Origin of the sequence: Bradyrhizobium sp. CW1 (assembly GCF_023100665.1) — a bacterium.
Taxonomy (GTDB): domain Bacteria; phylum Pseudomonadota; class Alphaproteobacteria; order Rhizobiales; family Xanthobacteraceae; genus Bradyrhizobium; species Bradyrhizobium canariense_D.
On record NZ_CP064684.1, the window covers coordinates 4,644,743 to 4,701,559 of the forward strand.

Below are 56,817 nucleotides of genomic sequence, written 5' to 3' on the forward strand. Positions count from 1 at the left end.
CCATGCGGCACGAGCAGGAGGCGTGCCACACGCCGATCGTGGCCTTGCGCACGAAGGCTTCCAGCGCCTCGTCATCGTTGATGACGTCGTCGAAGGTGAAGCCCTCGACCACGAAATTGTCGATCATGTAGTGGCGCAGCGCCGCCGGCCCGTCCATCAGGGCCGCGGCGATCTTGGTGAGAATCCTGTTTTTGGTGTTGACCACGCCGATCTTGCGCACGCGGTCGGTATAGGAGGCCGGGAACGGCTTGTCCGTCACGGCCCTGACGACGTCGCTCATCTGCACGGCCGCCATCTTGCGGAAACCGCTCATCAGGCGATCAAGGTCGCGCCGGTCGGACAACAGGTTGAATTCGACGATCGGCTCGACTGCCGTGTCGCGCGAGGCAAGTTTGACCTGTCCGGTCTCGGAATAGGTCTTGTTGACGAACGTCAGCAGCGATCCGATCTGCTCACCGACGGCGTGCCAGGCCGATTTGCTGAGCAGGACGACGAACATGTCGCCTTTCGGTACGCCTTCGAGCCCGGACGAGTAACGCAGGCCAAGCTGCATGTGGCGCCTGGTGTGCTCGTTCATCCGCGCGCCGCGGCGGACAAAGGACGATAGCGAGATCGAGGGATGATCCATCAGGCGCTGGCCGACGCCCTGCAGCCCCATCAACACGGGAATGCCCATATCCCTGAGGTGACCGACCGGGCCGATGCCGGCGCGCAACAGATGCGCCGGCGAATGGATGGCGCCGCTGGAGAGAATGATCTCGCCGGCGCGGAATTCCTGCTCCCGCCCGTCGACCACCGCCTTCACGCCGACGCAATGCGTGCCCTCGAACAGCAACTCCCTGACTTGCGTGTTGGTGGAGATCGTGAGGTTGGCGCGCTTGCGCGTGTCTCGATCGAGATAGCCCATGGCAGCCGAGACGCGTTGCTCGGCCTGGTTCGAGTGCGTCACCGGGAAAAACCCGTCGACGAACTCGCCATTCTGGTCGGGCAGGAACTGATGTCCGGCCTGCTGGAAGGCTTGCGCGAACGCCTGCGAATGCCGCGTCCAGTGCTCCCTGGGGATTCGGCGGACCGGGATGCGGCCGTCCTTGCCGTGGTAGGGACCGTCGAAATCGAGGTCGCGCTCGACCTTCTTGAAGAAGGGCAGCACATCATTCCAGCTCCACCCCGCGGCGCCGCGCGCTTCCCATTCGTCGTAATCGGTCGGCGCGCCGCGGTTGGCCATCTGGCCGTTGATCGAGGAGCCGCCGCCAAGCACGCGAGCCTGCTCGTATTTGCGCAGGGGCGGGCGCCCTTCGTCCGGGTTGTTGTGACTGACGATCTGGGTCGTGACCTTGAGCTCGGTCCAGTGGAAGCGCGGATCGAAATAGGCCGTCCCCGGATAGCTGTCCTTGATCTCGGCCGGCTCGTCTCCGGGCGGTGTGTCCTGTCCAGCCTCGCAGAGCAGGACCTTGTTGGCGCTCCTCGCGGAGAGCCGGTGGGCCAGCACGGACCCCGCCGAGCCGCCGCCCACGATAATGAAGTCGTACACGATTGGCGCTTCCTCTTGTTCTTGCCCGGGAAGCGTAGCGCGTTATTGTTTTGAGGTCACGTCATCGCTGCCGCGGCAAAGCGCGAGCACAACGCCGTCGACGCCGAGGGCACCGCCCGGCGGCAGGCATCTGCCGTCCGGTCAGCAGGTGACGAGGGAGCGAACCGAGGAGGCTTTACGGCTTCCTTACGAAGCCCGCGCGCAACCTCTCGGCAAACCAGACTACAAAAATCGAAGCGAACGACAGGCAGAAAAATATGGCTGTCCAAAGCAGCGCGTTACCCGCATTTGTCATGACGTCTCTCCCTCGTTTCAAACGAGACGCTTGCAGACAATCGAACGCTACGTGTTGCGATAGATCAATTTTGCCGAACTGCAATTAGGCTGAGATCGGCATCAGCAGCTCGCAGTGACGGCTGAGGCTACGGCCTGATCGAAAAACTCTCCGGCGGCCCTGGCTTCCGCAATGGCTCCGACAGCCGCGCGAACTCGCACAGCAGCGACCGCGTCTTCCTGGGATCGATGATCTCCTCCACCCAGAATTTTTCGGCGGAACGGAATGGCGAGCGCAGCTTGTTGAGGCGGTCCTCGATCTCTTTCAGTTTCTCCGCCTTGTCCTCGGCCGCGTCGATGTCCGCGCGGTAGGCGGCTTCGATGCCGCCTTCGAGCGGGAGCGAGCCCCAATAAGCCGACGGCCAGGCGTAGCGGATCGAGAAGCGGTCGGCGGGCTGATGCACCACGCCGGCGACGCCGAAGGCGTTGCGCAGGATCACCGTGCACCAGGGCACCGTGGCCTGGTTGACCGCGGCCATAGCGCGAACGCCATGGCGGATGGTGCCCGCCTTCTCCGCATCGAGGCCGATCATGAAGCCGGGGCAGTCCATGAGATAGACGATCGGCAAATGGAAGGTCTCGGCGAAGTCGACCCAGCGCACCACCTTCTGGCAGGCATCCGCCGTCCAGGAGCCGCCATAGTGAAAGCTGTCGCTGGCGAGCACCATCACCGCCCTGCCCTCGAGCCGCGCGAGGCCGACAATGATCGGCTTGCCGAAATTTTTGGCGACCTCGAAGAACGAGCCCTTGTCCACGACCTGCTCGACGATCGGCCGTATCTTGTAGACCTGCTTGCGGTTGCGTGGCACCGCGCTCATCAGCGCCTCTTCTGTGCGCTCCGGATTGTCGGTGCAGGGCAAGGTCGGTGGTAGCTCGTAGACCGACGACGGCAGATAGGACAGGAATCGCCGGGCGCAGGCAAACGCCTCCTCCTCGGTGTCGACGGCATGATCGACCGCGCCGGCGCGGGTCTGGATGTCGGCGCCGCCGAGCTCTTCCTTCGAGAGGTCCTGCCCCAGCGCCTTCACCACCGGCGGACCTGCGACGAACATCGCGGACTTCCGGGTCATGATGGAATAGTGGCTGGCGGCAAGACGCGCGGCACCGAGCCCTGCGACCGAGCCGAGGCCGAGCGCGACCACGGGCACGCGCGACAAATTCTCGGTGGTGAAGCGATACCAGCGTGTGCCGCCGATGCCGCCCGGCAAGTTCGCCGCGCCCTTGGTCTCGATAGTCTTGACCGAGCCGCCGCCGCCGGAGCCTTCGATGATGCGGACGATGGGCAGGCGGAGATCATGCGCCATCTCCTCCGCCATCAGCGGTTTTGCGGAGATGGACGCGTCCGCCGAGCCGCCGCGCACGGTGAAATCGTCGCCGACCACGACGACGGTGCGGCCTTCGATGCGCGCGCGGCCGAACACGCAGTTCGCCGGCGTCAATTTCTGCAACTCGCCGCTGGAATCGTATTCACCGACGCCGGAGACGGCGCCGATCTCGTGAAAGCTGCCCTTGTCGGTCAGTCTGTCGATACGCTCCCGAACAGTCAGTCGGCCCTGGTCATGCTGACGCTTGACCTTGTCAACGCCGCCCATCTCCCGCGCGAAGGCTTCGCGCCGGGCGAGCTCGTCGAGTTCCGGCTTCCAGTTCATTCACTCCCTCCGAATTGATCGGCTTGTTATTGTTGTGCACGGCGATGGCGACCGGTTTACGCGGGATGCGGGCGTTGAAGACGTCGCCTTCCGCGCCCTCCATCAGGCTGCCGAGCGAACGGCCGAGCGCGAGCATCAGCGGCGCGACCTCGGCATGCAGGCGCTCTTCGTCGTACATCGCCGACAGAAGACCGATCGTGATGACGACGAAGGTCTGGTATTGCGGCGACCAGATCGGCACCGCGAGCCCGTTGATATGCGGGCTCCACAGGCCGCAGGCCACGACATAGCCGCGCTCATGCAGCGACTGCCGGTTGGCCTCGATGCGGGGCCGCAGGATTTTCGCAGCCTCGGGAGCTTCCCGCTCCATGTCCGCGATGAAGGCATCGCCGACCTCGGGCGCCAATGCCGCAATGTAGGCTGCGCCTGCAGCGGTCGAGGCCATCGAGATGCGGCTGCCGGTGCCCTCGTGCAGCCCGAGTGCCGAGGCCGAACGCGCGAACTGAAGATAGACCAGATGGAAGCGATCGGGGACCACGAAGCCGACGGTGCCCGGCAGTTGCTCAGCGACTTCCTGGAGCCGCTGGCGAATCATGCTGCGCAGCTGCGCGCCCTTCATCATCGAGGCGCTCATCGCCACCGCGCTTGGCCCGATGCGATATTTCTGATCGCGCGGCAGATAGACCAGCTGCCCCATCCGCGTCAGCGTGTGCGTGAGCCGCGACACGGTCGAGCGCGGCAGGCCGCAGCGATTTGAAATTTCCAGATTGCCAAGCCTGGCCTCGTGGCCCTCGAAGCATCGCAACACGTCGAACGCGCGCGACACCACCTGGATGACATCACCCTCACCGGCTTCGCCAGCGAGCGCACCTTGTCTACTCAACCGCTCCGAACGTCGTCCCATGATCCCTACCGCTTGTTCCGCTGTGCGGAATTAAATTCCGCTTGCAGAAGAAACTACCTCAGGCATTTTGCGACCACAACAAAAAGGCGATGGCATGCCAGAAATTAAGATCGTCACGGAGATCGCCGGACGCGTCTGCGCAACTCCCGTGCAAGTTGGAGGAACCGTTGCAGATGGCGATGAGATTGTGGTGGTCGAAGCGATGAAGATGGAGATACCGGTGCTTTCGCCTGTGAGCGGCGAGATCACATCGCTTCTGGTGAAGCTCGACGACGTCGTTACCGAAGGACAGGCGATCGCAATCGTCGCAAGCTGACTGCATTCTCCGTCGTTTTCCGCGACATTCTGTCAGCCTCATTGCTGCGTTCGCGGTACGGCGTTGCCATTGCCTGACCGCGATGACATGATCTCTCAAACAAAACCTGTTTCAAACAAAGAAAGAAATCGTCGCGGCAAACGCGAGGATCATTGGAGGGAAACATGCGTCGTGGGCTGATCATGCTCGCGCCTGCCGTGGTGGCAGGCCTTTCTTTTGTGTCTACACGCTATGCATTCGCCGACGACATCAAGCTGCCGGCAACATTGACGTTCACCGCCTATGACACCGGTACCGCCGGCTTCAACATCGCGGTCGGCGTCGGCAAGATGATGAAGGACAAATACTCGACCGACGTGCGCGTGCTCCCCGCAGGCAACGATGTCGCGCGTCTGGCGCCGCTGCGCGCCAAGCGCGCGGTCTCCGCGGCGATGGGATCGGGGACATATTTCGCGCAGGAGGGCGTGTTCGAGTTCGGCTCCAGGGAATGGGGCCCGCAGCCGCTCCAGATCCTGCTCTCGAGCGTTGATTGCAATTGCGGTTCGCTCGGCGTGGCCGCGGATACAGGGGTGAAGGAGCTGAAGGACCTCAAGGGAAAGCGCGTCGGCTTCGTCGTCGGCTCGCCGGCACTGAACCAGAACTCGCTCGCGGTGCTCGCCTTCGCCGGCCTGACGCAGAAGGACGTCAAGATCGTCGAGTTCGCAAGCTACGGCGCGATGTGGAAGGGCTTGATCAACAACGACACCGATGCGGCCTTCGGCACCACCATCACCGGTCCCGCCAAGGAAGCCGAGACTTCGCCGCGCGGGCTGGTCTGGCCGCCGCTGCCCGCCAAGGACAAGGAAGGTTGGGCACGGATGCAGAAGGTCGGCTCGTTCTTCTTCCCGCAGACAGCGACCTGCGGCGCCGGTATCTCGCCGGACAAGCCGATCGAGCTCGGCAACTATCCCTATCCGATCTTCGTCGCCTACGCCTCGCAAGCCCCCGAGCAGGTCTATGCGATCACCAAGGCGATGATCGTGAACTACGATTCCTACAAGGACTCCGCGCCCGGCGCCGGCGGGCTTGCGGCCGATCGCCAGACCAAGAACTGGGTGGTGCCGGTGCATCCCGGCGCGGTGAAGGCTTTGAAGGAGGCCGGGCAATGGAACGACGCACAGGAGGCGCACAACAACGGACTGATCAAGCGGCAAGAGGTGCTTGGCGCCGCGTGGACCGACTACGGAAAATCCAATCCGCCTGCGGATGATAAGGCGTTCCTCGACGCCTGGATGAAGGCGCGTGCCGCGGCGCTTGCGAAGGCCGACATGCCGAACGGGTTCGAGGATTAGTTCACAGCGTTAATTGTCCACGCCCGGGGTCGATCATGTCGTCTGCTTCAGTCTCCACCCCCTCCCAGGACGAGGCCAAGCGGATCGTGTTCGACGATCCGCATGGCGCCGCCGCCAACATGCAGGAAGCGGAAGTTACGCGCGTGCGAAGCTTGCGTGGCGCGTGGCGCTGGCTGCTCGTCCTCGCGACCGCCGCGACCATCCTGCTCTGCATCAACCAGCAATTCTCGCTGCGCTTCTTCGTCGGCTACACCCAGCTCAACACGGAATACTTCTACCTCCTGATCGCCCTGATGCTGCCGTTCACGTTCCTGATCTTCCCGGGGACCCCGCGCGCGCCGCTCGACCGCATTCCCTGGTATGACCTTCTCTGCTTCGTCGTGACCTTTGCCGCCGCGCTGCTGTTGATGTCGAACGTCCGCAAGGCCGCCGAGGCCGGCTGGGAATTCGGCGGCGCGCCGAACAGCGTGATCGCAGCCGGTCTCGTGATGTGGGTGATGTTGATGGAGGCGCTGCGCCGCACCGGCGGCTGGAGCCTGCTACTGAGCGTGCTTCCCTTCACCGTCTATCCGCTGTTCGCGGAATCCAGCTGGCTCGGGCCGTTCCGCGGCACGCAGTCGACGCTGGAGCAGGCGACCGCCTATCACGTGCTGTCGGGCGAGAGCCTGCTCGGCATTCCCATCCAGGCGTTTGCCGACACCGTGATCGGCTTCCTGGTGTTCGGCACCGCGTTGATGATGACCGGCGCCGGAAAGTTCTTCATCAATCTCGCCTTCGCGCTGTGTGGCACGTTCCGCGGCGGCGCGGCCAAGGTGTGCATCTTCGCCAGCGGCCTGCTCGGCATGATGTCAGGCTCGATCATCTCCAACGTGCTGACCGCCGGCACCATGACCATTCCGGTGATGAAGAAGAGCGGCTTTCGCGCCTCCTATGCGGGCGCGATCGAGGCTTGTGCCTCGACCGGCGCGGTGCTGGCGCCGCCGGTGATGGGCGCGACCGCCTTCGTAATCGCGCAGTTCCTCAATGTCAGCTACGCCGATGTCGCGATCGCGGCCATCATTCCCGCCGCGCTCTATTATATCGGCCTGTTCATGCAGGTCGATTCCTACGCCGCACGACACGGGCTGAAGGGCATTCCGCGCGCGGAGCTGCCGCGGGTCATGGATACAATCAAGGATGGCTGGTACTACGTCTTCGTCATCGCCCTCCTGATCGTGATGCTGCTCTACTTCAAGCGCGAGAGCCATGCGCCATTCTACGCCACCGCATTGCTTCTTGTGCTCAACCAGCTGTTCTCGAAGGACACGCGCTGGACTGTCGCGACCATCGGCAAATTCCTCGAGGTCAACGGCCGCACCTTCGTCGAGCTTGTCGGCATCCTCGCCGGGTGCGGCCTGCTGATCGGCGCCTTCTCGATGACCGGCGTGGTGTCGAGCCTCGCCAACGACCTGCTGCATATCGCCGGCGACAATCCGTTCCTGCTGCTCGGCATGTGCGCCCTGACTAGCCTGATTCTCGGGCTCGGCCTGACCACGACGGCCTGCTACATCTTCCTCGCCATCCTGGTCGCACCCGCGCTGGAGAAGCTCGGGCTGAACAAAATGGCCGTGCACATGTTCATTTTCTACTGGGGCATGCTGTCGTCGATCACCCCGCCGGTCGCGATTGCATCATTCGCAGCGGCAGGTATTGCCGGCTCGCCGGCGATGAAGACGGGCTGGGAATCGATGTGGGTCGGCAGCATCATCTATTTCATCCCGTTCTTCTTCGTGCTCAATCCCGCGCTGGTGCTGCAGGGGCCGAGCCCCTATCTGGCCGGTCTCGGCTTGATGGCGCTCGCGGCGTTCGGCACGCTGTTCATCTGCGGCGGCATCCAGGGCTACCAGCCCTTCGTCGGCGATCTCCGCGGCGCCGGTGCGCTGGAGTGGCCCATCCGCGTGCTGCTGGTGATCGGCGGTTTCGTGGTGGCCACCCCCGGCGGCGGCATCATGCCGCTGTCGCAGATGCAGGTGACGCTGCTCGGCCTCGCCATCCTGATCCCCACGATTTTGCTCGCCCTGCTGCTGGTCCGGCGGCAGACCGTGGTGCCGGACGGGTTGCGCGTGCCCTGATTGCGTTGCACAAAGAGAGGCAATGAAACCGCTTTCGCCTCTCGCTACCGCCTGGACGCGCTCGAAGCCGCCTTTGCTGCGGTTTCTGGACAATTGCCTCAACGAATTCTCGGCAGAGACCTCGGGCGCGGTCGCCGACTACATTCCCGAGCTCGGCAAGGCCGATCCTGCCTGTTTCGGCATCAGCCTCGCGACCCTGGACGGTCATGTCTACGAGGTCGGCGACTCCAGGGCGCCCTTCACCATCCAGTCGATGTCAAAGCCGTTCGTGTTCGCGCTGGCGCTGGACCTGCTCGGCGCAAACAGGGTGGAGAGCGCAATCGGCGTCGAGCCCTCCGGCGATCCTTTCAACTCGATCCGGCTCAACTCGGAGAATCATCCATTCAACCCGATGGTCAATGCCGGCGCGATCGCCTGCACCGGGCTGATCCACGACAGCAAGGGTCCGGATGCCTTCGAGCAAATTCGCCTCGCGCTTAGTCGTTTTGCCGGCCGCGATCTCGCCGTCGACGAGGCCGTCTACGCTTCCGAAAGCCAGACCGGCGACCGCAACCGTGCCATCGGCTATCTCCTCAAGACCAATGCGGTGATCTCGGACAATGTCGCGGCCGTACTCGACGTCTATTTCCGGCAATGCGCGGTGCTGGTCACCGCGCGCGACATCGCTGTGATGGCGGCAACGCTCGCCAACCGTGGCGTCAACCCGGTTACCGGCGAGCAGGTGCTGACGCCTTACGCGATCTCGCGCACGCTGTCGGTGATGACGTCGTCGGGCATGTACGACTATGCCGGCGAATGGATCTACCGGATCGGCATCCCCGCCAAGAGTGGCGTCGGCGGCGGAATTCTCGCCGCACTCCCCGCCCGCCTCGGGCTCGGCAGCTATTCGCCAAGGCTCGACAAGCACGGCAACAGCGTGCGCGGCATCAAGGTCTGCGAGGCGCTGTCCTCGCATTACGATCTGCATATGCTCAACCGCAGCGACGACGCACGCAACGCCGTCATCGCCGATTACGACATCGGCAAGAGCCCGTCGCGGCGCGTGCGCCGCCCGCAGGAGCGCGATATTCTCGCAGCCCTCGAGCAGGAGGTGCGGATCATCGAGCTGGTCGGCACGCTGTCGCTGTCGGCGGTCGACTATGTCTCACGCCGGCTTGCGGGCCGGCCGCGGCCGCAATTCGTGATTTTCGATCTCCACCGCGTCACCTCCACCACACGCGCCGGGGCGCGGCTGGTGGCTGAAGCGTTCGAGGAGCTGGCGGCGCTGAATGTGACCGTCGTCCTGTCAGGCGTCAGGCGCGCCTCCAAAGAATGGGACAGCCTGCGGGAGTGGACCGCGGAGCTGAAGAACGTCCGCGACTTCTATGTGCTCGACACCGCGATCGAATGGGCCGAAGACCAGATCGTCTACCGCTATGGCGGCTCGATCGATTTTCACGAGACCACCGAGCTTTCCGAGCAGCCTCTGCTCGCAGGCCTCAGCGCGGAAGAGCTGACCGACCTCGCCTCAATCTGCACGATCCGGATCTATCAGTCTGGCGCGAAAATCCTCACCACTGGCGCCGCAGCCGATTCCCTGTTCTTCCTGCGCAGCGGCGCGGTGCATGTCACCCTGCCCGACGGAGTGCGGCTCGCAACACTCACCGCCGGCATGGCGTTCGGCGAGATGGCCCTGATCGAGACCACCCGCTCCGCGGACGTGTTCGCGGATATGGCTGCGACCGCGTTCGAGGCGCCTCTGAAAGCGTTCGAGCGCTTCCGCAAGCAGCACCCGCACGCCAGCGAACGCATCATGCGCAATCTTGCGCAGCTTCTGGCCGAGCGCCTGATCGTCGCCAACGCCAAAGTGGATATCTTGACCTCCACCTGAGCGGCCTAGCGGCTCGCCGCCTCGCTGATCCGCCGCTTGATCTTGGCGGCACTGGTCTTGAGCAGCTCCGATGGCTGCTGGCCGGTCGCCACGCAGAGGCAGGCCCAGTAATAGATGACATCGCCGAGCTCTTCGACGAGGCCCGCCTGGTCGAGCCAGTCATCGCGGAGCAGCTTCTTGATATGGTCGGCGACTTCGCCGGACTCGCCGGCGAGGCCGAGCCCGAGATAGGACAGCCGTTCGTTCGACGGACGCTCATCGACTTTCGCAATCGTTGCAGCCCAGGCGGCATATTCATCGATCGTCATGAGCATCCCTCACAGCAATTGCTCGATCAGCCGACCACTTCGGTGACCGGCTGAAGGTCGATCTCGAAGGTCTCCAGAAACTTTGACGTCATGATGTAGAATCCGACCGAGAGCTGCAGTTCAACCAGTGCGGCCGGCGTCAGCTTCGATGAGATCGCCTTGAAGGTCGCATCCGTCGGCTTGTTCAGCTTGACGATCTCGTCGGTGAAGGCGAGCGCGGCGCGCTGCACTTCATTGAAACAGTTCGCGGCCTGCCAGTTCTCGAGCGCCTCGTTCTGCTCGTCGGTGACGCCGACATTCTTGCCGATGCGCTTGTGCGCGACGATCTCATACGGCGCCTCGCACAAAATGCCGGTGCGGGTGATCGCGAGTTCGCGCACGATCGGATCGAGCTCGCCCTTGTGGCGGATGGCGCCGCCGAGCCGGCAGTACTGCTCGAAATAGCTCGGCGAATGCGACATCATCCGGAAGATGTTGGCATTGCGGTTCTTGTCGAGGATCTCGCGGGTGCGGTCGGATGCCTTGGACGGGTCGCTGTAGTTGATGCGGGCCATGATTTTCCTGAAGTTTTCCCTAAGCCTTTGATGCTTTTTGTCGTTAGCGGCGAAATTTCCACGAAACTGTATTCTTGCGCGTCCGCAGGAGCAACAACATCGAGTCAAAATGCCGCCGCATTGCTGAACGACCTTGGCACAGTCGATATTCGCCGCGTGGGGACTTGATCGCGGCGGATACTCGCAAGGGGTGTTCCGAGTAAAAACAATTGGCCGTTGGGCGCTAACCGCGCATCGATGAGTCACGCCCAAGTCTAGGGAGAAAATGGAATGAAGGAAGCCACCAAGGGGGCGGCCTCGGAAGCGTTCGCGCATATGCTAGCGGTGATGGCGATGCTCGTCATCGCCAGCATCCTGTTCTACGGGCGCTAGTTAAGAGTCGGGTGAGAGCTTTCGTCATTCCGGGGTGGCCCTCGCACAGGCCAGGCCCAGAATTCCCGTTCCAGGCTCGGTCTCTCAGGACCGCCCCCGAATGACGGATCCCACCGCTCGCGTTGCCGCAATAGCCCGGATGGGGCGCGCAATCCGGGAAAGTCTATCGGTGAGGCGAAAACCCGGATTTCGGTCCGCTCCATCCGGGCCACATTGGAGCATCTAAATTTCACTATCTGTCTTTGGCGAAGAACGGCACCAGCTTGCCGGCGAACAGTTTGAAGCTCGCACTGACCTCATCGCCGATGGCGAGATCATTCTCACCATGCGCCATCATGCGAAAACCCTCGGCGCAATCGACCAGCAGGATGTTGTAGGGCACGTACGCGCGCGTCTCGGGCGTGGCGGCGCGGCAGACCAGCGACGTCGCGTAGACCCTGCCCTTGCCGCTGGCGCACTGCTCGCGCGGATCGGACGCGCCGCAGGCCGCGCAGAAGGCGCGACGAATATACTGCACATGGCCGCATGCGGTGCAGGTCTGATAAATGACGGCCTGTTCGCCCTTGGTCCAGTCGGCTAGACGCTCGCTCATCGCACCCGCTCCAGGAACATGCTGACGTGAGACGACAGCACGCCGCCGTCGCCGTGCAGCAGCGCGATCGAGGCGTCGCGCACCTGACGATTCGCCGCCCGCCCCGTCATCTGCAGATGCGTTTCCACCAGATGCGCCATGGCGCCACCAACGCCGCAATGACCGTAGCTGAGCAGGCCGCCATGGGTGTTCAGCGGCATCGCTCCATTGCGGCTGAAATGGCCAGCGCGCACGCGCGCGGCTGCCTCGCCCCGGCCAGCGAGGCCAAGATCTTCCAGCAGCATCGCGAGCGTGATCGTAAAGCTGTCGTAGATCGCCGCGTAGCGCACGTCGGAAATGGCAAGGCCGGTAACCTCCCTGGCGCGAGCGATGGAGATCTCGGCGCCGAGCTCGCTCAGGGCGGGGGCTGCAGTGACGTGCTGATGGGTATGGGCCTGGGCACAGCCGCGAATGCGCACGCGGGCCTCTCCGGTCCGCTCGCGACTGATGACGAAGGCTGCGCCGCCGTCGGACACCGGGCAGCAATCGAGCAGCTTCAGCGGCATCGCCACCGGCTTCGAGGCCATGACGTCTGCGACCTTGATGGGATCCTGGAATTGCGCACCAGGATGAGTGCAGGCGTGGGTGCGCATCAGCACCGCGAATTCGGCGAGGTCTTCTTCCGTCACGCCGTACTCGTGCATGTATCTGTTAGCGACGAGGCCGTAATAGGCCGGGATGGTCGGGCCGAGCGGCAGTTCGTAGTCGGGATGGCCGACCTGCGCCAGCGCTTGGATCGAGGCGTCGCGGCTCTGCCCAGTGAGGCGGTTCTCGCCGGCCACGACGAGCACATTGCGGGCGACGCCCGCTTCGACGAGATGATGGGCGAGCATGGTCATCGCGAGCCCGGTCGCGCCACCGACCTGGACGGCATGGGCGTAACTGGGGCGGATGCCAAAATGCTCGGCAAAAACGGTCGCCAACATGATGTGCGGCGAGACGGTGGAGTAGCCGCAGAGGATGCCGTCGATCTCGGCACGCTTGAGCCCGGCATCGTCGAGCGCAGCCTGCGCGGCCTTGCTCATCAGCTCCAGCGAGGACGAGCCTTCGTGCTTGCCGAAAGGCGTGAGACCGACGCCGGTGATGAAGCTCATGGGCGCACCAGTGCATCGTCATTCCGGGGCGGCGAACGGGTGACGCCATCGCGGACCATGGCGTCGATCTCGTCGGCGGAATAGCCGATCTCGCGCAGGATTTCCGCGCCGTGCTCGTTGAGCTGCGGCGCGAGCCGCACCGGTTCGGCTTCGGTTTCGGACCAGGTGGCCGTCACCCTCATGCTCCGGATCGGCCCTTCAGTTGGATGGTTCACCACTGGGAAAAAGCCGGTCGCCTCCAGATGCTCATCGTGCAGCATCGACGCGAGGTCGTGCATGGGCATCACCGGCACGTCGGCCTTGGTGAGCAGGTCGATCCATTCCGCGGTGCTGCGCGTCTCGAAGATGCGCGCGAGCTCGGCATAGACGACGTCGATATTGGCGGCGCGCCCGGCGAATGTCGCGAACATCGCGTCGGCGCGCAGGTCGTCGCGTCGCGTCGCCTTAAAGAAGTTCTCCCACTGCTTGTCGTTGTAGACGATGACGCTGAGATAACCGTCCGATGTCTTGTAGGGCCGGCGGTCGCGCGAGAGGTGGCGGGCGTAACCGCCCTTGTCGAGCGGGGGCTCATAGGTCAATCCGCCCATGTGGTCGCCCATGACGAAGCCGGCCATGGTCTCGAACATCGGGATGTCGACGCGCTGGCCGCGGCCGGTGCGGTCGCGGTGCACGAGGCTGGCGCAGATCGCGCCCACGGCAGTCAAGCCTACGATGCGATCGACCAGTGCGTTCGGCACATAGCGCGGCACACCGTCACCGGTCTGCGCCATCAAGGCGGGCAGCGCGGTGGCGCCCTGGATCAGATCGTCATAGGCCGGTTTTGCAGCATAGGGCCCGTCCTGGCCGAAGCCGAACACGCCGGCATAGACCAGCCGCGGATTGATTTTGGAAACAACGTCATAGCCGAGTTGAAGCCGCGCCATCGCCTGCGGGCGGACGTTGTAGACGAGAACGTCGGCGTCTTTCAGCAAGCGGAGCACGGCCTCGCGGCCGGCGGGCTTCTTCAGGTCAAGGCAGATCGAGCGCTTGCTACGGTTGGTGTTGAGAAACACCGGGCCCATGCCTGCGTGCCGCATCGGGCCGATCAGGCGGGTGACGTCGCCGTCCAGAGACTCCACCTTGATGACGTCTGCGCCGTAATCGCCGAGCATCTGGGTCGCATAGGGGCCCATCAGCACGGTGGTCATGTCGACGACCTTGATGCCCTTCAGCGGCCCCATCGTTCGCTCCCGATTGCGCGGCCTCAAGTGAGGCCTGCGATCTCGGTCCAGCTAACGGCAGTGGCGGCGCATGCGCAAGAGCCGCCGGCGTATGGCCGCATGCGCCGGCGGCGAAAGGCGGCTATTTCTTCTGACGGGAATCGCGAATCTTGAGGAGGCGGTCGAGCTCATCATTCTGCTGGTTGATGCGGTCAGCGATCCGCGACTCGTTCTGCTCACCCGAGGCGGCCGCGGCCTGCTCGATGAGCTGGCGGATATTGTCCTCGAGAATCGCGATGCGATCGTTGAGTGCGTCCATCGACAGCGAATCTTCGTAGTCATTGCTCATGATGCATCCCCTGCAAATCGATCAAGAGCTTTAAGGGCCCCCAGCGGGCCCACCATGATCTAGCGCAAGATAAGAAGGTGGGCACGGCGCTTCACGCCTTGCCTACCGTGCAGCAGCCTTACTTCAGCGGCTCCAGCACGGAGACGTAGTTGGCAACCGCCGCACCGCCCATGTTGAAAATGCCGCCGAGCTTTGCATTCTTGAGCTGCATGCCCTCGGGCGCTTGGCCGGCGAGCTGCATCGCGGTCATCACGTGCATGGAGACGCCGGTGGCGCCGATCGGATGGCCCTTGGCTTTCAGGCCACCGGACGGATTGACCGGCAGCTTGCCGTCCTTGAGCGTCCAGCCTTCCTTGATGGCACGGGCACCCTGCCCCCGCGGCGTCAAGCCCATCGCTTCGTACTCGATCAGCTCGGCGACGGTGAAGCAGTCATGGGTCTCGACGAAGGAGAGATCGGAAAGTGTAACGCCCGCCTTCTCCAGTGCGCGCTGCCAAGCGACCGTGCAGCCCTCGAACTGGAGGATGTCGCGCTTGGACATCGGCAGGAAATCCTGGGCGTGCGCGGTGGCGCGGAAGCCGATCGACTTGCTCATGCCCTTGGCGGTTTCCGCGTCGGCCAGCACCAGGGCAGCGGCACCGTCCGAGACCAGCGAGCAGTCGGTGCGCTTCAGGGGGCCGGCGACGTAGGGGTTCTTCTCGCTCTCGGCGCGGCAGAAGTCGAAGCCAAAGTCCTTGCGCATCTGGGCGAAGGGATTGGCGACGCCGTTCTTATGGTTCTTGGCCGCGATCAGCGCCAGTGCATCGGACTGGTCGCCGTATTTCTGGAAATAGGAGCTGGCGATCTTGCCGAACACGCCGGCGAAGCCGCCGACAGTGTCGCCGTCCTCGGGAAGATAGGACGCCTTGAGCAGGTTCTTGCCGATCTCCGGGCCCGGCGTGCGCGTCATCTGTTCGACCCCGACAACGAGGACAATCCTGGCCGCGCCGGCCGCGATCGCGCGCACGCCCTGATGGACGGCGGCGGAGCCGGTGGCGCAGGCGTTCTCGACCCGGGTCGCCGGCTTGAAGCGCAGCTTCGGGTCGGCCTGGAGCACCAGCGAGGCGGTAAAATCCTGGGGCGAGAAGCCGGCGTTGAAATGGCCGAGCACGATCTCGTCGACATCGCCGGCCGAAATGCCGGCATCCGCCAGCGCCTCATTGGCGACCTTCACCACAAGGCTTTCCACAGTCTCGGTGTCGAACTTGCCGAACGGCGTATGCGCCCATCCGACGATGCTGGCGGTCATGGTCATTCTCCCTGGCGGTCTCTTGCTGACCTAAGTCTTAGCTCAGGGATGGCAAGACTTCACGCGGGTTTAAGGGCCTCGAGGGTGCGCTGGCAGATGGCAGTTATGCCGGCCCAGTTCCCGGCCCTGATCTCCGCCGTCGGGCACAGCCAGGAACCGCCGACCGCGACCACATTGGGCTCCGCGAGCCAGGTTGCTGCATTGGCCTCGCCGACCCCGCCGGTCGGGCAGAACCGCACGTTCGGGAACGGCCCACCCAGCGAGCGCAGCCCCTTGATGCCGCCGGCCTGCTCGGCCGGGAAAAATTTTGCAATGTCGAAGCCGTAGGACAGCGCCATCATCAGCTCGGAGGCCGTGGCGATACCCGGCGCAAACGGCAAGGAGCTATGGGTGGCGGCCTTCAAGAGGTCCGGGGTCAAGCCCGGGCTGATGCCGAACGCAACGCCGAGCTTCTCGACACGGGTAAAGTCGGCCGGATTGAGAATCGTGCCGATGCCGACCACCGCCTCGGGCACCTCGGCCATCATCGCCCTCGCCGCCTCGATCGCAACAGGGGTACGCATGGTCACCTCCAGCGTGCGGACGCCGCCGGCCACCAGCGCACGCGCCAGCGGCACCGCATCCTGGATACGCTCGATGGTGAGGACGGGAATGACAGTCGCGGCCTTGAACAGCGCGGCGAGGTGGTTCTGTTGGGCAGTCGTGGTCATCTTGGCTTTCGTTTCACTTGGTCGCTTGACGCGTGGTCGCCGGCCGGTGCCGTTTCTTCGGCGGCATGGCATAACCCGGAATGATGGCGCCGGAATAGCAGATGACGAGGCTGGCGAGGCGGTGCCCGGCCTGGGCGGCCTCGACCGGGTCGGAACCGGCGAGCCGTGCCGCGATATAGGCCGCCGCAAAGCTATCGCCGGCCGCGGTGGTGTCGACCACGGGTTTAGTCATGGGCTCCGCGCGGACCTCATAGGGCCCCCCGGGAAAGCGCAGCAGGCTGACCGGCTCGGCGAGCCGGAACACCAGCTCGGAGCTTGGGATGCGCGCCATCAACTGCTCGTGGCTCTCACCGGGATAGAGGGCGAGCAGATCCTCGGTCGAGGTCAGCACGATGTCGGCTGCCGCGAAGGCCGCTGAAAACACCTCGCGCGCGACCTCACGATCCGGCCATCCCCGCGCGCGAAAATTGGTGTCGAACACGAAGCGGGTGCCAAGCAGACGCGCGCGCTTGATCGCCGCGAACAGGCGCTCGCGCCCGGCCGCGTCGTAGATCGAGAGCGTGATCGCAGAGAGATAGACGATGTCGTAGCTCATCAGCGAGTTGAGGAGATCGTCCGTTTCCGGCAGGTTCATCAGCTGGCGCGCCGCCGCACTGTCGCGCCAGTGGAAGAACTGGCGCTCTCCCTTCGCATCCAGCTGGATCATGTAGATGCCGGGCAGCTTGCCCGGCAGCCGCGCGACGCGCCTCGTGCCGACGCCCTCCGCAGTCCAGGCCGCGATCATCTCATCGCTCAGGGCATCGTCGCCAAGCGCGGTGAAATAATCGACCTTGACCTCGAGCCGCGCGAGGTAAACGGCCGTGTTGAGGGTGTCGCCGCCGAATCCACGCGAGTAGAGGCCCCCGCCCTGCCCGCTGGAAGGTCCGGCGGATTGTCCACCCTGGGCCTGCCGGAGCTCGACCATGCATTCGCCGATGCAAGCAACGCTCGCCATCACTTTACCCGCTCAGTCAGAGATCAGGCGACGAAATTGCCGCCGAGCTCGTCTTCGATGTGAATGCGGATGATGTCGTCGAAAGTCTTCTCGGCAGTGGTGAAGCCGAGCTCGAGCGACCGCTTTGCATTGAAGTTGCGCGGCCAGCCGCCGACGATGCCGACGATAAAGGGATCGGGCTCCCGCTTGATGCGGGCGGCGACCTTGTCGCCGGCGACGCGCTTCAGCGCAGCGATCTGCTCGCCAACCGTCGCCGACAGGCCCGGCATGGTCAAATTACGGCGCGGCCCCACCGCGGCGAGGTCCATGGTGCCGGCATGCAGCAGGAAGCCGACGGCGGAGCGCGGCGTGGCATGCCAGTGGCGGACGTCCTCGGACACGGGAAGAACCGCTTCCTTGCCGGCCAGCGGCTCGCGCAGGATGTTGGAGAAGAAGCCCGATGCCGCCTTGTTGGGCAGGCCGGGCCTGATGCAGATGGTCGGCAGGCGGATGCCGATGCCATCGAGGAAGCCGCGGCGGGAATAGTCGGCCAGCAGTAATTCGCCGATCGCCTTCTGCGTACCGTAGCTCAGAAGCGGCGTGTGGAAGAACTCGTCGCCGATCGCATCGGGGAACGGCGCGCCGAACACCGCGATCGAGGACGTGAAGACCACGCGCGGCTTGTAGCCGCCGCCTGCAAGCCTGACGGCATCGAGCAGCATTCGCGTGCCGTCGAGATTGATGCGGTAGCCCTTGTCGAAATCGAGCTCGGCTTCGCCCGAGACGATCGCGGCGAGATGAAAGATCACGTCCGGACGGCCGGCGATCAGCTTTTCGGCCGCACCCGGCACGGCGAAATCGCTCGACACGGTCTCGACGGCAAAACCGGCTCTTTCGGGCGCCTTCGGCTCGACCACGTCATGCATGGTCAGCTTGGTGATGTCGCTCTTGCCGAGCCGGCCGTCGCGCGACAACCGTTCGCACAATTTGCGGCCGACCATGCCGGCGGCGCCCAGAACCAGAATGTGCAAGAGCCTACTCCTTTTTATTGGCCGGAACGCGCCGATTTCGGCAATTCGTCCTGGCGCGCTCTCGAGGCAGGCCCCGCGATCATTCCTTCACGGCGCCGGTCATCGCCGACACATAATACTCCACGAAGAAGGAATAAAGGATAACTACGGGAACCGAGCCGGTCAGAGCCGCCGCCATCAGGGCCCCCCAGTGGTAGACGTCGCCATTGACGAGCTCGGTGATCGCGCCGACCGGGATCGTCTTGTTTTCGGACGAGGAGATGAAGGTCAGCGCGTAAATGAACTCGTTCCAGGACAACGTGAAGGCGAAGATGCCCGCCGAGATCACGCCCGGCAGCGAAAGCGGCAGCGTGATCTTCATCAGAATCTGCAGCCGCGTCGCCCCGTCGATCAGCGCACACTCCTCCAGCTCATAGGGGATGGTGCGGAAATAGCCCATCAGGAGCCAGGTGCAGAACGGGATCAGGAAGGTCGGATAGGTCAGGATCAGCGCCAAATTGCCGTCGAACAGCCCGAGCTGAAACACGATCGCCGCCAGCGGAATGAACAGAATGGAGGGCGGCACCAGATAGCCGAGGAAGATCGCAAGGCCGACATAGCGCGAGCCCTTGTAGCGAAGGCGTTCGATCGCATAGGCGGCGCAGACGCTGGCGAACAGGGAGATGAAGGTCGAGGACACCGAGACGATCACGGTGTTCCACATCCAGAGCGGATAGTCGGTGTCGAAGAACAGCTTCTTGATGTGCTCCAGCGTCGGATGCACGATCCAGAACGGATTGTACTTTTCGTAGTCGTACATCTCCGCGTCCGGCTTGAACGTCGCGACCGCCATCCAGTAGAACGGGAACAGCAGGAAGAAGATGATCAGGCCGAGCGGAAGGTAGACCCGAAAAAACTTCCGCGGGAAGCTCTCGAGATAGTCCATTCCGACGCTTTGGTCGTCTGCCGTGGTCATGGTCAGTCCCTCCCGCCCTGCTGCCAGCGGGAACGCTGAAGCCCGAAAAAGCTGAGCAGGATCGCCGCGACCAGGAACGGAATCATCGCGTTCGAGATCGCCGCCCCCTCGCCGAGATTGCCGCCGGTGATGGCGCGCTGGAACGACAGCGTCGCCATCAGATGGGTGGAGTTGATCGGTCCACCCCGCGTGATGGTGTAGATGAGCTGAAAGTCGGTGAAGGTCATCAGCACCGAGAACGTCATCACGACCGCGATGATCGGCGACAGCATCGGCAGCGTGATGTGGCGGAAGCGCTGCAGATTGGTGGCGCCGTCGAGATTGGCGGCCTCATAGAGCGAGGGCGAGATGGTCTGTAATCCCGCCAGCAGCGTGATCGCCACGAAAGGCACGCCGCGCCAGATATTGGCGGCGACGACCGACCAGCGCGCATTCCAGGGATCGCCAAGGAAATCGATATAGCGCGTGATCAGGCCGGCCTTGATCAACACCCAGGAGATGATCGAGAACTGGCTGTCATAAATCCACCAGAACGCAATCGCAGAGAGCACCGTGGGCACGACGAAGGGCAACAGCACGATCGCCCGGATCATCGACTTCATCGGCAGCCGCTCGTTGAGCAGCAGCGCCAGGTAAAGGCCGATGGCGAATTTCACCGCGCTGGCGGCGACCGTGTAGAAGATCGTGTTGAACACCGAAAGCCAGAACACTGAGTCCTTCGCCAGCGAGACGAAATTCTGGAAGCCGATGTAGCGCCCGGCGCCGCCGATCTTGGTGTCGGTCATGCCGAGCCAGAAGCCCAGCGCCAGCGGGTAAGCCAGAAACAGGATGAGGATGGCGATTGCCGGCACCATGAACATCGCGCCGAGGAAATGCCGGCTCTCGAATGCTCTGGTCCACAAGCTGCTGCGCTTGGCCTGCGCGACAGTGGACTCGGCCATAACTGCCATGTCGGATTCCCCTCGACGAAAAGTCGCGGCGTCCGGCGAACCGGACGCCGCGTAGATTGGAGCTGATCAGACCTGATAGTAGCGCTTGGCGCGCTCGGCTGCGCGTGCGGCTGCCGCCTTCGGCGTCACCGAGCCCGACGCCGCCTCGGCGAACATGTCGACGACGACGAAGTCGCCCATCACCGCGGCCGAGGCATAGCCGAGATCGCCGGCATAGCCGTTGTCGCGGCAGCGCTTCAGGCAGTCGCGATACGGCGTGATCTTCGGATCCGACGTCCACACCGGGTTGTCGTTGTAGGCCGGAAGCGGCGGCGACACGTAGCCGTTGGAGGAGACCTCCCAGGCGTCGTAGTTCGCCTTGTCCATCATGAACTTGATGTATTCCTTGACCGCCTTCGGATACTTCGAGTGCTTGTAGCCGTAATAAACCAGCACGTTCTGCTGCTCGGTCGACACGCCGACCGGACCGATCGGCATCGGCGCGTGGTTCATGTCCTTGGCGATCTCCTGCTGCTTCGGATCGGTCGAGTTCTTTCCGACGGTCCAGATAGAGATGCCGTTCAGCGTCAGGCTGAGCTCGCCGTTGAGGAACGCCTTGTTGTTGTTCGAGTCGTTCCACGACAGCACGCCGGGGATGAAGGTCTCGTAGAGCTGCTTGACGTATTCGAGCGCGGCGATCGTCTCCGGCGAGTCGATCACGACCTCGTTCTTTTCATTGACGACTTTGCCGCCGAAGGCCCACAGCGCCCACTGGCACCAGCCGTTGGCGTCACCCGTGGCGTGGCCGAGCGCGAAGCCGGCCGGCGTGTTGTTCTTCTTCAGCGCCTGGCAGAGCTTGAGGAAGCCGGCAGTGTCCTTGGGAAATTCATCGAAGCCGGCGGCCTTCACGTGGCTAACGCGATAGTTCAGGCAGCCGCCGGTCGCGCCCTGCGGAATGGCGATCCAGCTGTTGCCCTTCTTGCCGTAGCGTTCGGCAACCGGGTACCAGCCGCCATACTGCGCGCCGAGATAGTCGGCGACGTCAGTCATGTCGATCAGCTTTTCCGGGAATTTGTGGGGATCATCGAGCGTTCCGATGATCAGGTCGGGACCGGCGCCGACATTGGCGGCGACCGCGGCTTTGGGGCGGATGTCCTCCCAGCTCTCGGCCTCGAGCTTGATCTTGACGCCGGTCTTCTCGGAGAACGCCTTGGTCTGCTCGGCGAATTTGTCGAACTCGGCCTGAATGAACTGCTTCCAGCGCAAGACGCGGATGGAAGCGTTCGGCTCGGGCGTGTTGGTCCACTCCGCCGCGCGTACCGGGACAATGCCCGGGCCGGCCAGCAGCGCCGCGCCGCCCAGACCGACTTTAAGCACACTTCGCCTGTCGAAATCGCTCATCGTTCTCTCCCTAAATTTTATATTTGTATTGGGTCGTCTTGTATTGGGGCAGTTCTGCTTGGCAGTTCTTTGGCGTCGCTATACGCGTTTGCCCGTCGCCTCGTCGAACAGATGAATCACGGAAGGATCGGGCTTCAGCTTGACCTTGTCGCCCGGGTTGAACTGGTGACGTTCGCGGAAGACTGCGACGACCTGCTCACCACCGAGCTTCGCAAACACCTGCGTTTCCGAGCCGGTCGGCTCGACCACGACGATCTCGGCATCGGCGCCGTCGTCAGCGATGGTGAAATGCTCGGGACGCACGCCGTAAACGACAGGACGCCCGTCGGACGCCGCCGGCGCGTTCCTGAGCGGCAGCTTGACGCCATTCGGCCCCTCGAAGGTCGCAACGCCGTTGACCCGCACATGACCCTTCAGGAAGTTCATGGACGGCGAGCCGATAAAGCCGGCGACGAACTGGTTCTCGGGCTTGTCGTAGAGCTCGAGCGGCGTACCCATCTGCTCGACGATGCCGTCATGCATGACCACGATTTTATCGGCCATGGTCATGGCCTCGATCTGATCGTGGGTGACGTAGACCGTCGTGGTCTTCAGCCGCTGGTGCAGCTCCTTGATCTCGGTGCGCATCGCGACGCGCAGCTTGGCGTCGAGGTTCGACAAGGGCTCGTCGAACAGGAACACCTGCGGATCGCGCACGATGGCGCGGCCCATGGCGACGCGCTGGCGCTGGCCGCCGGAGAGCTGGCGCGGATAGCGTTCGAGCAGCGGCGACAGTGCCAGGATCTCGGCGGCGCGCTTGACGCGCTTGTTGATCTCTTCGGTGCTCTCGCCCCGCAGCTTCATCGAGAAGCCCATGTTCTCGCCGACCGTCATGTGCGGATAGAGCGCGTAGTTCTGGAACACCATCGCAATGTCCCGCTCCTTGGGCTGGACATTGTTGACGACGCGGTCGCCGATCGAGATCGTGCCTGAGGTGATGTTCTCGAGACCGGCGAGCATGCGCAGAAGCGTCGACTTGCCGCAGCCGGAGGGGCCAACCAGGACAACGAACTGGCCGTCCTCGATCGGAATCGAAACGCCGTGCAGGACTTCAAAATTGCCGAACGATTTCCGCACGTCGCGGATTTGCACAGACGACATCTAGCTCCCTCCTCGAAAGTCCACGACGCATCTCGCGCCGCGACCGTCTTGTTTTTTCAGACTTCACCGAACGAAGCCCAACCTTAGCGGGCGACATTGTCGGCAGTTTGCGCGGTTTTGGCAATTTGTCTTTGGTTAGTCCGTGCTGGTAGCGCTGTCAACGTTCCTTTGTTTGCGACAGTGAGTGTGTTAAGAGCAGCAAATGGGTCGAAACCGCACCAAGTCAGGCAAAATCCGGCTGGCGGAAGTCGCCGAGCTCGCCGGCGTAAGCCCGATCACAGCGTCCCGCTTCTTCCGCAATCCCGAGGCGCTGTCGGTGGCCAAACGGACCCGGGTCGAAAGCGCGGCCAGGGAGCTTGGCTATGTGCCGAACCTGGCGGCGCGCGCGTTGGCCTCGCAGCGCACCGAGGTGATCGGTGTCTTGATTCCGTCGCTGACCAATAACGTGTTCTCCGACGTGCTACGCGGCATCTACGACGCCTCCGAAAACAGCCGTTACTCGATCCAGTTGTCCAACACACGCTACAGTATTCTCCAGGAGGAGAAGCTGCTGCGGCTGTTTCTTGCGCAGAAGCCGGCCGGGCTGATCGTCACCGGCATCGACCAGACCACGGAATCGCGCGCAATGCTCGATGCCGCCGACTGCCCGATCGTGCAGATCATGGAGATCGGACCCAATCCGATCGACATGATGATCGGCTTTTCGCACTATGACGCAGCCCGTGCGGCGGTTGCGCATCTGTTCGCGCAAGGTCACCGCAAGATCGGTTTCGTCGGCGCACGGATGGATCCGCGGGTGCAGCGCCGGCTCGACGGATACGTCTCGGCCATGAAAGACGCCGGACTGTTCGACCAACGCCTCGTCGTCACCACGGCGACTCCGACCTCGGTAACGCTCGGAGGCGCCCTGTTCACCGATCTCCTGGCGCGGGAGCCCGGCATGGACGCGGTGTTCTGCGCCAATGACGACCTCGCGCTGGGTGTGCTGTTCGAATGCAGGCGCCGCGAGATCGCGATCCCCGAACAGATCGCGATCGTTGGCTTCAACGATCTCGAATTCATGGCCTCCGCCGTCCCGACTTTGACGAGCGTGCGCACCAACCGCTACGAGATGGGCAACACGGCCGCCAGCATGCTGATCGACGCGATCGACGGACGGCGTCCGGAGCAGCCGGTGCTCGATCTCGGCTTCAAGGTGATCGAGCGGCAAAGCTCGTCGGCCCGGCGTTCCGACAACCGGCCAGCCGTTTCAGGCGGGGGTGTTGCGAACAAAATGGTAGCGTTACCAAGTGGCCATGACTAGTATCGGATTTGTGAGGAAACGACCCGCCAGCGGGCAGGCAAATCGTCGCTCGCGCCGTTGGGCATCGCACAAGCCGATACCATAAAACGGACGCCAGTGCGTTTGCATTGCAGGAGAAACCAATGACAAAAAAACCAACCAATGGGCATGCCCCCGCCGGCAACGGCGCTCGCCGCCACCTCCGCTCGCAGGAATGGTTCAACAATCCGCATAATCCGGGCATGACCGCGCTCTATATGGAGCGCTATTTGAACTACGGTCTCACCCGCGCCGAGCTCCAGTCCGGCAAACCGATCATCGGCATCGCGCAGACCGGCAACGACCTCTCCCCCTGCAACCGCCACCATATCGAGCTTGCCCATCGCGTCCGCGAAGGCATCCGCGAGGCCGGCGGCATTGCGATGGAATTCCCGACCCATCCGATCCAGGAGACCGGCAAGCGCCCGACCGCGGCGCTCGACCGCAACCTCGCTTATCTCGGCCTCGTCGAAATCCTCTACGGCTATCCGCTCGACGGCGTGGTGCTGACCACGGGCTGCGACAAGACCACGCCGGCCTGCATGATGGCGGCGGCGACCGTCAACCTGCCCGCGATCGTGCTGTCGGGCGGGCCGATGCTGAACGGCTGGCACAATGGCGAGCGCACCGGCTCCGGCACCATCGTCTGGAAATCGCGCGAGCGCCTCGCCGCCGGCGAGATTGACTATGAAGAATTCATGGAGATCGTGGCGTCATCGGCGCCCTCGGTCGGCCATTGCAACACCATGGGCACCGCTTCGACCATGAACGGGCTCGCGGAAGCGCTCGGCTTCTCGCTGCCGGGCTGTGCGGCGATCCCCGCCCCCTATCGCGAGCGCGGCCAGATCGCCTACGAGACGGGAAAACGCATCGTCGACATGGTCTGGGAAGACCTCAAGCCTTCGGACATCCTGACCCGCAAGGCGTTCGAGAACTGCATCGTGATCAATTCGGCGATCGGCGGCTCGACCAACGCACCGATCCACATTAACGCGCTGGCGCGCCACATCGGCGTCGAGCTCTCCATCGACGACTGGCAGAAGGTCGGCCACGACGTGCCGCTGCTGGTGAACATGCAGCCGGCCGGCTTCTATCTCGGCGAGGAATTCCACCGCGCCGGCGGCGTGCCGGCCGTGGTGCGCGAACTGATGAAGCACAAGCGCATCCACGAGGACGCGGTCACGGTCAACGGCCGCGGCATCGGCGAGAACTGCGCCAATGCGCCAAAACCCGACAACGACGTGATCTGGTCTTACGACAAGCCGCTGGTGAAGGACGCCGGCTTCCTGGTGCTGAAGGGCAATCTGTTCGATTCCGCGATCATGAAGACCAGCGTGATCTCCAAGGAGTTCCGCGATCGCTACCTCAGCAACCCGACCGATCTCAATGCATTCGAGGGCCGCGCCATCGTGTTCGAGGGTCCCGAGGACTATCACGAGCGGATCGACGATCCCTCACTCGAGATCGACGAGCGCTGCGTGCTGTTCATCCGCGGCACCGGCCCGATCGGCTATCCCGGCGGCGCCGAGGTCGTGAACATGCAGCCCCCTGCGGCGCTGATCAAGCGCGGCATCATGTCCCTGCCCTGCATCGGCGACGGCCGCCAGTCGGGCACCTCGGGCTCCCCTTCGATCCTCAATGCTTCGCCGGAAGCCGCCGCCAATGGCGGGCTCGCGATCCTCAGAAACGGCGACAAGGTACGCGTCGATCTGAACAAGGGCAGTGCCAACATTCTCATCTCCGACGACGAGGTGAAGAAGCGCCACGCCGAGCTGGCGGCGAATGGCGGCTTCAAGCATCCGCCGAACCAGACGCCGTGGCAGGAGCTTTATCGCAACACCGTCGGCCAGCAGTCGACCGGTGCCTGCATGGAGCTCGCTACGCGCTATCAGAACGTCGCCGGCACATTTGGCGTAGCGCGGGATAATCACTGAGTTAGGAACACGTAGCCCGGGTGAGCGGAGCGACACCCGGGACATCCGCTCCCGGATATCGCGCTCGCGCGCTCATCCGGGCTACGGCACTGAGAAAATCGAGGAGAATACAAATGGCAGACCGCCTCAAGGGAAAGCGCGCCGTCATCACGGCTGCAGCGGCAGGCATCGGGCGCGCATGCGCCATTGCATTCGCGCGTGAAGGCGCAACCGTCATCGCCACCGACATCAATGAGAGCGGCATCGCGAGCCTGGCTAAGGAAGGTATTGCCGAGACTGCGAAGCTCGACGTGCGCAGCACCGCCGACGTTAACGCCTTCGCCAAGCGCGTCGGCAAGGTCGACATCCTGCTCAACGCGGCGGGCTTCGTGCACCACGGCACCATCCTGGAGTGTTCGGAAGAGGATTTTGATTTCTCGTTCGACCTCAACGTCAAGTCGATGCACCGGACCATCAGGGCCTTCCTGCCGGACATGCTCGCGGGCGGCGGCGGCAGCATCGTCAACATCTCCTCCTGCGCGGCGCTGCGGCCGCCGGCCAACCGTTACGTCTACAGCGCTTCGAAGGCAGCGGTGTCGCTGCTGACGCGCGCGGTCGCGCTCGACTTCATCACCAAGGGCATCCGCTGCAACAGCATCTGCCCGGGCACCGTCGAGACGCCTTCGATGCTCGACCGTGCCGCAGCGCAAGGGCCGCAGGGCAAGGAGATGTTCGTCTCCCGCCAGAAGATGGGCCGGCTCGGCACCGCCGACGAGATCGCATCCATGGCGGTCTATCTCGGCAGCGACGAGAGCGCCTTCACCACCGGTGTCGACCTCGTGGTCGACGGCGGCTACATGCTCTGACGCCAGAGGCCCGGCATGAACAAGATCGATCTCAACGGCCGTGTCGCCATCGTCACCGGCGGCGCGCAGGGCTTTGGCCGCGCCATTGTTCAGCGCTTCGTCGCCTCCGGCGCCAAGGTCGCGATCTGGGATTTTGATGCAGCCCTGGCCGAGAAGACGGCAAAGGAAATCGGCGATAACACCTGCGTCTTCAAGGTCGACGTCACCGATACCGCGGCCGTCGAGCAGGCCCGCGACGTGACGCTGGCCGCCTTCGGCAAGATCGACATCCTCGTCAACAATGCCGGCATCGCCGGCGTCAACAAGCCGGTCTGGGAGACCGATCTCGAGGAATGGCGGAAAGTTCTGCGCATCAACCTCGACGGCCCTTTCATCGTCTGCAAGGCGATCGTGCCTTGGATGCTCAAGCAGAAGTACGGGCGCATCGTCAACATCGCCTCGATCGCCGGCAAGGAAGGCAATCCCAACGCCTCGCATTATTCGGCGTCCAAGGCCGGCCTGATCGCGCTGACCAAGTCGCTCGGCAAGGAATTGGCCGCACACGACATTCTCGTCAATGCGGTGACTCCCGCGGCTGCGAAGACGGCGATCTTCGACCAGATGACGCAGCAGCATATCGACTTCATGCTGTCGAAAATCCCGAAAGCGCGCTTTGTGCTGGTGGAAGAGCTAGCCGCGATGGTGAGCTGGCTCGCATCCGAGGACTGCGCGTTCTCGACCGGCGCCGTGTTCGACATCTCGGGTGGGCGGGCAACCTATTGAGGCAGCCATGATCCGAGAAGGCGGATGTCTGTGCGGCGCGGTGCGGTTCAAGGCGGAGGGCGAGCCGCTCAACGTCCGCATCTGCCATTGCCGCCTCTGTCAGAAGGCGATGGGCTCGCCCTACTTCGCCCGCGCGCAATTCGACCAGCGCGCACTGACTGTCGAGGGCGACACCGAGCGCTATGCGTCGTCCGAGAACATCGACCGCGTGTTCTGTAAGCGCTGCGGCACGCGCCTGTTCGCCTGGCGGCGCAACGGCACGCTGGCTGGCGTTGCGCTGGCGACCTTCGACGATCGCAACGCGTTTGTGCCCACCGAGCACATCTGGGTCAGCGAAAAGATGGGCTGGGTGACGATCGAGGACGGCATGATCCGATATGACGGGACGATCCCGACGTAGCTCATCCGGCGCCAAGGCTCCACGTCACGGCCGCTGGTCTCGCCGATCATTTGCGGCGTGGCATTTCGGGACCGCCCACCCTATGTTGGGGTGACGCGTTGCTGCACCACCGGTTGGCTGGGTCGGCTGCAAGACCGCAGGCAAACCGGGACGGACGAGCCGTGAACATTTCCTTGTATGACCTCTCGGTGTGGGTGCTGCCGCTGGTGCTCGCCATCACCTTCCACGAGGCTGCCCACGCCTTCGTCGCACATCGTCTCGGTGATGATACCGCATGGCAGCTCGGCCGTGTCAGCTTCAACCCGCTCCGCCACATCGACCCGTTCGGCACGCTGATATTGCCGGCGATGCTGCTGTTCGCGCATTCGCCATTCCTGTTCGGCTATGCCAAGCCTGTGCCGGTGAATTTCCGCAAGCTCAACGACCCCAGACTCGGCATGGTCTGGGTGGCGCTGGCCGGGCCCGCCACCAACATCCTGCTGGCGCTGTCCGCAGCTCTTGCCCTGCACGCCCTGCCCTGGGCCCCAGCGAACTCGGCGCAATGGATCTTTGACAATCTCAAGAACGCACTGCTGATCAACGCGGTGCTGGCGGTGTTCAACATGATGCCGATCCCGCCGCTCGACGGCGGGCGCGTCGCGGTAGGGCTGCTGCCCCGGCCACTCGCCCTCCCGCTGGCGCGGCTCGAGCCGTTCGGGATGCTGATTCTGATCGGCTTGCTGATCCTGCTACCGCTGGCAGGCTCGCAGTTCGGTCTAAATCTTGATGTTATTTCAGCAATACTGCGAACGTTGACCGGTTATGTGATTCAGGCTGTTCTCATTCTGACCGGCAATACGTAGTTGAACAGCACACCCGAACACAAGCCGAAGGGCTCGAGGCCGACTTGGTCAAAGCTGCCGATATGCTGATCGCGCGACGCGCTGATACCCGCGCTCGCGCCGATTTTGCCACCTGGAAGATGATGGCCAAGCTCAACGGGTCGTCCGCGCTGCCTCCGGAGGCGCAGGAGTTCCTCCTGAGCTACAAGAACCTGCGGGCGCAGATGAACGAGGGTGAGGCTACCGAGGCCACCATCGGCGCCATCTACAAGGCCTACTATGCCGAGATGGGCGGCGCGGGAACTCCACCTGACGTCCGCCCCCGGGCGGCTGAACCGGCGGCGGACAATGTTACCGCTTTCCGCCGCCCCGAACCGAAGCTGAAGAAGGCCAGTTTCTTCCGGGCAGCGACCGCGGGCGCAACCCAGAAGCGGCCGCTCCCGGTGGCCCTGATCTTCGCCTGCCTGGTCGTGGTCTATGTCGGGATCAGGCTCTACTGGCGCTGAGCCGTCTTCTTCTTTTTCCTTGCGTCCGGCGGCGTGAAGATGATGTCGACGGTGCGCTCGAACCGGTCGTCGGTCAGGCTGGCAGGCGGCTGCGGGATGGGATCGGATTTGCGGACAATCGAGATCGCGGCCGCATCGTAAGCTGCATCCCCGGACGACTCGACAACGTCGACTGAAAGCACGTTGCCCCGTCGGTTGATCGCGAAGCTGACCTTGACTTTCTGATTGTTGGGCTCCTTGCCTTCCGGATTGACCTTGTGGGCCGTAAGGTGCGCGCTAATCTTGCGATTCCAGTCTGCCGTGAGCTTTAGAATGTCCTTGCCGATGCCCAGCACGGGCGCCAGTGCCTTCTCGGCCTCGCGCGCGTCCTCGTCGAGCGTCTGCCGCGCCGTCGCAACGGACTTCGGCGAGGCCTCCGCAGCGGGCGTTTCGACCGCCGCAATCTTCGGATCCTCGTCCTGCGGCTTCTTCGAAATGTTCTCGGTGACGACCCGATCGGGATCGTCGACCTGTTGCGACTGATCCTTTGGAAGCTCGGTTTCCTTGGTCTCGGCCTTTTGCTCGGGAAGCGCCTGCTGCTCCTGCATCGCTTCACTATCCGGTCCCGGCGGAAGGTCGGTGTCAGGCGCCTTCGGCGAGGCCATCTCGACAGCGAACTCCGCGCCGGCCGCGCCGAGGCCGTCATCGGCGTCATCGGCCCGCAGGTGCGCCAACGCGAGCGCGGCCCCGCCCAGATGGAGCGCGAGCGCCGCCATCGCTGCCAAAATCCAAAGCGTCCGGGCTGGTCTGGACTCGTCCGACATAGCGGGCCTCTAAGGCTGAGCGGCGCCTGCCGCGGGCGCCCCCGGAGCGCCTTCCAGCGCAACCAACTTCACCCGCGAATAGCCGCCTGAGCGCAACAGCTCCATGACGCCCATCAACTCGCCATACGGCACCGAGCGATCGGCGCGCAGGAACACGTACTTGTCCTTGCTCATGTCGGACAGCCCGTCGAGGGTGCCGATCAACTCGGCGCGGTGGACCGGGTTCTCTCCGATGGCAAGCGTCAAATCGGGCTTGATGCTGAGATAGGTCGGCTTGTCCGGCTTCTTCTGCGGCGTCGCGCTCGACGTCGGCAGATCGATCGGCAGGTCGACGGTCGAGAGCGGCGCTGCGACCATGAAGATGATCAGCAGCACCAGGATGACGTCGATGAACGGCGTGACGTTGATTTCATGCGTTTCGCCGAAATCGTCGTCGTCATCATTGTCTGCGAGCGAAACGCCCATGGTTCACTCCGCCGCGCGCGAATGCACGCTGCCGTGGCTGCGGTCGAGATCGCGCGAGAGCAACCGCCCCGCCGCGCCCGAGGCACGGCTGACGAGCTCGAGATAGCTCTTCGTCACGCGCGAGAAGTAATTGTAGATGATGACGGCGGGAATGGCGGCGACCAGACCGATCGCGGTGGCGAGCAGCGCCTCGGCGATACCGGGCGCAACGACGGCGAGGTTCGTGGTCTGCGACTTCGAGATGCCGATGAAGCTGTTCATGATGCCCCACACCGTGCCGAACAGGCCGACGAAGGGCGAGGTCGAGCCGATGGTCGCGAGCACACCCATGCCGACGCGGATGCGCCGCGCCTCCGCGCGCATGATCTCGGAGAAGCTCGAAGCCGCCCGCTCCTTGATGCCGGTGTCACTGGACAGGCCGGCCGACATCCGCGCCTCCCGCAGCGCCGCCGCCAGGAAGGACGGCAGGATCCCCGCTTTGGAGCCGAGCGCCATCTGCGCTTCCGCGAGCGAGCGCGCCTCCGCGATCTTCTTCAGCGCCGAGCGAAGCTTGGTCGCGGCGATCGACAGCTCGATCGACTTGGCGATCAGCACCGTCCAGGTCATCAGCGATGCAAAAGCGAGCCCGATCATCACCGCCTTCACGATGATGTCCGCCGACATGAACATCACCCAGGGCGACAATTCCTTCATGGCGGGCGCGATGCCGGCTGCAGTATCGGACTTTGCAGCCGCAGGCGCGGCAGCTTGCGGCGCCGCAGGCGGAGCAACAACCGGGGCCGGGCCGACCGGGGACGGCTGAGCCGTCGACTGGACCGGTGCCGCGGGCGTGGCCTGTGTCTGGGCGGAAACAGGGGATGCAAGCCAGGCGGCCGCCAGCACAAGAGCTGCGGCAAGGCTTGCTTGGAAGGACATGATCTTCATACTTCGGCCCAGTAGCGAATGAGGTTGTGATAGATACCCGTCAATTTGACCGTTTCGGGATCGTCACGCCCGAGCCGTTCCACCAGCGCCTGTATCGCGGTGTCGAGGTCAAAGATCATGCTCCGGGCTTGATCGTCCCGTATCATGCTCTGAAGCCAGAAGAAAGACGCAACCCGCGTTCCCCTCGTCACCGGGGTGACCAGATGGAGGCTGGTCGAGGGATAGAGCACGCAGTCCCCGGCCTGCAACTTGACTTCGTGCGAACCGTAACTGTCCTCGATCACAAGTTCGCCACCGTCGTACTCCTCCGGCTCGGCCAGGAACAGCGTCACCGACAGGTCTGTGCGGATGCGGAGGCCGGTCAGGCGGTCGCCGCGGATGGCATTGTCGACGTGCAGGCCGAAATGGTGGCCGCTGCTGGCTGCATAGCGGTTGAACAGCGGCGGGAATATCTGGAGCGGGATCGCCGCCGCGATGAAGCGCGGGTTCGAGGTCAGCGCCGAAATGATGCGGTTGCCGAGTTTTCGCGCGACTTCGCTGTCGGGCGGCAATTGCTCGTTGCGCTTGACCATCGCCGACTGCGAGCCGGCGGTGGAGCGCCCGTCCTCCCAATCGCTGGCGTCCATGATGCGGCGGAAATCCGCCACATCATCCTTGCTCAGAACGCCAGGCAGGCACGTCAACATGATCAGAACTTCGCCGTCGTCACGAGGTAGAACGCCCGTCCCGGCGCGACCGCCACGAAAGGCACGGCACTGCGATAGAACGAGTCGTAGTAGAGCTTGTTCGTCAGGTTCTGGGCGTAGAACTTCATGGTCCAGTTCTGGTCGATCTTCTTCTCGAGGAACGCGTCGAACCGCCAATAGCTCGGCAACTCGTTGGTGTTGGCCGCGAACGTGCCGCCATAGACCTTCGAGCGGTACACCGCCTGCCCGCCGAGTTCCCAGCCGCCGTCGAACTTGTACTTGGTCAACATGCTGAACGATTGGTGGGCTATGTTGGCGAGTTGCAGACCGAGATTCGAGGCAACGCCGCTCTGCGTGACCTTCGACTGCATCAGCACCAGGCCGCCAAAAATGCTCCAGCGGTCGGTGAGCTTGCCCTCGGCCTCGATGTCGATGCCCTGGATCCTGTAGGCGGCGCCCGAAGTCAGCACGCTGTTGACGGTCTCGCGCGCATTGTCCTTGGTCGTCTGGAACAGCGCACCGGTCACCAGCAGGTGACGGTCGGCAAGCTCCCATTTGGTGCCGAGCTCGATTGCCTTGTTGCGCTCGGGTCCGAGCAAAACGGTCGTGTTGGGCGGAACACCACCGTAATCGGTCGCGGTCGCATCAAGCTCCGACCCGAACGGATTGGCCGAGGTCGCATAGGCTGCATAAAGGCTGCCGATCGAGATCGGCTTGTAGACCGCGCCGACATTGTAATTGACAAGATCGGCGTTCATTTTTAGGGCGGGGGGCGCGTTGACTGACGCACTCATATTATAGCCGTCGTAGCGCACGCCGCCATTCACAATGATGGTGTCCTGCCAGTTCGCAGTGTCCATGACGTAGACGCTGCTGGTGTTGACACCATAGCGCGTGGGATTTCCAACCAGCGATGGCGTGTTGCTGAAGGGAATGTAGGTGTACTGCGGCGAGTAGAGGTTGACCCCCGTGACCGCTCCGTTGCTGGTCGAGCCGCCGCCGAATAGTTCCGACGAGAGGCCGGTGTAACGGTCGATCGAGATGTTCTCGTTGGCGTATTCCACGCCGAACACCGCGGTGTGCTTGACCCCTCCTGTGACGAGCTTGAAAGTGGCCTCGTTCTGGTTGGCCCACACGTCGACGTTCTGGAAGCGGCTCTGCGCGCTGGCCGTGGTGGTCCAGAGCAGCGGATTGGGGCTGGTCGTGTTCGGGTTCTGCGGCAAGGTGCCGATGTAGTTCAGCAGCGAGTGCTCGCCGCGAACCTTGCTGGTCAGCGTAATGGCATCGTTGACCTTGTACTCGATCGTTCCGGTGCCGAAATCCTGCCGTGCGGTCTGGAAGTCGCGATTGAGGAAGCCGTACCAGTTTCCGCGCGGAATGCCCGCCGACGTCACAGGGACATTGCCCTGCCTGTAGAAGGGCACGCCGAAATCCGGGTAGCCGCTAAGATCGGTGTGGACATAGTTCGTCGTGATCTTGATGTCGTTGGTCGGGGTGTACTTGGTCGAGATGAAAGAACCCCAGCGATCGTCGGTGATATAGTTGCGGCCGGCGACGTTGGCGTCCTGGAACAGGCCGCCCACGCGCACGGAGAAGGTCGGATCGACGACCTGGTTGACGTCGAGCGTGACGCGCTTGGTTCTGTCGGTGCCGAACTCGGTATCCATCCGCTTGAAATTAACGTCGCCCGCCTGCTTGGTGACGATGTTGATGGCACCGCCAGCGGTGCCGCGGCCGGCGTAGGACGAGGCGGGGCCCCGCAGGATCTCGATCTGCTCGGTGAAGAAGTTTTCGCGGATTGAGACCGCGGGATCGCGGATACCGTCGATGAAGACGTCGTTGCGCGCATCGAAGCCGCGGATGAAGAAGCGGTCGCCGAACGCGTTGCCCCCCTCCCCCGAACCCAGCGTCACGCCGGCGGTCGACCGCCCGATCTCCTTCAGCGTCGTGGCGTTCTTGTCCTCGAGAACTTCCTTGCTGAGCACGGTGATGGTCTTCGGCGTGTTCAGCATCGGCTCGGGAAACTTGCCGGAGGCCTGGACGTGGTCGACCTTGTATGGCGCCGCCGGATCCGAATACGGATTGCGGTCAACCTCGCCGGACGGCGTGGTGGGAGCGGTCTGCTGCGCCGCCTGCTGCCGCTGCGCGGCGCGGCGAAGCGCATTGCGCGCGCGGACCTGATCCGCCGTCGGCTTCGAAGCCACCGGGCGCGGACGCGCGACCGGCGCATCGACCGTCACCGGCGGCAGGTTCGACTGCTGCGCCTCCGCGCCGCTCGACACCGATGCTGCTGCGATCAGGCCCGCGACAGCGGAGACCTTCTTGCCGGAAACGCTCGTGAACTTTTCATCGAATGCTGCGACCGAACGCAACGACTTCGGTGCGACCACCTGCCCCATTACCAAACACGCCCCATATTCCAGTTCGCCCATTCACTTCGATGAGCGATTGGAGTGTTGGTATCGGCCGCAAAATTGCGGGTCAATGCGAGTAAGCCGCGAGAACGCTTGAATAAGTCCAGATCAAAGCGATTCTAAACTGCCGTTTGAAATCGTTCTAAATCGAGATTGGAGTCGTTCTAAAGAGCGCGTGAAAATGCTGCTAAATCGGCGGTCGCGGGCGCATGGTCAATCGCTGCTTGGCGGCTTCATCAACGAGAACAATTCATCGACGGTCTTCCGCGCCACCGCGCGCACGCGGTCGCTGTCGTCCATGCCTGCGATGTTGACGCCGTTGACGACGGCTCTGATCTCGTCGCGGAACTCGGTGAGAAAGCGCAAGGGATCACGCTGCTCGTTGGCGACGCGTGCGATCAGTCCCGTGATCAGGATCTGACACGCGATCAGCTTGCCGTTCAGTTCGTCCATGCTGCGCTCCCGTTGTGGCGCGTCGATATGACCGATGCCGATTTCCCTGACAACCGAAACTGCACGATTAGAACCGTTCCTGCCAGCCGTCGCCTTGCGGCCCATGCGCGGCGCCGCTCAGTCCAGAGCACACCGCTTTCGAGCATTGCACAAACTTTGCACGCTGATCGTTCCTGAGGGGGGAATGCAGCACGGCACACCGTAGTGACACGGAGCTGCCTAACCCGTGCAAAGCTTTCCAATTGTTTAGGATTCTCAACCGATAGTGCTGTTTACACTGGAACTTGGCGTGTATTATACAAGCCTCCTGGAACCCTATGATTGCCTCATAATTCGTAGCTTAGGGCATAAGAGCCGACACGAGACGATATGAAAAAGTCCCGGCCGATCCTCTGGATTCTGATCATCGCGGCCGTGGCCTCCGCAGGTTACTATGGTTGGCAGAAATTCGGCTCGCCCGACGCCGGAAAAACCCAGACCGCACAAAAGGGGCCGCAGCGCCCGTCCGCCGTCCCCGTGAGCGTTTCGCCAGTTCAGAAGGTGGACTTTCCGGTTTACCTGACCGGTCTGGGCACGGTTGCGGGCTTCAACACCGTCCAAGTCCGGACCAGGGTGGATGGCCAGATCGACAAGATCGCCTTCACCGAAGGCCAGATCGTCAAGGAGGGCCAGCTTCTCGCCTCGATCGATCCCCGTCCCTATCAAGCCACGCTCGACCAGGCCAAGGCCAAGAAGGCCCAGGACGAGGCAAATCTGGCCAACGCCAATCTCGAGCTCCAGCGCGCCATGAAGCTCGGCGAATTCGCCACCGCCCAGCGGGTCGACACCCAGCGCTCCACGGTCGCCCAGCTCACCGCACAGATCGCCGCCGATGATGCTGCGATCTCCAACGCGCAGACCCAGCTCGACTACACCCAGGTCAAGGCGCCGATCACCGGCGTCGCGGGCCTGCGCCAGGTCGACATCGGCAACATCGTCAACGCCTCGACGCAGACCGGCATCGTCACGATCTCGCAGGTCGAGCCGATCTCGGTGATCTTCACCGCGCCAGAGGATCAGCTGCCCTATATCAGCGAGGGCCAGAAGGCCGGCGCGCTCAGGGTGATCGCCTTCACCACCGACGGCAAGAAGACGCTGGCCGAGGGCAAACTCGCGGTCATCAACAACCAGGTCGACACCAGCAGCGGCACGATCCGGCTCAAGGCGGTGTTCGACAACAAGGACCACGCGCTGTGGCCCGGGCAGTCGGTGTCAACGCGCCTGCTGGTGCGCACCCTCAAGGATGCGACCGTTGTCCCGGATGATGCGGTCCAGCACTCCACCAACGGCCTCTACGCCTATTCTGTCAATCAGGACAACAAGGCCGAGGTGCACAAGATCAAGGTCAGCTACAGCATCGACGGACGTTCCGTCGTCGACGAAGGGCTGACGCCCGGGCAGCAAGTGATCACCGGCGGCCAATTCAAGGTCCAGCCCGGGAGCCTCGTCTCCACGGCCGTGGCGAGTACGGATCCGGCCCAGAACAAGGTCCGACAGGAATGAACGCGGGCGGGATTTCGGCACCTTTCATCCGTTATCCCATCGGCACCTCGCTGCTGATGGCCGGCATTCTCTTCGTCGGTCTCGTCGCCTATCCCCTGCTGCCGGTCGCGCCACTGCCGCAGGTAGACTTCCCGACCATCCAGATCACAGCCAATCTGCCGGGCGGCAGCCCAGAGACCATGGCTTCGTCGGTGGCCCAGCCGCTCGAACGGCAATTCGCCCAGATCCCGGGCATCGCCCAGATGACCTCGACGAGCTATCTGGGCACCGCGTCGATCACCATCCAGTTCGACCTCAACCGCAGCATCGACGGCGCCGCCAACGACGTGCAGGGCGCCATCAACGCCGCGAGCGGTCAGCTGCCGAAGAACCTGCCGTCGCCGCCGACCTACCGCAAGGTCAACCCGGCCGACGCGCCGATCCTGCTGCTGTCGGCAACCTCAGACACATTGCCGCTGACCAGCGTCAGCGACGCGGTCGACGCCCAGCTCGCCCAGCAGATCAGCCAGCTCTCCGGCGTCGCGCAGGTCTTCATCGGGGGCCAGCAGAAACCGTCTATCCGCATCCAGATCGACCCGGCCAAACTCGTCGCCAAGGGCCTGTCGATGGAGGACGTGCGCAGCCAGATCGCGATCACCACGGTCGACAGCCCCAAGGGCAACATCGACGGCCCGAAGCGCGCCTACACGATCTACGCCAACGACCAGCTCACGCAGGCCAAGGACTGGAACGACGTCATCATCGCTTATCGCAATGGCGGTCCCTTGCGAATCCGCGATGTCGGCCAAGCGGTCAGCGGCGCCGAGGACGCCAAGCAGGCGGCCTGGGCCAACGGCAAGCGCGGCGTGTTCCTGGTGATCTTCAAGCAGCCGGGCGCCAACGTTATCGAAACCGTCGACCGGATCAAGGCCACCCTGCCTCGCCTCGTCGCCGCGATCCCGCCCGCGATCAAGATCGAGCTCATCAGCGACCGCACCACGACGATCCGCGCCGCGGTCGAGGACGTCCAGTTCACGCTGCTGCTGACCATAGCGCTGGTGGTCATGGTCATCTTCATTTTCCTGCGCAGTTTTTGGGCGACTGTCATTCCCACAATCACAGTGCCGCTGGCGCTGCTGGGCGCGTGCGCCTTGATGTGGGTCGTCGGCTATTCGCTCGACAATCTATCGCTGATGGCGCTCACCATCGCGGTCGGATTCGTCGTCGACGACGCTATCGTGATGCTCGAGAACATTACGCGCTACATCGAAGAAGGCGAATCGCCGATGGCGGCGGCCTTCAAGGGCTCCAAGGAAATCGGCTTCACCATCGTGTCGATCAGCATCTCGCTGGTCGCAGTGCTGATTCCACTGCTGCTGATGGGCGGCATCATCGGACGCCTGTTCCGCGAATTCGCCGTCGTGCTGGCGATGACAATCTTCGTCTCGATGTTCGTGTCGCTGACCCTGACGCCGATGATGGCCTCGCGCTTCCTGCGCGCCCATGGCGAGGTCACCCACGGCAAGTTCTACCAATGGAGCGAGCGCGGCTTCGATGCAATGTTGCGCGGCTACGAATGGGTGCTCGACCATGCCCTGAGCTGGCGCCGCACCACGCTCACGATCTTCTTCGCCACCCTTGCCCTGTCGGTCTATCTGTTCGTGCTGATCCCGAAAGGCTTCTTCCCGCAACAGGACGTCGGCCTGATCACGGCGACCTCGGAAGCCTCCCAGGACATCTCGTTCGCGGAGATGCAGCGCCGCCAGGTCGAGCTCGGCAAAATCGTAATGGACGACCCCGACGTCGCAACGATCGCGATGAACATCGGCGGCAGTGGCCGCGCCGGCAACAACGGCAACATGTTCATCACGCTGAAGCCGCTCAGCGTCCGCAATGCCTCGGCGCAGCAGATCATCGCGCGGCTGCGTCCCAAGCTCGAGAAGGTGTCCGGCGCCCGCCTCTACATGCAGGCGGCCCAGGACGTCCGGCTCGGCGGCCGGCCGACGCGTACGCAGTTCGAGTTCACCCTGCAGGACGCCGATCTCGCCGAGCTCAATGACTGGGCGCCGAAGATTCTCGCCAAGATGCAGACCTTGCCGCAACTGCGCGACGTCGCGACCGACCAGCAGACCCAAGGCACCACGGTTCAGCTCAAGATCAACCGCGATACGGCTGCGCGTTACGGCATCCAGCCGCAGCTGATCGACGACACGCTGTACGACGCCTTCGGACAGCGCCAAGTCACGCAGTATTTCACCCAGCTCAACACCTACAAGGTGATTCTCGAGATCCTGCCGGAGATGCAGGGCAGCCTCGAGAGCCTGAACAAGCTCTACCTGAAGTCCCCGCTAACCGGCGACCAGGTGCCGCTGTCGACCTTCGCGACCTGGAGCACCGATCCGGTTCGCCCGCTCTCGATCAGCCACCAGGGCCAGTTCCCGGCGATCACGATCAGCTTCAACCTCGCCCAGGGCGTCGCGCTCGGCCAGGCTACGGAGGCCGTGCAGAAGGCGATGGCGGACCTCGGCGCGCCGCCGACGCTCAATTCGAGCTTCCAGGGCACGGCACAGGCGTTCCAGCAGTCGCTCGGCACCGTGCCGCTCCTCATCCTCGCCGCGCTGGTCGTGGTCTATCTGATCCTCGGCATCCTCTACGAGAGCTACATCCATCCGATCACGATTCTGTCGACTCTGCCCTCGGCCGGCGTCGGCGCGCTCGCGATCCTGATGGCGGCGGGCTTCGAGTTCAGCCTCATTGCTTTGATTGGAGTCATTCTGCTGATCGGCATCGTGAAGAAGAACGGCATCATGATGGTGGACTTCGCCATCGCCGCGGAGCGCGACGAGCACAAGACGCCGGCGGAATCGATCCGGCAGGCAGCGCTGTTGCGCTTCCGTCCGATCATGATGACGACGATGGCTGCCCTGCTCGGCGGCGTGCCGCTGATGCTCGGCCACGGCACCGGCGCCGAGATTCGCCAGCCGCTCGGCTACGCCATGGTCGGCGGTCTGATCGTCAGCCAGGCGCTGACGCTGTTCACCACCCCGGTCGTCTATCTCTATCTCGACGAGCTCAACAACTGGTTCTCGGGCTGGGGCCGCAAGGGTGGCGGCGAAGGCGACGAGACGGTCGAGCACGGCACCGTTAAGGAAGCTGCCGAGTAGCAGCTTGCACCGCGCGCCTCACGACGTTACAGCGAGGCCTTCGGTTCACGTCAACGCGGTCTTGCCATGCCCTTGCAATCCAGACTTGTCGCCTTAGCAGCCGCTCTCCTGGTGTCGGCGGGTGCCGCGCATGCCCAGCAAGGCGCCAAGAAGAACGCAGCTCCGTCTGCCCCGGCGGCACAGCCCGCACCGGCTCCGACGCAGCCGCAGGCTGACGGCGCTGCGGCGCAGCAGCCCGGCTGGGTCGTGCGCTGCACCAGCGTCAGCCGCGACGCACCGCTCGAATGCGCGATGGAGCAGAACGCGGTGCTGACCAAGACCGCCCAGACCATCGTTCTGATCAACATCCGCATCGCGCCCGACACCCGCACACCGGTGGCGCTGCTGCAATTGCCGCTTGGCCTCAACCTTCCCATCGGCGCCAAGCTCCAGGTTGACGAGGGCAAGACGGTCGATCTCCAGATCCAGACCTGCGAGAACCGCGGCTGCTACGCCTCCTCGCCGATCGCGCCGGACCTGCTTGCGACTTTGCGGTCGGGCAAGCAGCTCAAGGTCTCCTTCCAGAACATGGCGAAGGAAACGATCGCGATCCCGATGCCGCTCGGCGATTTCGCGGCGGCCTACGACAAGATCAAGTAGCGACGCCTCGCCGTTACTGTTGCATATCCATATTGCAGCCCAACGCCCCCGATACCGGGCGCCTCCAGGCGGAAATCGGTCAGTCCACGCCCAGATAAGCCTTCTGCACCTGCGGATCCTCCGCGAGCGCCGCCGCCGTGCCCGACAGCACGCTCTTGCCGACCTGGAGCACCGTGGCGAAATGCGAGACCTCCAGTGCGAGCTCGATCGACTGCTCGGCGAGCAGAATGGTCAGGCCCTCGCGATGCAGGCGGCCGAAGGTCTCGTACATGGACTCGACCACCGCCGGCGCGAGACCGAGCGAAGGTTCATCCAGCATCAACAGCTTCGGCTCGCTCATCAGCGCGCGCCCGACCGCGAGCATCTGCCGTTCGCCACCGGACATGGTGCCGGCACGCTGGTTGCGGCGTTCCTTGAGGCGCGGAAAGATCTCGTAGACACGTTCGAGCAGCGTGGCCTGGCGCGACTTGTCGCGCAGCGGCGTTGCGCCAAGCATCAAATTGTTCTCGACGCTCTGCTGCACGAACAGCCGCCAGCCTTCTGGCGACAGCGCCAGCCCCTTGCGCACGATCGCAAAGGCTCTTTCGCCGGCGATATCCTCGCCGCGAAAGCGGATCGATCCGGAATGCACGGGAATAAGGCCGGCGATCGCGTTCAGCGTCGTGGTCTTGCCGCCGCCATTGGAGCCGAGTAGCGCCACGACGCTGCCTTCAGGAACCTCCAGCGAGACGTCGGACACGCCGATGAGATCGCCGTAGCGCACCTCGAGGTGCTCGATCCGCAGCAACGGCCCGCTCATAGGTCGGGCCCGCCCATCAGTTCGACCGGCGTGTGGCCGGCCGCTGCCTTGGCTGCACGCTTGCCGAGATAGGCCTCGATCACCGCCGGGTTGGATGTGACCTCGCGCGGCGATCCGCGGGCGATCTCCTTGCCCTGGTGGAACACCATCACGCGGCTGGCGAGTGACATGATCACTTCCATGATGTGCTCGACGATCACAAGGGTGATGCCGGAACGATGGATGTCGCGCACGAGGTCGATGGCGAGCCTCACCTCATGGGCGTTGAGGCCGGCCATGGCTTCGTCGAGCAGAAGCACCTTCGGTTCGGTTGCCAGCGCCCGCGCGATCTCCAGCCGCTTGCGACCGGGGGTGCCGAGCGAGCGCGCCGGCGCATCCGCAAGCCTGATCATGCCGACGCGCTCGAGCACCGCGCGCGCCCTGGTCTCGGCGTCCTTGCGATGCGAGGTGCGCAGGAACGCGCCGATCATGACGTTCTCCAGCACCGTCATGCCCTCAAATGTCTGCGGCACCTGGAAGGTACGAGCGAGCCCAAGCCCGGCGCGCAGCTCCGGCGCGAAGTCCGTGATGTCACGGCCCTCGAACAGGACGCAGCCCGAAGTGGTCTTGAGATCGCCAGTCAGGCAATTGAAGAAGGTGGACTTGCCCGCGCCATTCGGGCCGATCAGGCCGAGGATGTCGCCTTGCTCCAAGGTCACGGAGGCATCGTCCACCGCCTTGAAGCTTCCGAACGCCTTCGTAATTTCGCGTGCCTCAAGGAGCATGGCCAGCTCCCGTGTCCTTCGTCGGCTTGCTGCGCCGAGTGAACAGGCTGAGCAGACCGCCGGGCTGGAAGCGCGCGATCACCACGATGATCGCGCCATAGAGCACGAAGGTGAGCCCGGCGCCCTTGCCGCCGAGCCAGCTGTTCGAGATCTCCTCCAGCGGCACCAGGATCGCGGCACCGACCAGGGGCCCGAACAACAGCCCTGCCCCGCCCAGCGCCGCCATGATCAGGATTTTCACCGAAATCAGGATCCCGAACCCGGACTCGGGGTCGACGAAGCCGAACATCATGGCATAGAGCGCGCCGGCGACGCTCGTCAGCGCCGCGCTCAGCATGTAGGCGTAGAGCTTGGTGCGACTGGCGGGTGCGCCGAGCGAGCGCGCCGCGCGCTCGGAGTCCTTGATCGCGCGCAGGTAAAATCCCATGCGGCTGTTGGTCATCCACCAGGTGATCAACAGCGTGATCACGAGGATTGCGAGGAAGAGATAATAATACGGCAGCGACGACAGGAACGAGAGATCGAAGATGTTGCGCGGCACGGTCGGCCCTGAGAGCCCGACGGCCGCACCGAGCCATTCGGTGTTGGTCACGATCAGCCGCATCGTCTCGGCGACCGCGATGGTCGCCATACTGAAATAATGGCCCGACAGACGCAGCGTCGGCACGCCGATGATCGCGGCCAAGCCCACGGCGAGCACGATCCCGCCGGGGATGCCGAACAGGGGCGACAGGCCGAACTTTGCGTAGGATCCCATCGCGGCATAAGCACCGCAGCCGAAAAAGACGACGTGGCCGACCGAGACCTGGCCGGCATAGCCGCCGACGATATTCCACGCGGACGCTGCAATCGCATAAAGCAGCACCAGCGCGCCCAGACGCTGCTGGAACGGCGAGGACAGCAGCAGCGGATAGCAGATCGCGAACGCTGCGACGACCGAGAGCCAGATCAAGCGCCGCATCACAGCCTTCCCATCAGGTCTTGCCCATCAGGCCTTGCGGCCGGAACCAGAGGAAGAGCAGGAACAGGACATAGACGACGATGTCCTTGTAGATCGCGCCGATCAGATAGCCCGACAGCGATTCGATCATGCCGATCAGCAGGCCTGCGACAAGGGCGCCCGGCACACTGCCAAAACCGCCGAGCGACACCGTGACGAAGGCGACGATGCCAAGCGTCTCGCCGACGGTCGGCACGATGTAGAAGAAGTTCGCAATCAGCGCGCCGGCAAGCCCGGTGGCACCGGCCGCAATCGCCCAGGCGATCGCCTGCATGGTATCGGGACGGATGCCCATGAGCTGGGCCGCTGTTTGATCCTCCGCCACCGCCAGCATTTTCGAGCCGAGCGAGGTCCGCGTGAGCAGCAGATGCAGCCCGAGCGTGACCAGCAGCGCGACCACGCCGGCAAGCAGCCGCGAGGCCTCGATGCGCAGGCCCGCGAACGCATAAGTGCCGCCCACGATGTCCGGAGGCATCGACAGGAAGTTGGCCCCGAACCACCAGAACACGGAATAACGCAGCAATAGCGCAAGCCCGAAAGTGCCGAGGATCTGCGCCAGCATCGGTCCCTTCATGATATCGCGGATCAGGGCGAAATAGACGACGACGCCGACGGTCGCGAGCACCAGGGTTGCCAGCGGCGCGCCGAGGATCGGCCCTCCTCCCAACAGCGTGTAGACGACATAGGCGACGTACATGCCGAGCATGACAAAATCGCCATGCGCGAAATTGACGATGTTCATCATGCCCCACACCAGCGTGAGGCCTGAGGAAAACAGGGCATAGACAGCGCCAAGCAGAAGTCCGCCGACGATCACCTGCACGAGTACAAAGGACATGAGCCAGCGTTGCTCTGATCAAATCATTTCGAAAATGGCGGGGCGCGCAGCCCCGCCTTCAAATCTCACCAGCCCTTGTAGGGCAGCACCGGCGCCTTCGCGGCGTTGGCCTTCGGCCATACCGCGGTGTAGTTCTCGCCATCCTGGAGCTGGATGATGAGCCCGGAGGCGAGGATATTCTGGCCCTTGTCGTCAAACTTCACGCCCTTGTAACCCATCATCAATTGCTCGGGCTTCAGATCGGTCGTCTTCAACGCGGCCTGAATCTTTGCCGGGTCGGTCGAGCCGGCGCGGTCGATCGCGTCGGCCAGCACGAAGAAGCCCTGCATCTGACGGCCGACGGTGTCGTCCATCTCCTCGCCGCTCTTCTTCTTGTACATGTCGGCGATGATGGCCGATGGTGAGCCGGCCGGCCCCACCGACCATGACGAACGGTTGAAGACGCCTTGCGATATCTTGCCGACCGCCTTGATGAAGGAGGGATCGGAATAGCCGGCGTCATCGGCCAAAAGAACCGCCGGCTTGTAGTCAAGCGACTGCATGGTCTTGGCGAACAGGATCGCATCCGACGTGTAGCTGATCATGATGATCACGTCGGGCTTCTTCTCCTTGAGCTGGAGCACTTGGCCCTGAACGTCGGTCGCATTGACGGGATAGGCGACGTCAACTGCGATGGCTTGGCCCTTCTCCTTGAAGGCGGCGCTGATCGTGTTGGCGACCGAGGTGCCATATTCGGTGTTGTCGTGAACCAGCGCGATTGCATCGGTCTTGGCGCCCTGCGCCTTGATGTCGGCGAGGAAATCGACATAGGCCTTGGCGAAGTCGGTGGCGATCGGCGTGGTGCGGAAGAACCATTTGAAGCCGCGCTCGGTGAGATTGGCGGCGACCGACTCGGAGTTTAGAAAGGGAATGCCGTATTTTTCGGCGATGGCGCTCGAGGTCAGCGTGACGCCGGACTGATACGAGCCGAACACGGCGGCTACCTTGTCTTCCGTGATCAGGCGCAGCGCCTGGTTCTGGCCTGTCGCCGGGTTGCCCTGGTTGTCGGCGAACACGATCTCGATCTTGGCGCCGCCGAGGCCCGCAAGGCCTGCGTTCTTGGCAAGCGGCAGAGTGCCGAGCTCGGGATGAGCGTTGTTGATGATGTCCATTGCGACCTCGAGCGCCGCCTTGGCGTGCGCCCCGATCGAGGCGGTGCCGCCGGACATCGGCAGGATCGCGCCGATCTTGACGACCTTGTCCTGGGCCTGCGCGGCTGAAGCGAGCGCAAGGGACATCGCGGCCGCGCAAAGCAGCCCGGTGACGTGCTTCAATCTCATGAAATCAAACCTCCCAAGGGTTTCCCCAACCAGTTTTTTTGGAAGCTCGGCTAAGCGCCCGCTTCCGGTTGTTTATGCCTGGCGATGAGAGGATGGCATGCTGGCCCCGTACCGGCAAGTAAAACGGCTTGCCACGACGCTGCATGGACAAGCACCGACGTGTGGGCCGGGTCAGCGCCCTTACCCCATCACGTCGCTCGCCCGCAGCAGCGTCGTGAAACCGCCGTAGATCATGCGCTTGCCGTCGAACGGCATACCATCCAACTTCAGCCGCGGGTCCGCCATCACCTTCTTGTTGACGGTGTCGCGGGTCTCCCGGTCGCGATAGACGATCCAGGCGAACACCACGATCTCGTCCTCCTTCGCCATCACCGCGCGCGGAAACGAAGTCAGCTCGCCGTAGGGCACGTCGTCGCCGATGCATTCGACATAATCGAGCGCACCGTGCTCCATCCAAATCGCGCAGGCCGCTTGCGCCAGCGCCTTGTAAGCCTCGATGTTGTCCTTCGGCACGGCCAGCACGAAACCATCGACATAGGGCATCACGGATCTCCTTGGGTTGTGTGTCCGAAGGACGATGCGGTGCGTGACGATCCGACCAGGAACCGTGATTTTCGGATGAGGCAAACGGTCGCGCGCCGCCGCGGCGCTCCGCCGGAGCCCACGATGCCACGGCCCGCACGTCCCATGTGGACCGCAAAACATCCCTGCGTCGCAGCGCTTGCCAGCCCACAGCCGAGCGGGTAGAAACCCTCCACGCCTGAGCCGTGATTTGCGCGATAAGTGCCATCGGCCACAGCCGGACAAATCAACAAGCCATTGAATTTGTTCGGCTATTCCGTTGGGGAATGGTGTAACGGTAGCACAACAGACTCTGACTCTGTTTGTCTAGGTTCGAATCCTAGTTCCCCAGCCACCGCAGGTTAAGCAGCTCACAAACAGACCGTCAGAGGTTGCGCTCTCTTTGAGCGGTGCCGCTAAATCACGACGCGATCGAAGTCGGCGGCGATCCGCGTGTTTGGAAAAATCGCTGTCGCTTCGGCCAGAATCTCTTCGTCGCGATAACGCCCCGACATGTGATTCAGCACGAGTTGCCTGACGTTGTTCGCGGCGGCAAATGAAGCCGCCTCGCGCGCGGTGAGATGACCATAGTCCCGGGCGGTCGCGGCGTCGCGATCGAGGAAGGTCGCCTCGATCACCAGCAGATCGGCGTCGGCGACATGCCTGGACAGCCCGTCAGTGGTTTCGGTGTCGCCGATGACCACAAGCTTCCTGCCGCCGCTCGGCGGCCCCATGACGTCTTCGGGATAGATCGTGCGGCCGGCGATCACGACTGGTCGTGCCGCGGCCAGTTCTCCGCGCAGCGGCCCATCGGGAACACCGAGCTCGGCGAGGCGCTCCCGCTCAAGATGGCGGCGTGCCGGACTCTGGAAGCAAAAACCAAAGCTGTCGGTGTCGCGGTGACGGACCGGAAAGCAATCGATGGTGAAGTCGCCGGCGTCGATAACCTGTCCTTCGGTCAGCGGTGCGAACTCCACCGGGATCGGCGCCCTGCCCGCGCCCCACAGGCCGGCAAGCATGCGGATGACGATGTCGAGCGTGCCCTGGCCTCCATAGACGGTCATCGCGTCCGATTGCTGACGCAACCCCAGCGTCGAGAAGAGACCGGGGATACCGAGCACGTGATCGAGATGGGCATGCGTCAGCAGAATGCGGTCAAGCCGTCGAAAGCCCGCGCCGCTGCGCAGCAACTGGCGCTGCGTGCCCTCGCCGCAATCGATGAGGACGCGCTTGCCCGTGGCCTCCACCAGGAGAGCCGGATGGTTGCGCTCCGCCGACGGAACGCTGGCGGAGGTCCCAAGGAATGTCAGGGCGAACATGGTCGTCAGTATCCAGGCTTCGCCGCCCCCAATGCCACGTGAGCAGCAGCCCGTACAGAGCCCTCGATCGCGCATAGACCGCGGCAAGCAGTGGGTATCCCGCGATCTGATGGCCAGGCGCCGCCTCCGGCCCCCGACCGGCGGACAGATCTGGTTCCCGTTGCGTGGCCTCCTCATACCATCCGCCAAATTGCATGCTCGATACTCGGATCGATTTGCAGCCGAGCGACATCGACGCGGCGATGCAAGACAATGGAGATCGTGATGCCGCCCGGATTGACCGCCACTGACTGGGACTACGGCTCGATCAGCACATTGCTGAGCGCCCTGCACGCGCGCAAGCTTTCTGCGTCCGAGTTGATCGAGCATACGATCGCGCGCATCGAGGCGCTGGACGGGCAGATCAATGCCGTCATCGTTCGCGATTTCGATCGCGCACGAGACGCCGCGCGCGCCGCCGATACCGCACTTGGTCGCGGCGAGCGGCAGCCATTGCTCGGCATCCCCGTGACGTTGAAAGAACCGTTCAACGTCGCCGGCCTGCCGACGACGTGGGGCTTTCCGCATTTCAAAGATTTCCAACCCGCGGAGGACGCCCTTGTCGTCTCGCGGTTGAAGGCGGCGGGTGCTGTCATCATCGGCAAGACCAATATCCCGATCGGCCTCAGAGATTTCCAGAGCTACAATGACATCTACGGTACGACGAACAATCCGTGGGATCTCGGCCGATCGCCCGGCGGCTCTTCAGGCGGATCAGGCGCGGCGCTGGCTTCGGGATTCGGACCGCTGTCGATCGGCTCGGATATTGGCGGCTCGATCCGGGTGCCCGCGCATTTCTGCGGTGTGTTCGGACACAAGCCGAGCCTCGGCCTCGTCCCGCTGCGCGGATACAGCCTTCCGCCGGCACCGCCCGTTGCCGGCCAGGGTGATCTCGCCGTCGTTGGACCAATGACGCGCACTGCCTCGGATCTCGCACTCGCGCTCGACGTGATCGCCGGCCCCGACGAGACGCGCGACGGGATCGGCTATCGTCTTGCGTTGCCGGCCTCACGACACGACCAGCTCAGGGGTTTCAGGATTCTCGTGATCGATACGCATCCGTTGATGCCGACAGGCGATGCCGTGCGTTCCGCCATCGGGCGGTTGTCGGAACGGCTCGAACGATCAGGCGCACGCGTCGCGCGCTCGAGTGCGTCTCTGCCCGATCTCGCCGAATCCGCCCGCCTTTACATGAAGCTGTTGAACGCAGCGCGAAGTCCACGCCTGACACCGGCCGCCCTCGCAGAGGCGCAAGGAGTTGCCGCAGAACTCTCGCCCGACGACCGCAGCCTGCAGGCCGAGCGCGCGCGGCTGGGCGATGGTCCATCGCGAATGGCTGGCGACCGACGCGGCGCGCCTGCGGCTGCAACAACGATGGCAGGAGCTGTTCCGCGAGTTCGACGCAGTAATCTACCCGGCCGCCGCCGTACCGGCCTTTCCCCAGGACCAGTCCGAGCCGTTCGACGCGCGGCAACTCGATATCGATGGACAGCTCTATCCCTATGCCGATGCGTGCTTCATCTGGGCAGACCCCGCTTCGACCTGCGGACTGCCTGCAACGGCCGTTCCGATCGAGCGCACGCCATCGGGCCTGCCGATCGGCGTCCAGATCATCGGGCCTTATCTCGAGGACCGCACACCGATTGCGCTCGCCGGACTGATCGAACGCGCGTTCGGCGGCTTCGTCCCGCCGCCGTCGCTGTCTGCCACGCAATCGGTGAGATGATAGAGGCGAAGACGACAACGCTCGTCATGTTCTTGCAGTCGACTGCGCCTCGACCGCCTGCACCGCCACGCTCGCGACCTGCTGCAATGCCTCGCGGTCGGAGCCTGAGGACGCCATCACGCCCATGCCGACCGAGACGGCCGAAACGTAGCGCGCGAGTGCCGCGGGATCCGAGGTCGGCTTGAGATCGCCTTCGGCCTTGGCGCGAACAAAACGATCGCGAAGCTGGTCCTCGTTCTGGGCGCGCCGGGCGGCGAGTTCGAAGGGGACGCTTTCTGATCCGGTGCCGCATGCAATGCCGCCCTGCACGAGCAGGCAACCGGGCGGGTTGGCGGGATCGGTCTGCTTGTCGGCGATGCCCATCAGCATCCGTTCGGCGACGTCGCGGGCGGTGGGTGCCGCCACGACCTCGTCCATCCAGACGGTGCGCAGTTTGGTATAGCGGTCGAGCGCGGCCTTCAGCAGCCCTTCCTTGTTGCCGAAACAGGCATAGAGGCTGGGCGGATTGATCCCCATGGCTTCGGTCAACTGAGCGATCGTGGCACCCTCATAGCCATGGCGCCAAAACACTTCCATCGCCTGGTCCAACGCCGTTTCGGCGTCGAATTCGCGGGGGCGTCCCATGCCCATTTGCCTGTTCTCCTCGAAATCGGCGTCGTCCCTGACCCTAACGCCGGACCCTATCTCTTTGTTCTCGCTTTATTTTCTCTTCCACTTGCCAATTCTTGCGGTAAACCGCTACAATTTTCTTAGCGAATGGTACATAAGTATCTTGCGCTGCGGTATCCAGCTCCACATCTGTAGTGAACACTACATATCTGGAGCGCAAATGCCCCCCTCCCAAAATACCTCTCGCCCCGGCCATGTCCGCCGCCTTCTGGGCGGCGTCGCCATCGTGGGCGCTCTCGCCGTAGCCGGCTCGATCGCGACCGGCCATTACTTTCGTGCCGCGCAGGCGACCGCGACCGCCGCGGCCGAGCAAGCCGTCCCTGTCACGGTCGCGCTGATCGAACCAAAGCAGACCGTGCTGTGGGACGATTTCTCCGGTCGGCTCGAGGCCATTCAACGCGTCGAGCTTCGCCCGCGCGTGGCCGGCGCGATCCTGTCGGCCAACTTCATCGAAGGCGCGCTGGTGAAGGCTGGTGACATCCTGTTCAAGATCGACCCGGCGCCCTACGCAGCCGAGGTCGACAAGGCCGCGGCCCAGCTCGAAGCTGCGAAAGCGCGCGTCGTGTTCACGCAGAATGAACTTGAGCGCGGCGCGCAGCTGGTCGGCAACGCCGTGGTGACGCGGCGCGACTACGACCAGCGCGACAACGCCAACCGCGAGGCCATCGCCAACGTGAAGGCAGCCGAGGCGACGCTCCAGACCGCAAAGCTTAATCTCGACTACACCGAGGTACGTGCACCCGTGGACGGCCGCGTCGGCAAGATCGAAATCACCGTCGGCAATCTCGTCGCCGCCGGCACCGCCTCCCCCGTGCTGACCTCGCTGGTCTCGGTCAATCCGATCTACGCGTCGTTCGATGCGGATGAGGAGGTGGTGCTGCGGGCGCTGAACTCGATCGCAGATGTCTCCGGCAAGCGCGGCAATTTGGACCAGATCCCGGTGGAGATGACGACCTCAGGCGGCCTCTCGGCCAAGGGCCACATCCAGCTCATCGACAACCAGGTCAACGGCCAGAGCGGCACCATCCGTGTCCGCGCGGTGTTCAGAAACGAGGACGGGCGTCTCATCCCCGGCCAGTTCGCCCGCGTGCGCATGGGCCAGCCCAAGCAGCAATCGCTGGTCATGATCGACGAGCGCGCGATCGGTACCGACCAGGACAAGAAGTTCGTGATGGCGGTCGGCGACGACAGCCGCGCGGTCTACCGGCCGATCACCCTCGGCGGCTCGGTCGACGGGTTGCGTATCGTGACGGCGGGACTGAAGACCGGCGATCGCATTATCGTCAACGGCATCCAGCGCGTGCGTCCCGGCGCCCTGCTCAAGACGGAGATCGCGTCGATGGGCGCGCGCGGGCCGCAGCAGGCCTCCAACCACAGCAAACAGGAGGTGGTGCAACGCTAGCATTCTCCGCTTCCGGAGCGCGCGGGCAGCGCGAGCCGGAATGTCGAATTTGTTGAACTACCAAGACATCACTTCTGGATTTCCGGATTTGCGGGCTTTTCCCGCGCCCGGGAATGGCGGGAGGGTCGTCTCTCGCGCAGGGGCAAAGCCATGAATCTCTCGAAGTTCTTCATCGATCGTCCGATTTTTGCCGGTGTGCTCTCGGTCCTGATCTTCCTCGCCGGCCTGATCTCGCTGTTCGCGATGCCGATCTCGGAATATCCCGATGTCGTGCCGCCCTCCGTCCTCGTGCGCGCGACCTATCCCGGGGCCAATCCCAAGGTGATCGCCGAGACGGTGGCGACTCCCATCGAAGAGCAGATCAACGGCGTCGAAGGCATGCTGTACATGTCAAGCCAGGCGACCACCGATGGCGCGATGACGCTGACGGTGACATTCCGGCTCGGCACCGATCCTGACAAGGCGACGCAGCTGGTGCAGAACCGTGTGCAGCAGGCCGAGCCGCGCCTGCCCGCCGTGGTGCGGCAGCTCGGCATCATCACCAAGAAGTCGTCGCCCGACCTCACCATGGTCGTGCATCTGTTGTCGCCCACCGGCCGCTACGACATGACGTATTTGCGCAATTACGCCGTGCTCAATGTCAAGGACCGTCTTGCACGGATCGACGGCGTCGGCGACGTCCAGCTCTATGGCGCCGGCGACTATTCGATGCGGGTCTGGGTCGATCCGCAGAAGGCTGCCGAACACGGGCTCACCGCAAGCGACATCGTCAAGGCGATCCAGGCGCAGAACGTCGAGGCCGCTGCCGGCGTGGTCGGCTCCTCCCCGAATGTCAAGGGCATCGACCTGCAGCTGTCCGTCAACGCGGAAGGGCGGCTTGCGAACGAAGAGCAATTCGGCGACATCGTGGTCAAGACCGGTACGCGTGGCGAAGTCGTGCGCTTGCGCGACGTCGCCCGCATCGAGCTCGGCGCGTCCGAATACGGCCTGCGCTCGCTACTCGACAACAAGCAGGCAGTGGCGATTCCGATCTTCCAGGCGCCCGGCTCCAACGCGCTGGAGATCTCCGATCATGTCCGTGCCACCATGGCCGAGATCAAGAAGAATATGCCGGAAGGCGTGTCCTACCAGATCGTTTACGATCCCACCCAGTTCGTGCGCTCCTCGATCGAGGCCGTCATTCACACGCTGCTGGAGGCGATCGCGCTGGTGGTGCTGGTGGTGATCCTGTTCCTGCAGACCTGGCGCGCCTCGATCATTCCGCTGCTGGCGGTGCCCGTGTCGATCGTCGGTACATTCGCGGTCATGCACGTGTTCGGCTTCTCGATCAACGCGCTCAGCCTGTTCGGGCTCGTGCTCGCAATCGGCATCGTCGTCGACGACGCCATCGTCGTAGTCGAGAACGTCGAACGCAACATCGAGGGAGGGCTGTCGCCGCGCGACGCCACCTACCAGGCGATGCGCGAAGTGTCGGGGCCGATCATCGCGATTGCGATGGTGCTGATCGCGGTGTTCGTGCCGCTCGCCTTCATCTCCGGCCTCACCGGGCAGTTCTACAAGCAGTTCGCGCTGACGATCGCGATCTCGACCGTGATCTCCGCCATCAATTCGCTGACGCTGTCGCCTGCGTTGTCGGCGCTGCTGCTCAAGGGACACAATGAGCCGAAGGACCGGCTGACGATCATCATGGAAAAGGGCCTTGGCTGGTTCTTCCGTGGCTTCAACAAGGTGTTCACACGCTCGTCGGAGAATTACAGCGGCACCGTCACCAAGGTGATATCAGGCAAGGCCGCAGTGATGGGACTGTATGTGGTGTTGGTCGGCGTGACCGCGCTTCTGTTCCAGCAGGTGCCGAGCGGCTTCGTGCCGGGCCAGGACAAACAGTATCTGGTCGGTTTCTCGCGGCTGCCCGACGGCGCAGCGCTCGATCGCACTGAAGAGGTGATCCGCAAGATGAGCGACATCGCGCTGACCCAGCCAGGTGTCGAGAGTTCGGTCGCCTTTCCGGGCCTGTCGATCGCCGGCTTCACCAACTCCTCCAATGCCGGCATCGTGTTCTCCACGCTCAAGCCGTTCGACGAGCGCAAGGATCCTTCGCTCAGCGGCCCCGCGCTGGCGGCCGAGCTGAACAAGAAATATGCCGGCATCCAGGAAGCCTTCATCGCCATGTTCCCGCCGCCGCCGGTCAACGGCCTTGGCACCATCGGCGGCTTCAAGCTGCAGATCGAGGACCGTGCCGGTCTCGGCTATGAGGCGCTGAACGAGGCGACCAAGGCGTTCATGGCGGCGATGCAGAAGGCGCCGGAGATCGCCGGCGTGTTCTCGAGCTTCCAGGTCAACGTGCCCCAGCTGTTCGCCGACATCGACCGCACCAAGGCGCTCCAATTGGGCGTGCCCGTGACGGAGGTGTTCAACACGCTGCAGATTTACCTGGGCTCCTACTACGTCAACGACTTCAACAAGTTTGGCCGCACCTATTCGGTCCGGGTGCAGGCCGACGCGCCGTTCCGCGCCCGCGCCGACGACATCCGGCAGTTGAAGGTGCGCTCGTCCTCGGGCGACATGGTGCCGCTCTCGGCGCTCTTGAGCGTTCGCCAGAGCGCGGGACCCGAGCGGGCGATCCGCTACAACGGCTTCCTGTCCTCCGATATCAACGCGGCGGCTGCTCCCGGCTTCTCCTCCGGACAGGCGCAGGAGGTCGCGACGCGGATCGCGGCGGAGACGCTGCCGCCCGGCTTTGCCTTCGAATGGACCGACCTGACCTATCAGGAGTTCATCGCCGGCAATTCCGGACTGTGGGTGTTTCCGCTGGCGATCCTCCTGGTGTTCCTGGTGCTGGCCGCGCTCTATGAGAGCCTGACCTTGCCGCTCTCGATCATCATGATCGTGCCGATGGGTCTGCTGGCTGCTATGTTCGGTGTCTGGATCTCCAAGGGCGATAACAACGTCTTCACCCAGATCGGCTTGATCGTGCTGGTGGGACTCTCGGCCAAGAACGCGATCCTGATCGTCGAATTCGCGCGCGAGCTCGAATTCGCAGGCCGCACCCCGATCCGGGCCGCAATCGAGGCGAGCCGGCTGCGGTTGCGCCCGATCCTGATGACGTCGATGGCGTTCATCATGGGCGTGCTGCCGCTGGTGCTCTCGACCGGGGCCGGCTCGGAGATGCGGCGCGCCATGGGCGTCGCCGTGTTCTCCGGCATGATCGGCGTCACCGTATTCGGCCTGTTCCTGACGCCGGTGTTCTATGTGCTGCTGCGGACCGTCACTGGCATGAAGCCGCTGACGCATCACGGCAGCGACACCAGCGCGGCGCCGGTGCAACCCGTCGGGCACTAAATCAGGGAAATCCCCGACAGCAACAACAAAACGAGCACGGTCTTGCGAAAGACCGTCTCGTTGACCCTGTGGAACGCGATCACGCCCAGCGCGGAGCCTGCGAACAGCGCCGGCAGGCTAACCGCGAGATCGACCAAGACCTTTGACGACAGATCCAGATGTCCGAACAGCAGCGCGATCGCGAACAGCTGCATCGCGGCGATGAACGGCTGCACCAGGCCGCGCTGCTCGCTCTTGGGCATGCCGCGCATGTCGCACCAGATCGTCGGGATCGCGCCCGGCATCGCGGTCAGTCCGCCGACCAGTCCTCCACCGAACCCGATCAACGCGACCCAGTGCCGCCCGACCGCCTCGCCGGCCGTCACCAGCGTCGGCCGCAGCAGCATGTAGGCCGCATAGAGCGCAACGATAATGCCGAAGCCGCGCCGGAGCAGATGCGTATCGGTGCTCTGGAGCAGCGACACCGCGATGGGAACGCCGATCAAGCCGCCGACGATCAGCAGCAGACTGCCTTCCCAGCGGATATTGCGCCGAAGCGACCACAGATTGGTGGCCTGCACGCCGATGCTGCACGCCATCATCAGCGGTACGGCTTCGAGCGGCTGAAACACCCGGAGCAGGATGGCGCCCGCTACCGCGGAAAAGGCAAATCCCGAGAGTCCGGAGACAAAGGCGCCGGCGAACACGGCAACGCTGAGCAGCATCAGAGTCGTGACATCAGGCACAATTTGCCCTCCGATCAATCGTAGGGAATTTGCGAGACGGGGACATCGGCGCTCTCGGTGCAAACGGCCGGCACGAGTGGAACCGACGGCTGCGCGTAAGCATGAGATCGCTCCAGCATCGCGAGGCCGACCAGTTGGAGAGCGACGAGCGCTGCCGTCAGCGCGATTGCGACGATGCTGGCGTTACGCACGTTCGAATTTGGGGTGGTCGCTCGTGCGCTCGCGCGGATCAACTCCGTTGGCATTTTCAAAGATATCCTCTTCACGGGAAACGGGAATAATTTCATTCAAAGACGGCGCTTCGTGCGGCTGGTCCAGCAGGTGGCGATAGCGCCGCAACACGCGCTCCGCGTCGATTTCCCGCTGCGCGCGGAGTACCGCGCCCATGCGGGCGACGATATCGCGGAATCTTCCTGTCAGAACTGGTGACGCCGTCCGCATGACAATCTCCTCTCAACCTGCACGAGAGATTGACGGAATTCGTTTCCGCTCGCAGTGAGTTGCTTCACAAAAATGTCTGGTAGGTCGAACAACAGATCGTGTGACGTCTAGTAGAAGACAACGCGGAAAATCGCGTCATTCGATCGAACGACGTGCGATAACTTTCTAATGATGCTTGTGATTGAACCTATTGCGAGCTACGGCGACTCGCCTGCGTTTTTGAACGCGTCTCAGTGCACGAGCGGATTGGAAAATCCAGCTGCGAGCTTGACGAGATCGGCCTGACGAGAAACGCCGGTCTTGGCGAACACGCGATGCAGATGCGTCTTCACCGTCGTCTCGGCGATACCGAGCGCAACCGCCGTCTCCGGCACGCCGCCGACATCGACGATTGACTGCAAGACCCTCAGTTCGGCAGGCGTGAGCTCGAAGGTGCGGTCAATGAGCCCGGCACACGAGCGGCCGTCGAGTTCCGCTTTCCAGATGAACAGGGCTCCCACTGCCGAACTGCGCTCGGCCACCCCGTCGCGCAGCAATGATGGCAGCGCGATGATTTGCGCGACGTAGTAGGAACCGTCATGCGACATCAACGGAATTTTCCGTCCCGAAGATGCCGCCAACGCGACCTCGCTGGTGTCACGGAAAATATCGCGCAAGGCTGAATTAGCAGCGGAAGATCTTGCCACCAACCTGCCCGAGACAGACCGCAGGACATCGTCGACGTCTAGGATCATCGCCGCGGCCGGATTGCTGTGGATGATATGACAGGTCGAATCGAGCAGGATGACACCGGCATTCAGTCGGTCCACGACGTCGGCAAGCGCGACCGCGCGCTGCTGCTTCCGCTCGATCGCCCGGTTGATCAACAGCGCCCGGCTCGCATGCGGAGCCAGGAACTGCATTCGCGCCCGCTGTTCCGCGCCGAGCATCTCCCTGCCCGGGATCACGGTCATTAGCATCGGACACGGCGACTTCGACTGCTCCAGCACCACGTTGGCGACGTCGACGCAGCCCTGGGGGCGCAGCCATTCCTGGTAGAAGCGGCCGCGGCGGTATTCGTCGAAATCCACGAGATCAGGGATATTGCGCACCTCGCCATAGCGCGGAAGCCGAGCAAGCGGGTCGTATCGGGAGTAGGTCTCCGCATAGAGCTGAATGTAGTACGGATCGACCCCGCAATAATAATGCGTCGCGCCTGATTTGCTGACCGGGTCCTTCGAAATCAGACCACAGGCTTGG

Annotated in this window: 51 protein-coding genes, 1 tRNA gene and 1 pseudogene (2 of these 53 only partly in view); 18 read left to right on the forward strand and 35 right to left on the reverse strand. The window is 63.6% G+C overall.

What is annotated here, in order from left to right:
* The 3 genes from IVB54_RS22940 to IVB54_RS22950 form a co-directional block, all read right to left on the reverse strand.
* Positions 1 to 1,531, reverse strand: the 5' portion of a protein-coding gene (locus IVB54_RS22940) for a GMC oxidoreductase (protein WP_018459228.1). It extends 167 nt beyond the left edge of the window; 1,531 of the gene's 1,698 nt are visible here — the first part of the coding sequence; its start codon is at positions 1,529 to 1,531; its stop codon lies beyond the left edge, outside the window.
* Positions 1,532 to 1,953: 422 nt separating this feature from the next.
* Positions 1,954 to 3,513: a carboxyl transferase domain-containing protein gene (locus IVB54_RS22945; RefSeq protein WP_018459229.1), complete on the reverse strand. Its 1,560-nt coding sequence runs from the start codon at positions 3,511 to 3,513 to the stop codon at positions 1,954 to 1,956.
* Positions 3,443 to 4,417 (reverse strand): helix-turn-helix domain-containing protein, encoded by a 975-nt coding sequence (locus tag IVB54_RS22950; protein ID WP_247776456.1) that lies wholly within the window; start codon positions 4,415 to 4,417, stop codon positions 3,443 to 3,445. Before IVB54_RS22950 ends, IVB54_RS22945 begins: the two co-directional genes overlap by 71 nt.
* 94 nt (positions 4,418 to 4,511) lie before the next feature.
* Between IVB54_RS22950 and IVB54_RS22955 the strand changes: the two genes are divergently transcribed.
* The 4 genes from IVB54_RS22955 (at position 4,512) to glsA (ending at position 10,045) form a co-directional block, all read left to right on the forward strand.
* Positions 4,512 to 4,733 carry an acetyl-CoA carboxylase biotin carboxyl carrier protein subunit gene (locus IVB54_RS22955; protein ID WP_018459231.1) on the forward strand — a complete coding sequence of 74 codons (222 nt, stop codon included), beginning with the start codon at positions 4,512 to 4,514 and terminating at the stop codon, positions 4,731 to 4,733.
* A gap of 164 nt (positions 4,734 to 4,897) precedes the next feature.
* Positions 4,898 to 6,064: a TAXI family TRAP transporter solute-binding subunit gene (locus IVB54_RS22960; protein ID WP_018459232.1), complete on the forward strand. Its 1,167-nt coding sequence runs from the start codon at positions 4,898 to 4,900 to the stop codon at positions 6,062 to 6,064.
* A gap of 35 nt (positions 6,065 to 6,099) precedes the next feature.
* A complete protein-coding gene (locus tag IVB54_RS22965) occupies positions 6,100 to 8,175 on the forward strand; it encodes a TRAP transporter permease (protein WP_018459233.1) in 2,076 nt (691 codons plus the stop codon).
* A 22-nt stretch (positions 8,176 to 8,197) separates the two neighbouring features.
* Positions 8,198 to 10,045 carry a glutaminase A gene (gene glsA / locus IVB54_RS22970; RefSeq protein WP_247338096.1) on the forward strand — a complete coding sequence of 616 codons (1,848 nt, stop codon included), beginning with the start codon at positions 8,198 to 8,200 and terminating at the stop codon, positions 10,043 to 10,045.
* A gap of 5 nt (positions 10,046 to 10,050) precedes the next feature.
* On the opposite strand, the gene IVB54_RS22975 is transcribed toward glsA, so the two are convergent.
* The 14 genes from IVB54_RS22975 to ugpC all read right to left on the reverse strand — a co-directional run bounded on the left by IVB54_RS22975 (position 10,051) and on the right by ugpC (position 22,979).
* Positions 10,051 to 10,353, reverse strand: coding sequence for a nucleoside triphosphate pyrophosphohydrolase family protein (locus IVB54_RS22975; RefSeq protein ID WP_026233761.1), 303 nt, complete (start codon positions 10,351 to 10,353; stop codon positions 10,051 to 10,053).
* Between the two features lie 26 nt (positions 10,354 to 10,379).
* A complete protein-coding gene (locus IVB54_RS22980; RefSeq protein ID WP_085352807.1) occupies positions 10,380 to 10,907 on the reverse strand; it encodes a carboxymuconolactone decarboxylase family protein in 528 nt (175 codons plus the stop codon).
* A gap of 604 nt (positions 10,908 to 11,511) precedes the next feature.
* Complete coding sequence (locus IVB54_RS22985) at positions 11,512 to 11,871, reverse strand: OB-fold domain-containing protein (protein ID WP_018459237.1); 360 nt, start codon at positions 11,869 to 11,871, stop codon at positions 11,512 to 11,514.
* Positions 11,868 to 13,004 carry a thiolase family protein gene (locus IVB54_RS22990; RefSeq protein WP_247776457.1) on the reverse strand — a complete coding sequence of 379 codons (1,137 nt, stop codon included), beginning with the start codon at positions 13,002 to 13,004 and terminating at the stop codon, positions 11,868 to 11,870. Before IVB54_RS22990 ends, IVB54_RS22985 begins: the two co-directional genes overlap by 4 nt.
* Positions 13,001 to 14,224: a CoA transferase gene (locus IVB54_RS22995; protein WP_018459239.1), complete on the reverse strand. Its 1,224-nt coding sequence runs from the start codon at positions 14,222 to 14,224 to the stop codon at positions 13,001 to 13,003. The genes IVB54_RS22990 and IVB54_RS22995 overlap by 4 nt, the downstream gene beginning before the upstream one ends.
* Before the next feature lie 121 nt (positions 14,225 to 14,345).
* Positions 14,346 to 14,552 carry a hypothetical protein gene (locus IVB54_RS23000; RefSeq protein ID WP_018459240.1) on the reverse strand — a complete coding sequence of 69 codons (207 nt, stop codon included), beginning with the start codon at positions 14,550 to 14,552 and terminating at the stop codon, positions 14,346 to 14,348.
* Positions 14,553 to 14,670: 118 nt separating this feature from the next.
* On the reverse strand, positions 14,671 to 15,840 hold the full coding sequence (locus IVB54_RS23005; RefSeq protein WP_007609038.1) for an acetyl-CoA acetyltransferase: 1,170 nt from the start codon (positions 15,838 to 15,840) through the stop codon (positions 14,671 to 14,673).
* A 59-nt stretch (positions 15,841 to 15,899) separates the two neighbouring features.
* Complete coding sequence (gene eda / locus IVB54_RS23010; protein ID WP_018459241.1) at positions 15,900 to 16,550, reverse strand: bifunctional 4-hydroxy-2-oxoglutarate aldolase/2-dehydro-3-deoxy-phosphogluconate aldolase; 651 nt, start codon at positions 16,548 to 16,550, stop codon at positions 15,900 to 15,902.
* 13 nt (positions 16,551 to 16,563) lie between these two features.
* On the reverse strand, positions 16,564 to 17,544 hold the full coding sequence (locus IVB54_RS23015; protein WP_018459242.1) for a sugar kinase: 981 nt from the start codon (positions 17,542 to 17,544) through the stop codon (positions 16,564 to 16,566).
* Between the two features lie 23 nt (positions 17,545 to 17,567).
* Positions 17,568 to 18,554 carry a D-erythronate dehydrogenase gene (gene denD, locus IVB54_RS23020; protein WP_018459243.1) on the reverse strand — a complete coding sequence of 329 codons (987 nt, stop codon included), beginning with the start codon at positions 18,552 to 18,554 and terminating at the stop codon, positions 17,568 to 17,570.
* Between the two features lie 79 nt (positions 18,555 to 18,633).
* Complete coding sequence (locus IVB54_RS23025) at positions 18,634 to 19,509, reverse strand: carbohydrate ABC transporter permease (RefSeq protein ID WP_007592322.1); 876 nt, start codon at positions 19,507 to 19,509, stop codon at positions 18,634 to 18,636.
* A gap of 2 nt (positions 19,510 to 19,511) precedes the next feature.
* Positions 19,512 to 20,459 (reverse strand): sugar ABC transporter permease, encoded by a 948-nt coding sequence (locus IVB54_RS23030; RefSeq protein WP_007592324.1) that lies wholly within the window; start codon positions 20,457 to 20,459, stop codon positions 19,512 to 19,514.
* Positions 20,460 to 20,525: 66 nt separating this feature from the next.
* Positions 20,526 to 21,839 (reverse strand): ABC transporter substrate-binding protein, encoded by a 1,314-nt coding sequence (locus tag IVB54_RS23035; RefSeq protein WP_018459245.1) that lies wholly within the window; start codon positions 21,837 to 21,839, stop codon positions 20,526 to 20,528.
* Between the two features lie 78 nt (positions 21,840 to 21,917).
* Positions 21,918 to 22,979, reverse strand: coding sequence for a sn-glycerol-3-phosphate ABC transporter ATP-binding protein UgpC (gene ugpC, locus IVB54_RS23040; protein ID WP_007592328.1), 1,062 nt, complete (start codon positions 22,977 to 22,979; stop codon positions 21,918 to 21,920).
* 202 nt (positions 22,980 to 23,181) lie between these two features.
* Here ugpC and IVB54_RS23045 point away from each other — a divergent pair, with 202 nt between their 5' ends.
* The 7 genes from IVB54_RS23045 to IVB54_RS23075 all read left to right on the forward strand — a co-directional run bounded on the left by IVB54_RS23045 (position 23,182) and on the right by IVB54_RS23075 (position 29,568).
* A complete protein-coding gene (locus IVB54_RS23045; RefSeq protein WP_018459246.1) occupies positions 23,182 to 24,282 on the forward strand; it encodes a LacI family DNA-binding transcriptional regulator in 1,101 nt (366 codons plus the stop codon).
* Positions 24,283 to 24,404: 122 nt separating this feature from the next.
* Positions 24,405 to 26,234, forward strand: coding sequence for an IlvD/Edd family dehydratase (locus IVB54_RS23050; protein ID WP_018459247.1), 1,830 nt, complete (start codon positions 24,405 to 24,407; stop codon positions 26,232 to 26,234).
* A gap of 113 nt (positions 26,235 to 26,347) precedes the next feature.
* Positions 26,348 to 27,079, forward strand: a complete 732-nt coding sequence (locus tag IVB54_RS23055) for an SDR family oxidoreductase (protein ID WP_018459248.1) — start codon at positions 26,348 to 26,350, stop codon at positions 27,077 to 27,079.
* 15 nt (positions 27,080 to 27,094) lie between these two features.
* Entirely contained in the window at positions 27,095 to 27,841 is a 747-nt protein-coding gene (locus IVB54_RS23060; protein ID WP_247776458.1) for an SDR family NAD(P)-dependent oxidoreductase, read from the forward strand.
* A 7-nt stretch (positions 27,842 to 27,848) separates the two neighbouring features.
* Positions 27,849 to 28,241, forward strand: a complete 393-nt coding sequence (locus tag IVB54_RS23065; protein WP_018459250.1) for a GFA family protein — start codon at positions 27,849 to 27,851, stop codon at positions 28,239 to 28,241.
* A 161-nt stretch (positions 28,242 to 28,402) separates the two neighbouring features.
* Positions 28,403 to 29,083, forward strand: coding sequence for a site-2 protease family protein (locus IVB54_RS23070; RefSeq protein ID WP_026233763.1), 681 nt, complete (start codon positions 28,403 to 28,405; stop codon positions 29,081 to 29,083).
* A gap of 62 nt (positions 29,084 to 29,145) precedes the next feature.
* Positions 29,146 to 29,568 carry a hypothetical protein gene (locus IVB54_RS23075; RefSeq protein ID WP_018459252.1) on the forward strand — a complete coding sequence of 141 codons (423 nt, stop codon included), beginning with the start codon at positions 29,146 to 29,148 and terminating at the stop codon, positions 29,566 to 29,568.
* On the opposite strand, the gene IVB54_RS23080 is transcribed toward IVB54_RS23075, so the two are convergent.
* From IVB54_RS23080 to IVB54_RS23105, 6 genes are all read right to left on the reverse strand, one after another.
* Positions 29,556 to 30,371 carry a TonB family protein gene (locus IVB54_RS23080; protein WP_085352796.1) on the reverse strand — a complete coding sequence of 272 codons (816 nt, stop codon included), beginning with the start codon at positions 30,369 to 30,371 and terminating at the stop codon, positions 29,556 to 29,558. The two genes, IVB54_RS23075 and IVB54_RS23080, sit on opposite strands and share 13 nt — an antisense overlap.
* Before the next feature lie 9 nt (positions 30,372 to 30,380).
* A complete protein-coding gene (gene exbD, locus IVB54_RS23085; protein WP_018459254.1) occupies positions 30,381 to 30,836 on the reverse strand; it encodes a TonB system transport protein ExbD in 456 nt (151 codons plus the stop codon).
* Between the two features lie 3 nt (positions 30,837 to 30,839).
* Positions 30,840 to 31,760, reverse strand: coding sequence for a tonB-system energizer ExbB (exbB, locus tag IVB54_RS23090; RefSeq protein WP_085395901.1), 921 nt, complete (start codon positions 31,758 to 31,760; stop codon positions 30,840 to 30,842).
* Positions 31,757 to 32,446, reverse strand: a complete 690-nt coding sequence (locus IVB54_RS23095; RefSeq protein WP_018459256.1) for a Fe2+-dependent dioxygenase — start codon at positions 32,444 to 32,446, stop codon at positions 31,757 to 31,759. The genes exbB and IVB54_RS23095 overlap by 4 nt, the downstream gene beginning before the upstream one ends.
* A gap of 2 nt (positions 32,447 to 32,448) precedes the next feature.
* Positions 32,449 to 34,845, reverse strand: coding sequence for a TonB-dependent receptor (locus IVB54_RS23100; protein ID WP_231188603.1), 2,397 nt, complete (start codon positions 34,843 to 34,845; stop codon positions 32,449 to 32,451).
* 228 nt (positions 34,846 to 35,073) lie between these two features.
* Entirely contained in the window at positions 35,074 to 35,313 is a 240-nt protein-coding gene (locus tag IVB54_RS23105) for a hypothetical protein (RefSeq protein WP_018459258.1), read from the reverse strand.
* A 369-nt stretch (positions 35,314 to 35,682) separates the two neighbouring features.
* On the opposite strand from IVB54_RS23105, the gene IVB54_RS23110 reads away from it, so the two are divergent.
* From IVB54_RS23110 to IVB54_RS23120, 3 genes are all read left to right on the forward strand, one after another.
* Positions 35,683 to 36,855: an efflux RND transporter periplasmic adaptor subunit gene (locus IVB54_RS23110; RefSeq protein WP_018459259.1), complete on the forward strand. Its 1,173-nt coding sequence runs from the start codon at positions 35,683 to 35,685 to the stop codon at positions 36,853 to 36,855.
* Complete coding sequence (locus tag IVB54_RS23115; protein ID WP_018459260.1) at positions 36,852 to 39,998, forward strand: efflux RND transporter permease subunit; 3,147 nt, start codon at positions 36,852 to 36,854, stop codon at positions 39,996 to 39,998. The genes IVB54_RS23110 and IVB54_RS23115 overlap by 4 nt, the downstream gene beginning before the upstream one ends.
* A 66-nt stretch (positions 39,999 to 40,064) precedes the next feature.
* Entirely contained in the window at positions 40,065 to 40,637 is a 573-nt protein-coding gene (locus tag IVB54_RS23120; protein ID WP_026233765.1) for an invasion associated locus B family protein, read from the forward strand.
* A gap of 79 nt (positions 40,638 to 40,716) precedes the next feature.
* On the opposite strand, the gene IVB54_RS23125 is transcribed toward IVB54_RS23120, so the two are convergent.
* The 6 genes from IVB54_RS23125 to IVB54_RS23150 form a co-directional block, all read right to left on the reverse strand.
* Positions 40,717 to 41,436, reverse strand: a complete 720-nt coding sequence (locus tag IVB54_RS23125; protein WP_247776459.1) for an ABC transporter ATP-binding protein — start codon at positions 41,434 to 41,436, stop codon at positions 40,717 to 40,719.
* The gene (locus IVB54_RS23130) at positions 41,433 to 42,200 is read right to left on the reverse strand and encodes an ABC transporter ATP-binding protein (RefSeq protein WP_018459263.1); all 768 of its coding nucleotides are present in this window, start codon (positions 42,198 to 42,200) and stop codon (positions 41,433 to 41,435) included. The genes IVB54_RS23125 and IVB54_RS23130 overlap by 4 nt, the downstream gene beginning before the upstream one ends.
* Entirely contained in the window at positions 42,190 to 43,161 is a 972-nt protein-coding gene (locus tag IVB54_RS23135; protein ID WP_018459264.1) for a branched-chain amino acid ABC transporter permease, read from the reverse strand. The genes IVB54_RS23130 and IVB54_RS23135 overlap by 11 nt, the downstream gene beginning before the upstream one ends.
* A 13-nt stretch (positions 43,162 to 43,174) precedes the next feature.
* Positions 43,175 to 44,038 carry a branched-chain amino acid ABC transporter permease gene (locus IVB54_RS23140; protein WP_018459265.1) on the reverse strand — a complete coding sequence of 288 codons (864 nt, stop codon included), beginning with the start codon at positions 44,036 to 44,038 and terminating at the stop codon, positions 43,175 to 43,177.
* A gap of 65 nt (positions 44,039 to 44,103) precedes the next feature.
* Positions 44,104 to 45,357 (reverse strand): ABC transporter substrate-binding protein, encoded by a 1,254-nt coding sequence (locus IVB54_RS23145; RefSeq protein ID WP_018459266.1) that lies wholly within the window; start codon positions 45,355 to 45,357, stop codon positions 44,104 to 44,106.
* A gap of 180 nt (positions 45,358 to 45,537) precedes the next feature.
* Positions 45,538 to 45,900, reverse strand: a complete 363-nt coding sequence (locus IVB54_RS23150) for a DUF1428 family protein (RefSeq protein ID WP_247776460.1) — start codon at positions 45,898 to 45,900, stop codon at positions 45,538 to 45,540.
* Between the two features lie 299 nt (positions 45,901 to 46,199).
* Between IVB54_RS23150 and IVB54_RS23155 the strand changes: the two genes are divergently transcribed.
* Positions 46,200 to 46,273 (forward strand) — tRNA-Gln (locus tag IVB54_RS23155).
* Positions 46,274 to 46,334: 61 nt separating this feature from the next.
* Here the strand turns inward: IVB54_RS23155 and rnz are convergent.
* A complete protein-coding gene (gene rnz / locus IVB54_RS23160; protein ID WP_018459268.1) occupies positions 46,335 to 47,237 on the reverse strand; it encodes a ribonuclease Z in 903 nt (300 codons plus the stop codon).
* Positions 47,238 to 47,501: 264 nt separating this feature from the next.
* Here rnz and IVB54_RS23165 point away from each other — a divergent pair.
* Positions 47,502 to 49,002: pseudogene (locus IVB54_RS23165) on the forward strand (amidase).
* 24 nt (positions 49,003 to 49,026) lie between these two features.
* Here IVB54_RS23165 and IVB54_RS23170 read toward each other — a convergent pair.
* Complete coding sequence (locus tag IVB54_RS23170) at positions 49,027 to 49,632, reverse strand: TetR/AcrR family transcriptional regulator (RefSeq protein ID WP_018459270.1); 606 nt, start codon at positions 49,630 to 49,632, stop codon at positions 49,027 to 49,029.
* 199 nt (positions 49,633 to 49,831) lie between these two features.
* Between IVB54_RS23170 and IVB54_RS23175 the strand changes: the two genes are divergently transcribed.
* Positions 49,832 to 51,073, forward strand: a complete 1,242-nt coding sequence (locus IVB54_RS23175; RefSeq protein ID WP_026233766.1) for an efflux RND transporter periplasmic adaptor subunit — start codon at positions 49,832 to 49,834, stop codon at positions 51,071 to 51,073.
* A 150-nt stretch (positions 51,074 to 51,223) separates the two neighbouring features.
* Complete coding sequence (locus tag IVB54_RS23180; RefSeq protein ID WP_018459272.1) at positions 51,224 to 54,412, forward strand: multidrug efflux RND transporter permease subunit; 3,189 nt, start codon at positions 51,224 to 51,226, stop codon at positions 54,410 to 54,412.
* Here IVB54_RS23180 and IVB54_RS23185 read toward each other — a convergent pair.
* The 4 genes from IVB54_RS23185 to IVB54_RS23200 all read right to left on the reverse strand — a co-directional run.
* Complete coding sequence (locus IVB54_RS23185) at positions 54,409 to 55,137, reverse strand: sulfite exporter TauE/SafE family protein (RefSeq protein ID WP_026233767.1); 729 nt, start codon at positions 55,135 to 55,137, stop codon at positions 54,409 to 54,411. The two genes, IVB54_RS23180 and IVB54_RS23185, sit on opposite strands and share 4 nt — an antisense overlap.
* A gap of 14 nt (positions 55,138 to 55,151) precedes the next feature.
* Positions 55,152 to 55,328, reverse strand: a complete 177-nt coding sequence (locus tag IVB54_RS23190; protein ID WP_018459274.1) for a hypothetical protein — start codon at positions 55,326 to 55,328, stop codon at positions 55,152 to 55,154.
* Positions 55,321 to 55,578, reverse strand: a complete 258-nt coding sequence (locus IVB54_RS23195) for a hypothetical protein (protein ID WP_026233769.1) — start codon at positions 55,576 to 55,578, stop codon at positions 55,321 to 55,323. Before IVB54_RS23195 ends, IVB54_RS23190 begins: the two co-directional genes overlap by 8 nt.
* Before the next feature lie 230 nt (positions 55,579 to 55,808).
* Positions 55,809 to 56,817 carry the 3' portion of a helix-turn-helix transcriptional regulator gene (locus tag IVB54_RS23200; RefSeq protein ID WP_026233770.1) on the reverse strand. 110 nt of this gene lie beyond the right edge of the window, so 1,009 of the gene's 1,119 nt are visible here — the last part of the coding sequence; its start codon lies beyond the right edge, outside the window — the gene reads right to left on this strand; the stop codon is at positions 55,809 to 55,811.

Coding starts and splice junctions, on each gene's coding strand:
- IVB54_RS22990 (WP_247776457.1), bottom strand. CDS start 13,004: ATGAGCTTCATCACCGGCGTCGGTCTCACGCCTTTCGGCAAGCACGAA.
- exbB (WP_085395901.1), bottom strand. CDS start 31,760: ATGAAGATCATGTCCTTCCAAGCAAGCCTTGCCGCAGCTCTTGTGCTG.
- IVB54_RS23135 (WP_018459264.1), bottom strand. CDS start 43,161: ATGCGGCGCTTGATCTGGCTCTCGGTCGTCGCAGCGTTCGCGATCTGC.
- IVB54_RS23050 (WP_018459247.1), top strand. CDS start 24,405: ATGACAAAAAAACCAACCAATGGGCATGCCCCCGCCGGCAACGGCGCT.
- IVB54_RS22980 (WP_085352807.1), bottom strand. CDS start 10,907: ATGGCCCGCATCAACTACAGCGACCCGTCCAAGGCATCCGACCGCACC.
- IVB54_RS23060 (WP_247776458.1), top strand. CDS start 27,095: ATGAACAAGATCGATCTCAACGGCCGTGTCGCCATCGTCACCGGCGGC.
- exbD (WP_018459254.1), bottom strand. CDS start 30,836: ATGGGCGTTTCGCTCGCAGACAATGATGACGACGACGATTTCGGCGAA.
- IVB54_RS23180 (WP_018459272.1), top strand. CDS start 51,224: ATGAATCTCTCGAAGTTCTTCATCGATCGTCCGATTTTTGCCGGTGTG.
- IVB54_RS23100 (WP_231188603.1), bottom strand. CDS start 34,845: ATGGGGCAGGTGGTCGCACCGAAGTCGTTGCGTTCGGTCGCAGCATTC.
- IVB54_RS23055 (WP_018459248.1), top strand. CDS start 26,348: ATGGCAGACCGCCTCAAGGGAAAGCGCGCCGTCATCACGGCTGCAGCG.
- IVB54_RS22960 (WP_018459232.1), top strand. CDS start 4,898: ATGCGTCGTGGGCTGATCATGCTCGCGCCTGCCGTGGTGGCAGGCCTT.
- IVB54_RS22965 (WP_018459233.1), top strand. CDS start 6,100: ATGTCGTCTGCTTCAGTCTCCACCCCCTCCCAGGACGAGGCCAAGCGG.
- IVB54_RS22975 (WP_026233761.1), bottom strand. CDS start 10,353: ATGACGATCGATGAATATGCCGCCTGGGCTGCAACGATTGCGAAAGTC.
- IVB54_RS23025 (WP_007592322.1), bottom strand. CDS start 19,509: ATGACCACGGCAGACGACCAAAGCGTCGGAATGGACTATCTCGAGAGC.
- IVB54_RS23110 (WP_018459259.1), top strand. CDS start 35,683: ATGAAAAAGTCCCGGCCGATCCTCTGGATTCTGATCATCGCGGCCGTG.
- IVB54_RS23120 (WP_026233765.1), top strand. CDS start 40,065: ATGCCCTTGCAATCCAGACTTGTCGCCTTAGCAGCCGCTCTCCTGGTG.
- IVB54_RS23105 (WP_018459258.1), bottom strand. CDS start 35,313: ATGGACGAACTGAACGGCAAGCTGATCGCGTGTCAGATCCTGATCACG.
- IVB54_RS23145 (WP_018459266.1), bottom strand. CDS start 45,357: ATGAGATTGAAGCACGTCACCGGGCTGCTTTGCGCGGCCGCGATGTCC.
- IVB54_RS23045 (WP_018459246.1), top strand. CDS start 23,182: ATGGGTCGAAACCGCACCAAGTCAGGCAAAATCCGGCTGGCGGAAGTC.
- IVB54_RS23075 (WP_018459252.1), top strand. CDS start 29,146: ATGCTGATCGCGCGACGCGCTGATACCCGCGCTCGCGCCGATTTTGCC.
- IVB54_RS23140 (WP_018459265.1), bottom strand. CDS start 44,038: ATGTCCTTTGTACTCGTGCAGGTGATCGTCGGCGGACTTCTGCTTGGC.
- IVB54_RS23095 (WP_018459256.1), bottom strand. CDS start 32,446: ATGTTGACGTGCCTGCCTGGCGTTCTGAGCAAGGATGATGTGGCGGAT.
- IVB54_RS22950 (WP_247776456.1), bottom strand. CDS start 4,417: ATGGGACGACGTTCGGAGCGGTTGAGTAGACAAGGTGCGCTCGCTGGC.
- IVB54_RS23130 (WP_018459263.1), bottom strand. CDS start 42,200: ATGCTCCTTGAGGCACGCGAAATTACGAAGGCGTTCGGAAGCTTCAAG.
- IVB54_RS23125 (WP_247776459.1), bottom strand. CDS start 41,436: ATGAGCGGGCCGTTGCTGCGGATCGAGCACCTCGAGGTGCGCTACGGC.
- IVB54_RS23035 (WP_018459245.1), bottom strand. CDS start 21,839: ATGAGCGATTTCGACAGGCGAAGTGTGCTTAAAGTCGGTCTGGGCGGC.
- IVB54_RS23115 (WP_018459260.1), top strand. CDS start 36,852: ATGAACGCGGGCGGGATTTCGGCACCTTTCATCCGTTATCCCATCGGC.
- IVB54_RS22955 (WP_018459231.1), top strand. CDS start 4,512: ATGCCAGAAATTAAGATCGTCACGGAGATCGCCGGACGCGTCTGCGCA.
- IVB54_RS22945 (WP_018459229.1), bottom strand. CDS start 3,513: ATGAACTGGAAGCCGGAACTCGACGAGCTCGCCCGGCGCGAAGCCTTC.
- IVB54_RS22985 (WP_018459237.1), bottom strand. CDS start 11,871: ATGAGCGAGCGTCTAGCCGACTGGACCAAGGGCGAACAGGCCGTCATT.
- ugpC (WP_007592328.1), bottom strand. CDS start 22,979: ATGTCGTCTGTGCAAATCCGCGACGTGCGGAAATCGTTCGGCAATTTT.
- IVB54_RS23175 (WP_026233766.1), top strand. CDS start 49,832: ATGCCCCCCTCCCAAAATACCTCTCGCCCCGGCCATGTCCGCCGCCTT.
- glsA (WP_247338096.1), top strand. CDS start 8,198: ATGAAACCGCTTTCGCCTCTCGCTACCGCCTGGACGCGCTCGAAGCCG.
- IVB54_RS23150 (WP_247776460.1), bottom strand. CDS start 45,900: ATGCCCTATGTCGATGGTTTCGTGCTGGCCGTGCCGAAGGACAACATC.
- IVB54_RS23195 (WP_026233769.1), bottom strand. CDS start 55,578: ATGCGGACGGCGTCACCAGTTCTGACAGGAAGATTCCGCGATATCGTC.
- IVB54_RS22995 (WP_018459239.1), bottom strand. CDS start 14,224: ATGGGGCCGCTGAAGGGCATCAAGGTCGTCGACATGACCACCGTGCTG.
- IVB54_RS23065 (WP_018459250.1), top strand. CDS start 27,849: ATGATCCGAGAAGGCGGATGTCTGTGCGGCGCGGTGCGGTTCAAGGCG.
- IVB54_RS23030 (WP_007592324.1), bottom strand. CDS start 20,459: ATGGCAGTTATGGCCGAGTCCACTGTCGCGCAGGCCAAGCGCAGCAGC.
- eda (WP_018459241.1), bottom strand. CDS start 16,550: ATGACCACGACTGCCCAACAGAACCACCTCGCCGCGCTGTTCAAGGCC.
- IVB54_RS23170 (WP_018459270.1), bottom strand. CDS start 49,632: ATGGGCATGGGACGCCCCCGCGAATTCGACGCCGAAACGGCGTTGGAC.
- IVB54_RS23080 (WP_085352796.1), bottom strand. CDS start 30,371: ATGTCGGACGAGTCCAGACCAGCCCGGACGCTTTGGATTTTGGCAGCG.
- IVB54_RS23005 (WP_007609038.1), bottom strand. CDS start 15,840: ATGACCGCCAGCATCGTCGGATGGGCGCATACGCCGTTCGGCAAGTTC.
- IVB54_RS23015 (WP_018459242.1), bottom strand. CDS start 17,544: ATGGCGAGCGTTGCTTGCATCGGCGAATGCATGGTCGAGCTCCGGCAG.
- rnz (WP_018459268.1), bottom strand. CDS start 47,237: ATGTTCGCCCTGACATTCCTTGGGACCTCCGCCAGCGTTCCGTCGGCG.
- IVB54_RS23000 (WP_018459240.1), bottom strand. CDS start 14,552: ATGAGCAATGACTACGAAGATTCGCTGTCGATGGACGCACTCAACGAT.